We start from the raw sequence: 57,671 nt of genomic DNA, 5'->3' as shown, positions 1-57,671 counted from the left end.
ATTACGAATTCGGGCGTGATCAATTCGGAAAGCGCGCAAGGAACCGTGGCTGGCATTCGTTTTGCCAATCGCATTGGCTTTCAAGGCACGCTGACCAATGAAGCGGACGGAACCATCTCCGGCGCTCAAAATGGTCTGTATTTTGGCAATGACGCCGATCACACGGGCGGCGTCGTCAACAATCTTGGCACGATCGCTTCGGATAGCCGGGCGCTGAACATCGATGGCCTTGGCCTGGTCGTGAACAATTCGGGATCGATCATTGGTACGGGCAACCAACGCAACGGCACAGTCTATGCGGATTCGACCGCACAAAGCTTTGAATTGAACAACCTTGAAGGTGGTTTGATCGACGCAGGTATGGGCAATGAAGGCGCGGGTTTCTCGGTCGAACTGAGCGAGGCTGGCAACGACTTTTCCATCACCAATGCCGGAACAATTCAAGGACGCGGACAGGCTGGGGCTGGCGATCCAACCGCGGGAGACGGTCTTCGATTTGAACGCACGCGCGTTGGCGGCCTTCTCGAAGGGTCCACCACGGGCTTGTTTACTGGGTCTATCGACAATTCTGGCCTGATCGCTTCGGAAGCAGTCGCAGGAACAACCGGCGGCATTCGCTTTGTGAACGGCGTTAGTTTCCAAGGCGTGTTGAACAATTCTGGCACCATTTCTGGCGTCAATAACGGCCTGTATTTTGGCAATCCTGTTCCCGCAGGTGGCGCCGATCACACGGGCGGCGTCGTTAACAATCTTGCCGATGGCGTAATTTCATCGGACAGCCGAGCTTTGAACATTGATGGAACTGGGTTGGTTGTGAACAACGCGGGCACCATCCTTGGTACGGGGAATCAACGCAATGGCACGGTGTATTCCGACATCACGGCGCAAGGTTTCGCATTGAACAACGATGGTGTGATTGACGCAGGCATGGGCAATGAAGGCGCAGGTTTCTCTGCACAATTGGCCTCCGCTGCAACCGGTGGAAGCGCGTTCACTCTTACCAACACCGGCACGATCCAAGGCCGAGGAAACGCATTGGCTGGTGCGGCGACAGCCGGCGATGGTCTCCGGTTTGAGCGCACTCGCAACGCTGGCGTCCTAGATGCCACATCGGACGGCCTGTTTGTTGGCACCATCACCAATAGCGGCGTGATCGCGTCGGAATCAGCGAACGGCACAGCCGGCGGCATTCGCTTTGTGAACGGTGTCAGTTTCCAAGGCGTTCTCGACAATTCGGGCACGATCTCTGGCGTTCAAAATGGCCTGTATTTTGGCAATCCAACACCAGCAGGCGGCGGGGACTTTAGCCAAGCTATCGTCAACAATTCGGGCACGATTTCATCGGGCAGCCGGGCGTTGAACATTGATGGCAACGGATTGACCGTCAACAACACAGGTTCGATCCTCGGTACCGGCGCTCAACGCAATGGCACTGTCTACGCCGATGGAACGGCCAACAACTTTGTGCTGAACAACGCCGGCATCATTGATGCGGGTGTGGCTGGTTCGGGTGTTTCGCTCCAGCTGGGCGTGAATGACGGCGATTTACGTGCGTTCACCTTGGTCAACGACGGTACGATCGCAGGTCGCGGCGAAGCGCAAGCTTCGGGCGCGTCGGCAGGTCTGCGCCTGTTCAATGGCGCGGGCGAAGGAACCACGGTGACTGTGGCGGATGACATTGTGAACAATGGCACGATCTCGTCAGAAACCGCCGCAGCGGTCCTGATTGAAAACGTTGCTTTTACCGGAACGTTTACGAACAACGGCACGCTTAGCGGTGTGAACGCGGTTGATGCGTCAACGGCGCTTGCCGGGTTGAACTTTGTCCAAAATGGTGGAGCGTTGAACGGTGCATTTGTCGGTTCGGCATTTGCCGACACGCTGACTTTTGCGAGCGGGAATTCAACATTGTCGGACGGTGTGTCCGGCGGGGTAGATGTGACGATTGCTGATATGGCGACGCTGACCGTGTCGGGGGCTCAAACCATTGATGGTTCGTTGAATGCCAACGGCACCCTCAACTTTGATCTTGGTGTCGATAGCCTAGCGGTTGTTGGCGACACGGCGCTTGGCATGAGCAGCGTGATCAACGTAGCCACGACCCAGATAGGTCAGGCTGACATTGGTTCCACAATCGACGTGCTGACGGAAACGGGCGCTTTTACCGACAATGGAGTGACTGTTAACGTCATCGAAGATGACTTCCTTGTCGACTACACGGTCAATCTCGGCTCTGTTTCGGTGGCTGTTTCCGCAACCGATTTGAGCAACGTGTCGAGCGATAGCAACATCAACAGCTTTGGTTCTGCGATTGCATCGGCAGCGGCCAACAATCGCCTTTCCGATGATGTCTTTGCCGCGCTGAATGGTGTGACATCGGCAACTGGATTCGAAGCCAACGCGCTGACGCTTTTGCCTGCGATCAACGATGGTGTGACCCGCGAGATCTATGAAAGCCAACGATTGGCCAGTGCGCAAGTGCAGGATCGTCTCAGCGGTGATGGTGTTGGCCTTTGGGGCGCGGCATTTGCCCGCACCGCCGATGCGGACCCGACCAGTGTTAGCGGTTTGGGCTACGATGCTGATGCCACCGGCTTCACTCTTGGCCTCGATGGCAAAGTTGGAGAGGCGGCCACAGTCGGTATCTTGTTCAACTACTCCGACATCGAAGTTGAAGCGAACGTGGCGGCGGCAGCGGAAAGCAACATCGATGCTATCCAAATCGGCGGCTATGCTGGGTTCGATTTGGGTCAAGCCTATGTCAACGCAGAACTGGGTTACTCAAGCAGCTCCGTTGACAACAGCCGTGTCGCATTGAACGCTCCTGTTTCCGGAGAAAGCGATGTGGATGGCGTCTATGCCAGCTTGAATGCTGGATATGACATCGATGCCGGCGGTGTGGTGATCACGCCAAATGGTGGCCTGCGCTATGCAGAGCTTTCCCGTGACACTTTCACTGAAACGGGTGGTCTTGGCCTAACACTGGACAGCGACAGCGCCGAGTTCCTTGAAGCCCGTATCGGTCTAAGGGTTGCTGGAGGCAACGATAGCGGCCTGATCCCGTATGCGAGTGTTGATTACGCCTATGATTTGAGCAGCGATCCCCTTGCGATTGCCGGCTCGTTCAATGGCGGCGCCGACACTTTCACAGTGGTCGCGGATGAAGCGTCTGAATCGCGCTTTGATGTCGGTGCAGGCATCGACTTCGTCAACGAAGGCGGATTGTCGATCGGCGCGGAATATCGCGGTCGTTTCGCTTCGGAATACCAATCCCATTCGGGCGGCCTTCGCGTCCGCTTTGCCTTCTAAGCGGTTCCAACTTGGGCTGCCTAGGCCAAGGGAAGCCAGCTGGTGCTTTATCGCACCGGCTGGCTTTTTCTTTTCGGTAAGAATGCTTCAACGCCCGCGTGTTGTAGGGCCCAGCAAGCGCAGATGGGCATTCCTTTGCTAAACAGGCATCGCAACGTCGCTTGCCGAAGCGGTTGATTGTGCAGCCAACCGTACCTCCTTGCTCAGCAGCAGCGACATTGAGCCAGCGACAACCACCAACACAGCGCTCGCTCCATACATCGCTTGATACCCTCCGAACGTCTCCAGCGCAGGAAGGACGGCGGCCCCAATAACGTAACCCATCGTTCCAACAGACAAAAGGGCGGACAGCGACGTGGCTGCAGTTGCGGTTGGCGTGACGCGCATCGCGAGCACCAAATTGGCAAGATAAAACAAGAAAAGCGGCACGTTTTTTGCGAAGTACCAGACGATATACAGCTCGTCCGATTGCCACAGCGCCTCGTCCACAATGTACCCCGCCATGATGGCCAAGGCCGCCGCGCCTGACCAGAGCGCTATGGGCCCCGGACCAAAGCGATCCACGAACCAGCCCCCGACTGTGAGGCAAAAGATGCCCATCACGATGTTTGATGCGGCAAGCAACGAGCCAAATTGCGACTGGGACCAACCCATTTGCCGGATCGCAAACAGGCTGTTTGTGGTGTCATTAAGATTCTGATGAATGCCGTAGGTCAGCAATATGAGCCCGACTAAGAGCGTTTCGCGCCGAAACAGGCTTTTGAATGCGGACGCCAAAATGGACAACCAATCCTCAGGCAAATTGCCTGCCTTAGTGCCCGTTCCCTGCGTCCAAGGAAGGAGTTTTTCACCCTTGCGCTCCCGAATGAGCACCACCGAAAGCGCAGGCACCGCAAAGAACGCGATCATTCCCAGCATTGCATTGGAGAAACCGTAATGCTCCAACAAATAGCTCGTTATCGCTGTCCCCCCGGCGATGCCGAACGCTTTTCCGCCGAACATAAAGCCATTCATCCGGCCCATTTCCGCTTCTGGTGTGAGATCAACGACCAACGCATCGAGGGAAACATCCTGCACCGCCGTCAGTATCGACAAGGTCAGGACAAAACCGATCACAATGGCCGTGTCGCTTGGCGAAGGAGCAATCAATGCAGCGATGATTAAAGTGGCTACGATTGCTGATTGCGAGCCCATCAGCCAGGGCCGCCGCCGCCCCATGGCGCGCCACGTGTAGCGATCAATGAATAGGCCAGCGAGGAATTTCATGCTCCACGGCAGGGCACTGGCTGCGGCCGCAGAAGCGACGACAGCAGTGGATGCTCCATTTGCCGCAAGCCATGTGGGGATTGCTGCGTAGAAAATCCCCTGCGGGAATCCTTGCGCCAAATAGAGCAGAGTTCCGAGCAGTAACCTTAGTGTCGGGTGATCTGAGAAGGCGGGTAGGCTGCCGGTTTCGCGCCACTCCGCGGCGATGCTCGTCATTGGTCACAATCCTTTGTGCGGGGGAATAAGATTCAGATTTCGAGCAAACGGCGACCGCGCTTTGGTCGCGCGATCAATCTTCATGGTTGGTGACTAATTGTTCATCCCCAACGCGGGCGAACAGGCACAACAGCAACCCGATCACGGAGGTCATGCTCATGAAAAGATAGGTCGCAGAATAGCCGCCCATTTCGATCAGAAAGCCGGAATTGGCGGAATAGATGGAGCGGGCAAAATTGGCGCTCGCCATAAACAATGCGAATTGCGTTGCGGCGACCGCCGGATTGCAAATGCGCATCGCCCATGTGATCAAAGTGATCATGCTGGAAAGCGATAGGGCGTAGATCGCCCCTTCGTAGACCATAAACGCGGTGTCGCCCTGCCAATTCGGCAAAGTCAGGCCGGCTGCAGCGGACAAAAATGCTACGGCGACCAATTGTGCGATCAGCGCTCTGGAAAGGCCAAGCCACAGCACAAGCGGGACGGGCAGCATTAGAGCCACACCAGCGGCGATCAGGTTGAGGAGGCCTCGAAAATTGGAATAGACGTCGCTGTCCCAACCCAGTTGTTGCACAGCCAAAGTTGGGGAGACGGAATCAGCGAACGCAAAGGGCGCTTGGGTGAACGCCAAACCTGCAAGGAACAGCAGGACATAACGATTGGCTAGCGACCGGCCGACCCGGCTAATGATGGGCCAGAACGCATCCTGTTGACGCTCTAGGCATTCCGACGACGCGGTGCCCGCGGACCACGGTAACAAGCGTTCGCTTGGCCGTTCGCGAAAGACGCCAACAAAAACACTCGCCACAGCGACTAGAACGGCCAAGACCAATGCGGTTGTCGTGATATCGCCCGACATAAGCAGGCTGCCGGCGATTACACTGCTTATCGCGATGCCGGCCGATTGGCTCGCAAACATGACGCTGTTGATGGCGGTGCGTTCGTCATTGGGGACGATGTCCACCGCCAACCCGTCTACCGCCACATCATTGAACGCGGCACACAAATTTAAAACAAAGCACAAGCCCGACAGCAACGCGATATCGCTGGCCGAGGGGGCCAGCGCGGCCATGGCCAACAAAGTAGCCATCATCAAACCCTGTGCGGCGAGGATCCAGCTCCGCCTTCGTCCCATCGGCTTGAAGGTGAAGCGATCCATCAGCAACCCGTTGAAGAGCTTTGCGGACCAAGGGAGCAGCGCGAACGCAACAAAGGCCCCAATTTCGACCGGTGTGCTCCCTTGCGCTGCGAGCCAAGCGGTCAGAGCGACTGTCGTTAAACCAACGGGCACGCCCTGAAGGAAATAGAGCACCATGATCGTCGCAAAGCGCGCCGGTTTGCTGGTGGTGAGCGCGGGAATACCATGCGCGCGCGAAGGCATAGCCGGCGTGGCCAATGAACGGGTCATATGATTTCTCGATTGTTGCTAAAAACCCGGCGGATGCTCGGGACTAGTAAGCATCCGCCGGGCCTTAAGACGCTTAGACTTTAGCGTGGTTTGTATTCCTGAAGCAGCATCGAGCTAACGATCGTGCGGTATTCTGCGCGATCGCCGGATTCTGAAATCAATTGTTGGACGCTTCGTCCGGCAAATTCATTCATCTGCGCGTTACGACGTTCCTGTTCGGCTGCGTCGGCAAACGCAGCAAACGTTGTCGTTAGATAGATGTGCGGTTCGCCTTCACGCGGATTCACGTTGATCAGAATTTCATAGTCCGTGATCCAACCTTGCATCTTTGCATGTTCTTGAAGGCGCGCCCAATTGTCCGCCAGATGCTGTGCATACTGGAATTCGGCTCCGTCATTCACAAAGATACCGCTGACTTCCATATATTCACCCGCGACCAGCGGAAATTCCTGCGCTGCTGCGGGCGCGGCAAAAGGAAGTGTAACTGCCAAAGCGGCAGCGGTCATAAGAGTTTTGAAGGTTTTCATTGGATTCCCTATTCGTCGTTTCGCAATCGGCGCAGGTAAAAATGCCAGTCGCCAATCAGGTGTGGTGCGACCCACGTGAGGAGCAGGCAAAGCGCCGCCAATGCCCGGTGAACATGCGTTCACAAGGTCCTCAAAAAACGGCTATTTTTGTAATTCCCCGTTGCGACGAGAATGCATTGGCACAGCCCCGATCGTCAACGGGCCGGAGCGTCAAAAAAACGTCAATTCTTTGGTGTTCGGGTCACTTGTGAGCGCATCCGCCCAATCGAGAGCAGTTCAAGACAACCGCGGATCCGTTGGGATAAGATCAGGCCAGCCAAATCGGTTCCATGCCTCGACCATGCCAGTCTTCTCGGCAAACGCCATAAAGTCCGGATGTCGGATCGTTCGATTGATTGGATCAATATCAATCCAAAGGGTCATCAAACCGAACATATTGGCTGGGTGGATGCACTCTGAATATATCTTCATCGTCAAATCAGTATGCCCCATCCAGATCGCGGGAAAGACGACCGAGGAATCGTATGGGTCTTGCATTGTGGCATGAAGACCGTGGATCAATTGACTGTAGGCGGCGTAATCGGCTTCTTCGCCGCTGTAGATCCCTCGCGATGCCAGTCTAAAATAGCCATCGCGGGCTGATTCATCCATCGCCGCAACGCCCGGCGGGCGCATAAAGATCGTGTCGAGATAAAAGCGGCTGTCATAATGGCTTTTTATCGCGGCTTCGCGGTCGCCCAACGCCAACTGTGCAATCGCAAGGAATATGCCCGGCGCGCCCATGTCGATCGTCCTTTGACCAACTTTGCGTGCCTTTTCCCACTCACCCAAACCAAGGTAGGCGGCCGTGAGCATCACCAGATTGCGCCAATAAATCGGGTCCCGGTCCACAGCCTCTTCGACATAGGGCAATGCCTCTTTGGTCTTGCCGAGGTAAAGCAGGCAGGAACCAAGCCGCGAGGCAACATCCGAATTGTTGGGATCGCGGGCATAGGCCTCCAGCGCCAATTCAAGTCCGCGCGCGGGGTTGAATTGGGTCCACGCATGCACACCCATCACCGAGAAAGCGTGGCCTTGGCCCGGGTCCAGAGCAATGGCTCTTTCGGCGCAAGCTGCGCCTTCGGCTGATTGCTCGATCCGCCGAAGACTGGGCGTAATTGCGGCGGTCATGATGTGCGCATCGGCCAATGAGGTCCAGCATTCGGCGAATTCCGGATCAATCTCGAGCGCCTTTTCCAGCAGCTCGATCCCGCGCGCCAATGCTCCGTCGATCCCGATCTTTTGCCGAAGAGAGCTTCCCTGCAAGTAGAGTGCATAGGCTTCACGGTCGGCGGTCATCCTGCGCGTGGGCGCCGATGTAAATGACTGTCCCAAAGCCTTGCCGATCGAAGCGATTACATTTGAACCGATAACTCTTCGTCCCTCGAAGAATTCTGAGACCGAACCGGTGACCACATCCGACCACAATTCTGTGCCCGATGTCCCTTCAATCAAAGCGACCCGCACTTCCAATTTGTCGGCTCTTCGCCTGACGCTCCCTTCCACAAGATGAGAGGCGCCCAGTGCAGCCGCCATTTGGGGCACCGTCCCGCCCTCTTCTGTGACTTTTGCGATCGAAGTGCGACCAACCAAAGCTATTCCCGCGACGCCGCCAAGACGAGAGGATAATTCATCGATCACGCCGTCAGCTAGGTACAGGCCATCTACGAGGTCCTCACTTTCGCGGAATGGGAGAACAGCGATGACCGTTCTGCCTTGTTCCGGCGCGATCCCCCTGAGCGTCGGAAAGCGCGCCTTTGATGCTTCCCATAGACGTCGTTGTGCTTCATCGTCTGCGGTCTCGATCGCGTCTGCCAAGGCCAATTTGATCCGCGCGTCGATGTGTTCACGGCGGGCCACAAGCCACCCGTCAAACGCCGGGTTGAGCGACACGCCTTCCAGCAATGGTAGATTGCCAATCGCGAGGAGGTGTTCGATCGCGCGATCCCAGTCACTATCGTTCAAAGCGACCTCAAGATCGGTAAGGTCGCTGTGCAACGCCTGGGTCCTCAGTGTGACGCTGTTTCGGGCGACCGTTAGGGCATCAATCTCAAGGCTATCTAGATATTTGCGCAGGTCCGATAAGCATTGCCGCAAACTGGCTTTAGCCTGTGCAGGAAAGCGATCATGCCACAGAAGTTTGACGAGCGCTTCACGTTCAATTGATTGATCAGGCTGCAAGAACAAGATTGCGAGCACCAATGCCGCGCGACGGTTTTTGAGATCGATTGAATCGCCCGAACGGGTCTCAAGGTTGAATTCGCCAAACAACGACGCCGACAGCGCAGCGTCTGCCGAAACCCTCATTCCAGTTTGCCCCAAAACACTAATCCCCCCGAACTAGGGCTTACCCGTCAGGGCTGCCTTTGCAAATGGGTAGATAGAATGAATGGGCCTCGCGCGTAAGTGGGCAGCGGATTATGAAACAGCTCGCAGCGATCGGCATAGTCATTGCAACCCCCAATCAGGGGCCAAACGAGCGCCGCTTTTGTATCTCTGCAGCGGACGCAGCGATCATGGTTGAGATCAACATGGCGCAAACGGAATGGGTCAACGATCTCGCTAAAGGCGTGGGCGAAGGGGCTATCTTCGTCGCTTTCAGATTCTCGGAAACCATGCGAGAACGTTTGGACACTTTAAGTGGCTAGGACGGAAGCACTATGGTAGAGTTTAAAGAACTCAATAACATAGCTCCCTAACCCAGAAATCGCCATCGGATCTCCGTTCCTCTTTAAGATCGGACATTGCGTCGCTTAGGCCGGCGGTAGGACGCTTATGTGATGTCTCCGAAAATCATGCGATCAAGATGCGTCTTGGTGCATTCAATTCGCGCCGCAATGACGGCCCACCCAGTCTCGCATCTTTCTTGGGTCCGGCAACGAAATACGGCCGTAGCCCGTTTCAATTAGGCCTAGATCGGAAAGCTGCTTCAACGCTTTGCTCAACGACATCCGGGACAGGCCCAGTGTAAAGGCAAGATCAGACTGGCGGCATTCAAAAACGTTTTCGCTACCGGCTGTTTGCATCATCGTAACAAGGACTTTCGCAGTGCGTTCCCGCACAGGTAGGCGGCGCATCGCATCCATCATTTCTAGCAGGATGTGCGTTCGTACTAGGGAAGTTGAGAGCAATGCCCGAGAGATCTCAGCTTCCCGTTCATACAAGGCAATGAAACGAGGGGCGGAAAGCTGGAAAATTTCTGTCCGGCTTGCCGCCGTCATATCGTGGGTCCGTGGCAGGCCGGCGAATAGGGTGAATTCGCCGAATGTCTGGCCCGGACCAAGTGTGGATGTCATAACGAATGACCCATTGGCACCGTAAATTCCGGCATGTACGCCTCCGGTCTTTACGATGGAAATCCCAGGCTTCTCGTCACCGCGGCTATGGATCAACTGGCCGGTGTTATAAGCAATTAGGCTCGCCGCTTTGCGGAATTCATCCGCGAGATGAGGCGGAAGCGAATCCATAAAATTGGGTGAGCGGGTCGAGACAAGATCCAACATAATTCATCAAATGTAAAATATTGGACATTCATTCACAAGGGTGAGTGCTAGCTCGATGGGCAAAGGCGGGATTCGACCCTGCGTTTGGAGAGCAACAATGAAACCTGAACTTCTTGCCGTCTTCGCCATTCTTGTGGTGTTCGTCCTGCTTGAGATCGCTTTCACAAACTTCTTCAACAAGAAGGGTCAGAAGGGTTCAGATGGGATCGTAGAAATCGTCAGCACTCTAACCCTGTCGCTCTTCACACAGCCTCTCGTACTGGCGGGGGGATTTGCCGTTGCTGCATTCATCGCACCTGGTTCGGCGGACATGTTGAAGGATTGGTCATTCTTGGCGGTCTTCGGCCTATTCCTAATCTTTGACGACCTGACGCAGTATGGTTGGCACCGTCTGTCGCACACGGTTCCTTGGCTCTACAATTTGCACAGGCCGCATCACAACGCTGAGTACCTTTCGATCCGCGTGGTGTATCGCAACAACCTGTTTTACTACCTCTTGATGCCTGGTCTTTGGCTTTCGGGAGCGCTGATCTATCTTGGTGGCGGATGGGTTTATGCCGTTTATATCGTTATCAAGATGACAGTCATTTACGGCGCCCATTCGGATGTTCGTTGGGATGAGCCGCTGTATAAAATCAAATGGCTTTCGCCGGTAATGTGGGTGCTAGAACGGACGATTTCGACGCCCGCAACGCATAGCGCGCATCATGGCAAGCACGCCGCCGACGGTGTTACAAATTACAAAGGCAATTTCGGCAATCTGCTTTTCTTTTGGGACGTTTTGTTTGGCACTGCAAAAATCACCCGCCGCTATCCCGAAGAGATGGGCGTTGAAAATTTGCCTGAGACGAGCATCGCCGAACAATTGATTTGGCCGTTGGTTGGAGCACCAAAACAGAAGCAAAGCGCACCAGAATGATGACGGCAATTCAGCGCATCTATGCAGATAGCTAAACTCCTGCTCAACCAAATAGCAGGGTGGAGAATTGGGATGGAGAAGCAGCAATGACGTTCAAAAACGTGAAGCACGCAATCGGAATTGCCATTGCCGTTTGCGCCGGGAGTTTGTCCGCCTCTGAACCGATTAGGCTGGAACCGCCGCAGCCAAATGCGAATGAGCGGCTCCTAACCCACCAAGAACGCTTTGCTGAGCCGGAAATCATAACCGTAAGAGAGAACATCCACGTCGCCCATGGTTTTGACATGTGCAACATGATCTTTGTTGAAGGTCCGGACGGTTTGATCGTTATGGATACCGGGCTTCGAGAAGAGAAGGCCGCGCTTGCAATCGCTGCTATTCGTGAAATCACCGACAAACCTATTGTGGCGGTGTTCTACTCGCATGGTCATGGCGACCATGTCGGTGGATCGGGTGCATTTCGCAATGAGGCCCCCAATGCCGATTTCTATGCCTTCGAAAACTGGCAACGCAACATCAACCACATTGCTAGCGCCGTCCGGCCAGCTTTCACATTGCGAGCTGTCTCTCAACTTGGCCTTCTTCTGCCCGAAGGTATGGCCGGCACGGTTGGATCTGGCGGTGGCCCCGTGCTGCGCATTGGCGGGACGTTGTCCTATGTTGTGCCGACAAAAACAGTCAGCGATGGAGAGTGGTTGGAAATTGCCGGGCTTCGTTTCCAAGCGATCCACACTCCCGGCGATCTCGACGATGGGCTCTCGCTTTGGTTCCCCGAATTTGAAGCGATCTTGACCGGAGATGCGATCACCGAGAGTTTTGTCCATGTCATTTTGGCGACGCCCAGACATGAACCGGGCCGTGATGCCCAAGGATACGTCGAAAGCCTGACCCGGATCGGATCATTTGATGCGGATGTCTTGATTGGTGGGCACGGTGATGTCGTTGATGGCCGCGACGCTGTTCGGTCCCTTGTCCGAAGCGATCGGCGGTCGGCGCAATTTATCATTGATGAAGTGATGCGCAGAATTCGCCAGAACCAAACAGCCGATCAAGTTCAGGCCGAATTGGCTTATCCCGATTGGTTTTCACAAGGCGCCGAGCGCGGCGACTATTATCACAAATTGAGCTGGATCGCGCGGGGCGTCTATAATCAGCATATGGGCTCATTTACCGGCGATGCGGCTACGCTTTCTCCGGTGTCTCCGGCTGTGCGTGCGGATCGGATCGTTGCTGGATTCGATGGAGTCGACGGCTCGGTTATTGCGATTGAAGAGGCCTATGGGGCGGGCGATTTTCATTGGGCTGTTGAGCTTTCCAGCTATGTCATCGCGGTTGCACCCGATAATGACAGAGCACGCGAACTCAAATCTTGGTCGCTCAGAAGCATCGCCTATGCCAGCGAGAGCGCCAATGAGCGAAACTATCTGCTGACGCAGGCGCAGATTCTAGACGGTGCCATTCCACTGGCCTTTCTTCAAAGCGCAAGCGCCCGAAGGGGTCTGCCGGAATATTATCGAGCAGCGGATGCGAATGTGTTCCTTCACACCCTTGGTGCTCGATTGAATGTCGAAGCCGCGCGCGAAAGTGACATTGCATTCAAAGTCGAAGTTGTTGACCGCGACGAAGCGTATTCTGTGGAGATTGACCACGGTGTTTTGCTGACTTCACCCTACGATCTGCAGTCCACCGACTTCACAATTCGACTTGAGCATCAAGAGCTGGCCAATTTGAGTGAAGGACTATCGAATTGGGACGAGCAATTGGCCAAAGGCGCGATCTCCGTTGCCGGCGATCAAGCGAAGTTTGCGGAGTTCGCTGCGCTTTTTTGAGGCGCCTTAGAAGACTTGGCTATCCGGTTATCGGACCGCGGCGGACGGGCTGTTGCCCCGGGCCATCGGGGCGTTTGCGCGCCGACATTTGGCGCGGCGTAATGTCATTGCGACATTCGGGGCATGCCAAAACGGGCTGAATATCGTGGCCGCATTCCACATGCTTGCGCAGGATGGGCGGCCCTGCCTCATCGGAATAATAAGTGTCCCCCCAAGTCACGATTGTCGAAAGCACGGGGTATAGCGCTACCCCCTTTGGGGTCAGCCGATATTCGTGCCGATCCGGCCCCTCTTGATAGAGACGGCGTTCAAGCACGCCGTGATCTTCCAGCCGTTGAAGCCGGGTCGAAAGGGTGGTCCGCGGGATATCGAGCCGCTCTTTGAAGTGTTCGAACCGACGCACGCCAAGGAAACATTCGCTAAGAATAACAAGGGTCCATCGGTCGCCCAGAACCGCTGAGACCCTTGCGACTGAACATTGCTCACTGCTGACTTCGTTCCATTTCATGGGAGCTATCTAACACGCGACTAGGCAAAGTCCAATTTTTAGACTAATGTCTTTTCTCGTCTAGGAGAATGCCATGCCAGCTGCACCGCCAATCGATCCGCAAGCCATTGCCTCCGCAAAGTATACCGAACGTCCGGTGCGTGAAGGTGTCACGACAAAACGCGTGATCTGTGCTTCTTGTGACATTGCGTGCAATGTTGTGGCGGAGGTTCAGAAAGAGCGCGTCACGCGGATCCGTTCTTCCGACAATCCGATCTTTCGAGACAATATTTGCATGAAAGGGATTATCGCGCCCAAAGGCTTCGCGAACCCAACTCGATTGATGAAGCCTCTAAAACGCGTGGGCGAACGAGGGTCTGGGGAATGGGAAGAAGTTAGCTGGGATGATGCGATTGCCGATATCGGTGACCGTCTCAAGGCGATCATAGCCAAGCACGGTCCGGAGGCTTGGGCGGTTTCGACCAGTCAATGGAACACCGGCACCGATCATGGTTTGGGCCGTCGAATCATGAACCATATCGGCACCCCAAATTACATCAGCGGTGTGGCACTGTGCGCTGGTAATACGGCCGCCGTTAGCCGCTACACCTATGGCTGGTTTCCAATGGGGGATTTTGCCAACACCAAATGCATCGTGTTGATGGGCCACAATCCGCGCCGCCACAGTTGGACGCCGATGTACAATTTCATCCGATCGGCCCAAGCGAAAGGCGCCAAACTGATCGTGATGGACCCGCGCAAAAGCTCAAGCGCGGAGAGAGCGGATATTTGGCTGCCGCTGAAAGTTGGCAGCGATGTGGCCATGATGTTCGGTTGGCTCAAGGTCATCATCGATGAAGAACTCTATGACAAAGACTTCGTTGCCAATTGGACCATCGGTTTCGAAGAATTGAAGGAGCGCGTCGATGAGTTCCCACTTGATCGCGTCGCCAAGCTGACGGGCTGCGACCCGGATATGATCGCCAAGGCGGCGCGCATGTACGCCACCGAAGGCCCTTCGATCATTCCTTGGACGCCAATCACCGACATGCAACGCAACAGCACGTCGGGCATTCGCTTGCAGGGCATTCTGCGTTCAATCTGTGGCTACGTTGATGCGCCAGGCGGCGAGCGCCTCGAAGGGTTCAACCCCGATATCATCAACGAGAGCGTCATCGAGATGCACGAAGCCATCAGCGAAGAACAGAAAGCGAAACAGCTTGGCTCTGAAAATCATCCCGCCTTCACCTATCGAGGACAAGACATGTTCCGCGAACCGACAAAGCGGGTGTACGGACAGGAATACGCCAACCTTGTGATGGGCTGTCACATGGCGACGCCTTCTGCCACGTTTCGCGCGATGGCGGGTGAGGGCCCCTATCCCGTCAAAGCGTTCTTCTTCCTCGGCAACAATCCGATGATGAGCTACGCCAATATGAACCTGATTATCAAAGCGATGATGAATCAGGATCTGATCGTGGCGCATGAACAGTTTATGACACCATCGGCTCAACTGGCAGATTATATTTTACCCGCCGACAGTTGGCTTGAACGGCCTTGGATGATGGACACTTTTGGTTGGACATCGACAGTGCGCTTTTCCGAAAAAAGCATGGAACCGCCGGGGGAATGCAAGAGCACGTTCGAATTTTGGAAGCTTATTGCGGGCGCGCTTGATCGACCTGAATTGGTGCCTTGGGATACGATTGACGATCTGTACGATTGGCGGCTTGCGTCGACGGGCAAGAGCTTTGCGCAAATGTGCGCTGAGACCGAAATTCACTTCAAGCCAGCCGAATATTACCGTTACAAAAAGGTCGGGTTTGCGACGCCAACAGGCAAGGTTGAACTCAAATCGACCGGGCTCGAAGTGCTTGGCTTCGATCCGCTCCCTTATTTCCGCGAAGATCCGCCCGTTGACCCCCAATATCCGCTGATGTTGTTCACGGGCGTGCGCGAAGATGGCTTTTTCCAAACTGGCCATCGTCACATCCCCGAAATGCGCAAACGCCATCCGGATCCATTGGTTTTTGTCAGCCCCGGTACGGCAAAGGCGCAGGGTTTAGCGGAAGGCGAATGGGTGGAGGTATCGAACCAGCTTGCCAAGATTTCGATCAAGATTGCGATCAAAGAAGCGATGCCGGATGGCCTTGTGAGGGTCCCTCACGGCTGGTGGAAACCAGAAATGGAGCAAGGCGCAGGCCGTCTTTCCGGAGCGCTCAAATACGCTGATGCGCAGTTGTGCCGCGATGATCCGGACTATCTTGATCGCGAACAAGGCATACCGCACCTCAAAGGCGTACCTTGTCGGATCGACAAGGTGGCCGGCTCAACATTGGAACCGGGCGTGGAAGAGGCATCAATCGGAGCGCCGCTCCAAGCGAAGGAACCTGCAGAATGAGCGGCCCTTCTGCCTTCAGGGCATCCTTTTTGTTGAAAATGGTGGCAAAGTCATCTCGTAACCAATCATTGCTCGATAAATTGTGCCGTTGGTTGATCAATCGCGAAGTCGAACGATCTCCTGAAGAAGATTTCATGCGCGATGAGATCGTCGACAATGACTTGGGCTTCGATCCAGATGAGCTTTCTGCGTATCAATCGGGCAGATTGGAATCCTAGCTTGATGCTGCTTCAGAGTTCGGTGTCAGATCGTTTCTGGGCTGTCTCACGCAGGGCGCGCGCGGTGAACTTGGCCCGTCGCTCTTTCTTACCTTAAAGAATTTTGACCGGCGACCCTTGGCGGTTCATAGCTTTGAACAACACGGGGAAATGAGGGGCTAGCACAATGATCGATCTGTATTTCGCGCCAACGCCCAATGGCTGGAAAATCTCGGTCATGCTCGAAGAGAGCGGCCTTCCTTACACCACCAAGATGGTCAATATCGGGGCGGGTGAGCAGTTCACTCCCGAATTCCTCGCGATCAGCCCGAACAACCGGATCCCGGCCATAGTAGATCACGCGCCTGATGGAGGAGGCGAGCCGCTCTCAGTGTTCGAAAGCGGGGCGATCTTGCTTTACCTCGCCGAAAAATCAGGAACCTTGCTACCAAAGGATAGTGCGGGACGAACAGCGGCGCTGGAGTGGCTTTTCTGGCAAATGGGCGGGCTCGGACCAATGATGGGTCAGCACGGGCACTTCAAACTCTACGCCCCTGAACGGATTGCCTACGCGACGGAGCGTTATAGCCGCGAAGTGGAGCGCTTGTTCGGGGTGCTGGACCGGCGGCTCACCGAGCACTCCTATCTTGCTGGCGGCGAATTCAGCATAGCCGATATTGCTGTCTTCCCATGGATCCAAACCTATCGGGCGCAGGAAATCGATCTCGCAAGCTATGCGCATGTCTCGCGCTGGTATGAAGAACTCAAGCAACGCCCCGGGTTGCGCCGCGGCATGTCGGTGGGGCGGAGCGCGCTGAGGCGCAGCCCGCAAGACGACCCGCAAGCAAACAAGATCCTCTTTGGCAACGAGACCAAGTCATGACCGCAAGCCTCGAATTCTTTTACGACCTTTCTTCGCCATGGACTCGAATGGCCTTTCGAAACATTGGGCCAATCATCGAAGAAACAGGGACAAGCATCGAATGGCGCCCCTTTCTCGTTGGCGGCGTATTCAATGCGGTGAACGAAGAGGTTTATCAAAGCCGCGCGAACCCCGATGCACCTAAGTATCGTCACAGTCTTACTTGGCTCAAAGAATGGTCCCAGCTCGCTGGGGTTGCGATGAATTTTCCTTCTGAGCATCATCCAGTTCGCTCAGTCATCGCCATGCGCGCATGTTGCGCTCTCGAAGAGAACGAAGATCAGCTTTTGCGATTCTCAGAGGCTGCGTTTGACGGGTATTTCCGCGATCAACGCAATCTCGACGATCCGGCTGTGATCGCTGCTATCGCCAATGAGTGCGGATTGGATGGTGAGGCGCTGCTGGCCAAAGCCACTGAGCAGGCCACAAAGGACCGGCTGCGACAAAGCACCGAAGAAGCGATTGCCAGAGGTGCCTTTGGCTCACCGACAATCTTTGTGAACCGGACCAAGCTGTACTTTGGAAACGACCAATTGCCACTTGTAAGGCAAGCGATTGAAGCTGGTTAGAACCTGAAGTTTAGACACCATGGAGGCCATTCATCACAATGAGTATTTGCATTGCCGCTTCGATAGAACGGTTGTGCTCATTGTTTCTCGTGCCAGAATGGGCACAAGCACGACACGCGGCCAGATAGCTTAGAGATTTCAGAGAGGCTCCAATGCAACCCTACCAACACCTCAGCCGCTCAATCGCGGGTCACGTCGCAATCGTCACAGGGGCCGCCAGTGGAATGGGCCGGGCGACGGCTCATCTTTTCGCTTCCGAAGGCGCGCATGTGGCAGTGACAGACCTTGAACAAGCCAAATGCGATGCGGTGGCGGCAGAGATTGCAAAGGCTGGTTATTCGGGTTCTGCTCTACCTCTGGCGCTCAACGTGATGGATGAGGCCGCGATTGAGAGCGGTGTTGCTAAGGTCGTGGAGCATTTTGGCGGGCTCGACATTGTCATCAACAATGCGGGCTTTTCGCTCCACGCCAAGATTGAGGATGACCAATACCCCGATTATTGGGACAAGAGCATCAACGGCCTGCTTACCGCGCATCAACGCATGATCCGCGCTGCGATGCCGCATTTGCGCACAAGCGAATGCCCAAGGATCGTCAATATTGCCTCTACCGAAGGAATTGGCGCAACGCCCACAAACTCACCCTATGTCGCAGCCAAGCACGGTGTGATTGGACTAACGCGCGGGATGGCGGTCGATCTTGGCCGCGATGGGATTACCGTCAATTGCATCTGCCCCGGCCCAATTCGCACCGGCATCACCGATGGCATCCCCGAAGAGCACAAAGAAATCTTCGCGAAACGCCGCGTGCCTCTGCGTCGATACGGCAACCCAGAGGAAGTCGCGCACATAACCCTATCGCTGGTCCTACCCGCCGCGAGCTACCTCAACGGAGCCGTGATTCCGGTCGATGGAGGGATGACGATAAAGAATGCGTGAGCAAATCTGTTGTGGGGATTTGAGAGAAGGGAGAGTCAGATCCCGATTCAATAGGAGGAGTTGCCGGTCTTCTTGCATAACGCCAGCATATTCATTCAGTCCGACTTCCCGTAAGTGAACTCGGCGTACGATAGCCTGGCACTCATTCGATCTACGAGCTCAGGCTGCATCGCGAGGTGGTTAAACATCGCTATCAGCAATCCATCGGTGCACCTCTTAGGACAGCCGCATAAAAATCTGTCAGAAAACTCCGCATTTAAGGGAGTATGTGGCGGTGGAGGCAGTCTGGTGCGAACTGGTCTCCAGTCGTGAGACACGTTTTCTTAGCTGAGCACTTCTATGCCGCGTTCGACACACCACATGGCTGAAAGAGCGCCCAATACGTAGATTGGAAGAGGCGCGAACCGGTCGACATTTAAGTCTGTTATTCGCCCGATCACCCTCCATGCCGCCAAGAGCGCTGCGACGAATATTACCTGGCCAACTTCAATGCCAACGTTGAACGAGAGCAACGCAAGCGGAATGTTGTCTTGTGGCAAGCCAATCTCGGTCAAGGCTCCGGCAAAGCCCATTCCATGCAGCAAACCAAACCCGCCCGCCAACCACCAAGGATGACGCCTGATCAGACCCCGCGTGCCGTCCTCTCTTTCATCTGCATTCTGTCCAATCGTTCTTGAGAGTTCCAATGCCACGACGAAAATGCTGAGTGCGATAATGAACTCGATCAGCGAAACGGGATATTCGATTGCCCCCAAAGTAACCGCGATCAATGTGATTGAGTGACCGACGGTAAATGCCGTGATGGTCCAAAGAAGACGCATGCCGCCTCCCACCAGGAGCAGCAGCCCGGTGACGAATAGCAAGTGATCGAGACCACCCCAGATGTGTTCCATACCTAACCACGAATAGTCGACCAAGACTGCGCCAATGCTAGGTGAATGAGGCACAAGATAATCAGGCTCTTCGACGGTCAGCGTGCTTTGGTAATGACGCCCGTCTTGAAGGCTCAGCATAACCATCGCAGTGGTCTGGTTTTCAGCCAATCCGCTCACACCTATTGACTGACCGACCAGACCCGTCGTCCCCAGCGCCTCGCAGTTGAGCGTCAAGGTCGAAACGAGGCCCGTGCCCTCCTGAACAGTGAGCGCTTCGCCATCCAGTTCGCAAGCATCCGGAAAAACCGGCTGCAAGGGCGTGGCACTCGTCGCTTGTGAAGGCGTCTTCCAGACAATCCTATAGGTTTGCGGTGTGATCTCTTCTGCTTCGAGAAGCGAGGGGGCAAAGCGATGGGCACTAGCCGGATCGACCACAAACAGCATCACAAGCAGACCGACAAGAAGGTGCAGAGTAAGCTTCATGGGCAACTCTCCCCCGAACCCCTGTTCAATTCTGTCGCAGCCAATCCGCGCACGTCATAATCTTTACGCAATGCGAGCACCGCACAGTGGAGCGCCTCAGCACGCGCTGCGTATTGAAGGTCGGTTATGAGCCTGCTTTGCACTTCCACCAAACTGGCTTCGCGACCGGGCTCGACTGCATTTATCCAGATGTAGTGTGTGCCATAAATTGACTGGACAGGACCCACCCAATGCTCTGCCTGAGGGTCGGATTGAATCAGAGCTTGGGCAAAATCTCTACCGAAGTTTCGCGCCAGTTGATTGGGGTCTTGGAGCGTAAATGACTGGCCAAGCAGGAACGGAAAGCCCAACCTACGGGCGGCGTCAATTCCGAGATCTTGTGCTCCTATCCTGGCAATTGCGGCTCTGGCCGCGCCCGGCTGACCTTCCGGGAAGAAGACGTGCTCAAAACTATAGCGTGGAGGGTGACGGAGCTCGTCTGATCTCTGCTCAAACGCCGTCTCAATCTCCGCAGTGGTAGGTTCGGGCGGCAGGCTTTGTGCCAAAAGCTGTTCCTCAACCCTTTGGATCAACCTGCGCTTGATGACTTCGTCTCCCAGGTGAAGGCGCAGGTCGATAGCCCGTTCGAACAATTCTGTTTCTGATTGCCCGTCGGCCAGCCCCAGAAAGTTCATATTGCGGATCAGCCTCTGAAAGACGATTCCGTCTTCGAGATGGAGGTCCATTTCAAGCGCATGCTGGAAAAGCATGTCTCTATCGAGTTCCGCCGCGATCAGGCCGGCCCTCTGGTCCGACATCATTTGTTGGCCATTTTCGACGTTCCATTGCGCCATTAACGCAGCGATACGGGCTTCGCTCAACGGCCCAACCACCGATTTAGGCTCGGGAAACAATGCGACACGAAATAGAAAGAGGGCCGCCCCCAGCACAAGGAAGTGGAACCACGGCTTATTGAACTTCGTCATCGGTCAGCCTTAGTAAGCTCACGCTGGATAGCCTGCGCGATAAGCCAAAGCCGATCCTGTCCCCAAAGAGCCATGATCTGCTTACCCTCGGCATCGAGCAAACTAAAGCTCGGCACGCCCCAAAGCCCAGCTGCGTGCTTCGCCAATAGGTTTTCCTGAAGAGCGACTTGCGATCCGGGATTGCCCAATTTCTCTCGCACCCCCACGGCTGCCCACTCCGTCTTTTCGGGCATTCCAGAGACTCGCGGATTGTGTGGGCGCGGAAACCCGACGAGCAGATTACAGCCGAAGGCCGCGAGGCCGACAAAAAACGCAATCACGATCGACACTATAGGTCGTGACTTTACGAAGCCAATCATGTCCACCGAGTCCTCACATCCCCTTAGCAAAATGGAGTAGCGAACAAAGTGACAAGACCAGGGATCATTTGCGGCCAAGGCGGGGTTTGGCCACACCCTGCCGCGCAGGGCGTAGAGACGATTTGACCGAAAATGACCTCTTGGGTGTGGCCGAATATGATATCCTGCATATCGCAGGAGGCTTCATCATGAATTCGTTCAATCCAATTGATCCGGTCGGAGGAGTGCGAGAAAACAGAGTAAATCGGGATGTCTTTCTGCAATTGCTGGAACTAATGGAGCGAGTTCGCGTCACCCCCGAGCAGCTGCTGAGATATGCTCGTACCAAGGGTCTCTCTGCGCAAGGGCCGACGACTCCAAGAGACTCGGTAATTCTACTGGAGAGTGCGGTCGAGCTGTCCGGAGACCCTCACCTTGCGCTGAAACTGGGGCAAAGAGTCGGAATTGAGAGTTATGGAACTCTTGGATTCGCATTGATGACCTGTGCGAACCTACGCGAGTCAATTGACCTAACTCTGAGGTATGGAAAAGTCTTCTTTGAGCCCAGGTGGAAGGTTCAAGACAATGATGGGGACTTGGTGCTTTGGCTAGAACTGATGGTCAATAGTCCCGAACGGCAGCGCATCGCGACCGAGATTTTCTTTTCACAATTCAGTACCATCGGGAGCACTTTGCACCGCGGCAAGCTCGACGGAGCCCAGGTCCAGTTTGCATTTCCAGCACCGGCAAATGTCGGAATATTCGAGAGCACCTTCGACGCCGATCTGGTGTTCGATGCTGAGAGAAGCCAGATCGTTTTGCCTACGAAAGTTCTCGACACACCTGTCAGGACTGCAAACGTATCAGAGCATCTTGTCTTCAATCGACAATGCGAAGAGATGCTTAGTGGTCTTCACGCTGCAGAGAAGACCACCGCTGACGTGAGATGTCTTCTCATGCAATCCGCGGGGCAATTTTCGGACGTTGGCAAAATTGCGTATCAACTCAACATGAGCGAACGGACGCTCCGACGACGGCTCACAACCGAAAACACTAGCTTCCGCCTCATTCTTGACGAGATCCGAAATCTGCTCGCCAAAGAGTACTTGGCCAGAACCGAACTTATAGTCGCCGAAATCGCGTTTCTACTCGATTACGAAGAGACAGCGAGTTTCCGCAGAGCTTTCATTCGCTGGAACGGGATCACGCCGAGCGAGTATCGCCTTCACGCTAGCGGGAATCTCGCTGCCTGATGTCTACAAAAGAACCTGCAAACAGACCTCGCTCACGGTCTAGAGCGCAGATCATTCTCGCACTTATCGCTCTGCTCGTGGTCTTTGGCCTTGCAACCTTGCTCGCGAGACCCACAGATCCATTTTCAAGCGCAGACCTGCAGGATCGAACCCGGAAGAGCGATCTTTCCCGACCTGGAGTTGACCAGAACGGGGAACTGCTCTCGGCATTCTACGGATTGGACGATAGCCGCCGCATCAGATGGGTTGGATTTCGATTGTGCAATAGATTGGCTGGGGCAGACGGAATGCCTCTGGTGTTTTCCAAACAGCTTGATGTCACGACAATCGAGGCTGGAGATATCACCGTTTGGCTCCGGTCGGGAGATTTGGGCCGGGTTGATTGCGTCACATTGCGTCCTGCAAGCGAGCCCGGCGAGCTTCGAACTTTGCTTCTGATTGGCGATTTCGGCTCAGCTTCAGAAGATCCGCCGGCGCGGGTCGAGGTTACTGGCAACCTCCACGCGCTGGATGAGAGTGCCAATTTTCGTGGCGCATCGGTCGCCGTAACACCTCTTGCGGCAGGACCATCGCTGAAGTTTGCTCAAGTAGTCCCCAAAGAAAACTGGCAGGTGGATCAAGCGGCAAATACAGATTGGCAGAGGCAGGAAAACTGTCCGCAGAATGGGCTTCAACAGATCATCCGCGTGACCTGGAACGGTGGCATCGTGCCCACCTCTGATGTTGCTGACACGCCCAATCATGCGCAGCTCTATCAGGTGACATTACAGACGCCGGACGGCACCGTTCGGACAGTGCAGCCATTCGCGATTGGCGACCTTGCGGACAATGACAACAATCATGATCTTTGTCTGGACGTCGAGGGGGAAGTCCAGTCAGTCTTTTTTCCCGGCGGTCATGTGGTGGACCCCAATCAGGACGCAAACGCTGATAGTGTTGTCACGCTGACAGCACCAATCCCTCTGCCCTGAGCATCCCTTTCGGAACATCAAGTCAACGAGAGATACGAGAATGAAGAGAATTGCTATCACCGGAGCTGCAAGCGGATTGGGACAAGCGCTAGCTCGCAAATATGCCTCTGAGGGCTGGTCTGTGTGTGTTGCAGACATTCAGCAAGAAGCTGGCGAACAGGTCGCCGCTGAATTGCGACAGCGGCACGGGACGGATTGTTTCTTCCAGCAACTCGATGTCACAAGCGAAGATCAATGGCGCGAACTTGTTGATGTCCTTCAAAGCCGATGGTTGGGGCTTGATGCGCTCGTCAACAATGCCGGTGTGGGGGTGAGCGGATCAATCGACAGTTTACTGCCTATGGACTTTCAGTGGGCAGTCGACATCAATCTGATGGGAGTCGTCAAAGGCTGCCATTTCTGTGTTCCCCTGCTGAAACAGTCCAAAGGCAACCTGATCAATATCGCTTCATTGGCCGGGCTCATTCATTTGGGCAATTCGTCCGCCTACAACGTCGCCAAGGCCGGTGTCGTTGCCTTGTCGGAAACGCTATCGCACGAACTGTACCCCGATGGTGTGTCAGTTTCTGTCGTTTGCCCTTCATCTTTCCCAAGTAAGCTGGTCAATTCGATGCGTTCCAGCAACGATGAAGCAGGGGAAACCGCGCAAAGGATGATGGACCAAGCACCAATCTCTGCTGAGGACGTTGCACAGATGACCTACGATCAGGTCATCAAGGGTACGCATGTGATCATCTTAGGTTCTCGCGACAAAGCAATCTGGCGGATGAAGCGCTACCTGCCCGGTATCTACTCGAACTTCATGAAGAAGACCGTTCACAAGTTGATCGCTAAATAGGCACCAAGAAGCGAGCTAATATGCGCGATCGACTACGAGCGTCTTTTGAAGCTCGCGCCTTACAATTTTTCCATTCGCGTTACGCGGTAACGGGGTATCCATGACCCAGATATAGCGCGGCACCTTATACGCGGCGATTTTGGTGCTCAGAAAACTCCGCAATTCGTCAACGTCTGCTTCGGCTTTTGACCCTAAGAATATAGCCGCGCCGACTTCTTCACCTAGCCGCTCATCGGGGACCGAAAAAACGCTGCACTCTAACACATCGGGGAATCTGTAGATTGCCGCCTCAACTTCTGAGCAATAGACGTTTTCGCCACCGCGCAAAACCATGTCTTTGGCTCTATCGACCAGATGGACATAATTGTCAGCATCAATGAACCCTATGTCGCCAGTTCGCAACCAGCCGTCGACAATAGTCTCCTCTGTCGCGTCAGGACGGTTTAGATAGCCCTTGAATACTTGTGCCCCGAAAATACAGATTTCCCCAACTTCGCCGGTCGGCAGATCGGCCCCCGTATTGTCAATCGTTTTCATCTCGCAAACAGGAAGCGCAATCCCTGTTGACGTGGGTTTGGCGACCAAGAAAGGCCCAGACCCAGCTGCTACGACCCCGCTGCTCTCGGTAAGGCCATAGCCTGTCGACGGCGCGATCGTCGTTGTAGCGTGCTCGACGTTATCGATTTTCTCGATCAGATCCGGTGGCACAGCCGCGCCACCACCACCAATGCCCGAGAGCGACGATAAGTCGCAACGCGAGAAATCGGGATGCTGGACCAGCTCCCTGGCCATAGTCGGCACGCCGCTGAAGCTGGTCACTCTCTCTTGCTCGATTAAGCGCAGAGCTTCGCCTGCATCCCATTTGAACATGTGAAGCAATTTGCCACCATTCGCGGTAAGCGAGTGTGCCAGACCATTATTGGCAGTTACGTGGAACAAAGGCGTAGCGAGTATTGCGCAAGGCTGTGGCACATTCGCATCGGATGGGTCAGGAGGCTCAACTCCATTCAATATCGCAGCTGCCCGGCTCTGACTCGCGAAGACAAACTGGTAAGTGAGCAGATGGTTTGCGCAGCCTCTGTGAGTCAGCCGCGCTCCTTTTGGAAAGCCGGTCGTCCCCGAGGTGTAGAAGATGCAGACATCATCGTCAGCGTCGATAGTAACGACTGGCATCTCCGGATCGACCTTGAGCAGATCATTCCAGTCGGTGGCCCAGTCAAAATTGTCTTCAGTCCGGACCTTAACGACAAGGAGGTCGGGTAAGCGCTCGCGGATTGCACTCAGGCGATCCAGCCGCTCCGCATCGCCAATGAGCAATTTGGCGTCGCAGTCTTTCAATCCATATTCCAGCTCTTCAGCGACCCACCAGGCGTTGATCCCGACCGCCACTGCACCGATTGACGCAATTGCCCAGTAGCTAAGCATCCATTCTGGATAATTTCGCATAGCAATGGCAACCCGGTCATGTTGGCCGATACCTTTGGAGACAAGCCAATTGGCGATACGTGCGACCTGGTCGTGCGCCTGGGCATAGGTCCAGCGTTCTTCCCCAAAGACGAGATAGTCACGCTCAGCGAAGTGCTGTGTATCCAGCCAGATATCACGCAGCGAGTTTGCTGCATTAGCCCAGGTCTTCATCTTGCGGCCACGGACTTCTGCACGGGCCAGTTCAAACGGCTGTCCCGGTTCGGTGAGTTCGGATACGACCTCGTTGAGCACGTCTTGCAGTTTCATCAGGGTCAGTCCCTCTTACTTGACCACCAGCATGGCCTCGACGCCGGTGCCATCCAGCAGGGTGTCAACGCTGGCCCGAGCTGCGTGGTCGAGAGAGTGATAGTGTTCGATTGTCCAGCGCAGGCACTTCGCTTGATAGGGGAAGGTCCGCTGCGACCAGGTTGCGCCGTCGATCTGTGCTTCCCAATGCTCGTTTCCGGCCTCAACAGCGCGCGCATTGGCCAATTGGGCCGGTGCATACATCCGGCCGATCTCGTTCAATATGCCACGCAGGCTTTCCGGTTGCTGGTCCAGCCCGATCCAGTCCTCTTCGGAAGGTTCAAGTCCGCTTTGATCGCGCAAGAGTTCGACCCAGGCCACCGCGCGTGGAGAGAGAGTATGCGCGATGGCCCGGGGAGTGGGATCAAAACCCACTAACTGGCTGAGCTGTCCGAAAAGTCCGAAGTCCCCTGCACCTGGACGGCCGCCCAACATGAATTTCTGGTTCGCAAGATGAAGATCCATGGCACCGAGGAAGCGCCGGTAGCTGGCGTCTATCAAGGGCGCGGTGGTGTCGTTAGATCCGACAACATGAAGTCGGCTCACCTGCCGGTCTTTGACCCAGGCTGCCCTCGGCTTGAGCACGTCGTCGGCAAGGCTGACGTCCAGCATAAGTGGAAGCAACAGACCCGCATTGTCCGCGTCCGCTTCAAAGTGCCAACGATAGTGGAACATGTATTTGGTGCACCACTCGTCGGCAAAGTCTTCGATCAAATAGTCAATGAAGGCGAGCGCTGGATCGCTGGGCAGAATGAAGCGCTGAGGATAGAGCGCTTCGAGCTTGCGAATGATAGGTGTGGAATCGCACATCGCCTTTTTTTCGCCGTGCTCGTCAAAAAAGAAGGTCGGCTCGAAAATTGGCTTGGGCTTATCGATGCCTAGCGCATCACAATGCTCAGCGGGGATAGCGCGGGTCACGGCGTAGGGAATTCGCCGATAGCGCAGCACTGCCACCATTTTCTGCGTGTAAGGTGACCCGGCTGCACCTACCAGGCGGATGGGTTCAGCGCTTGTCATTTTCCTCTCCTAGATGGGAGTGGTCCTTACGGAGCCAAGGGAAAAATAAAGGCATCATTTCCGGCCAGAGGCCGATCAACAAATGGCGCGGATCGTTTCCGGCTGTTCCAGCGTGATGAAATGATTGGTGCCTGTTGTCTCGACGATCGAAAGGCCCTCATTGTCTGCCTGGCCGTGCTGCGCGCTGGCAAGCATGCTCTCACGGTCCAAGGTATCGTCTCGCTCGCCAACAACCACCGTCAGCTTGCGATAATTGCTGAAAACTTCGATGCCAATGCTCCGCTGCCATGCGACGATAGAGCGGTAGTTGGTGATGCATGTCGCATAGTTCCGGGCGGTGGAAAAAACTGAACGACAAAGCCGGGTCTTGAGCGGCGTGGTCGGTTTCATCATTGGCATCTCGAGCAACTGCCCGGTCTTGATGTTTCGCATCCGGCCAAATGCAATCGGCATGAAATACGAGTAGATTTGATGGTGCGGTGGGTATGAACCTTTTCCAGCCACACGCGCCTGAGGCAGGACAGGCGCTTCGAGCAGCGCGCTAAAACAGCGATGCTTGGAGCGAACCAGTTCAGGATACTGTCGACCTGCCTCCAACACGACAGCCCCGCCGCGCGAGTGTCCGTGCACCACAACGTCACGGCCGGTTGCAATCCGCTCCAGAACCAATCCGAGATAGAACCCGTCATATTCGATCGTACCAACCCGGAATGGGTTCGTCGGCCAGTTTAGCTCTTCCACAAAATCCATCGGAAATGGGCAATGATAGTTGGCGTTATTGACCAGAATCAACTCGGCATCGTCATTCTCGTAGAGCGCCTGGAAATAGCGCATGTCTTCAAGGAAGCCAGGAAAGCAGACTATCGTGCGTTCGCTTCCATTGAATGCGGGCCGCCAGCCAATATAGGTGTGGCCCACCCTCAACAGATCGCCGCAAAACTCGCCGATATGGATTTGGGGCAAGGAACGCAGACGCCAGTATTCGCGATAAGCATGGAGCGCCAATGCAACGCTCAGGAGAAAGAGGACCCACATCCAAAACACCGCGTCTAAGTCGCCTGTAGCAATTCAACCTGTGTGACCTGCTGGCGCGCGATCGCTCGCCCGCAGAGCCAAAGGTGTACCGACCCCCAAAAGCCGATTAGCGAGAAGTATGCAAGCGCTACGCTAAGAGCGTCACTACCGTATTGCGGCTCTAACAAATCGCTAAGAATTCCAACGAGTAGCGGTCCGAGTCCCATCCCGACAAGGTTGAGAAACAACATCTTTATCGCGGCTGAAACGGCCCGCATATTCACAGGCGATAGCGTCTGCACCATCGCCAAGGTTGGTCCGAAGGCATAATTTCCAGCCAATCCGGGTATGATGAAAAGCAACATTGCGGTCGTCAGATCGTCGGCCAACAAGCCCATGACGAAGAATGGGATCGTTATGAAAGGAACGACCGCAAGCATCCACAGTCCATATTGGAATCCGCGAACAGAAAGGCGATCGAACGCCTTGCCCGCTACCAACGCACCAATTGCTCCCAAGATGCCAAACACTCCGGCCATCACCATGCCGGTTTGCGACTGACTGAGACCGTGCGTTCTGATGAAGAAGGTGGGGAGCCACTGCGTTAAACCGTAGGACATCAGACCCGCAATGACCGAGCCGGCTACGATATGCCGCATGGCCGGATTGGCCCACATGACCTTGGCGGTTGTGAATACTGGCGGCGGGGGCTCCGCCTTTTGGGTTTCAAAGGTGCCTCGCCCCGGTTCTTTGAGAAATTTGGCCATGACCAGGGCGAGCAACACTCCAGGCAAGCCAACCGAAATTAGTGCGATGCGCCAACCGTAATTTTCGGCGATGAGGCCACCTCCGACGAAGCCAAGCATCATTCCAAAGCTTCCGCCCAACATCAGTGTGGCCATCGCGAACCCGCGGCGTCTGGGCGGGAAATAGTCTGCGATTATCGACTGACTAGCAGGGCCGACACCTGCTTCACCCACACCCACACCGATCCGGAAGATCAGCAGGCTAACAAAACCCGCAGCCAACCCGCCAAGCGCCGTCATGATCGAAAAGATCACGATGCTGATGATGATAATCCATTTGCGGTTGAACTGATCGGAAAGCCTCGCGATCGGGATTCCCAAGACAGCGTAGAACAAGGCAAAGGAAATCCCGCCAAGCAAGCCCAATTGTGCATCGCTGATCCCAAATTCCGCTTTGATGTCGGGAAACAGGATCGACAGGATCATTCTGTCGCTGATCGACAAGGTGAAAGCGAGTACCAGAAGGAGCAGCGTCACATTGTGGCCAGCCAGCGGCTTGCTCGCTGTCAAGTCACGAGGCTTCCTTGCCATTGCCACGCTTGAACTCTCGGTGGCGCTCATTCTTGGAATTCCAGCTCGTCATCCTGCAGACCTGCGAGGCGCAATCCAATGAAATCACGGATGTAGTTCTGGTAGTTTTTCCAAGGCAGCCGGTCGCCCTGTTTTGGGAATGTATCGCGAGCACGCAGTACGTAACCTGCATCGAAATCCATCAGGGGAATCTCGCTCACCTCGCCTTTGAGTTTGGGTGTAACGGTTCCATAGCCGTGCTGATCCATTTCTTTCAGCAGGCGGCAAACATAGTTCCCGGTCAGATCTGCTTTCAGCGTCCAGGATGAATTGGTGTATCCGACTGTTACGGCCATGTTTGGGACACCGGTGAACATCATTCCGCGGAAGACGAAGCGCTCCGCGAAATTGATCTCTTCTCCATCAAGATGATATTTGATGCCTCCGGCGAACATTAGATTGAGGCCCGTCGCCAACACCACGATATCGGCATCAAGCTGCTTACCCGATTTGAGCAGGATGCCCGACTCATTGAATCGATCTATATGATCGGTCACCACTTCGGCGCGGCCCTTACGAATTGCTTCAAAAAGATCGCCATCAGGGCTAGCGCAAAGCCGCTGGTCCCAAGGATCGTATTTCGGCGTGAAATGGGTGGCAATGTCGAAGTCTTCCCCCAACTCATCGCGCACGCGTCCGAGCAAAAACTTCCGCAGACCCTCAGGATTCCGGCGCGAAATCTGGTAGAGATAAATCTGGAAAAATACCTGTTTCCAGCGGGTAAGGCGAAAGGCCCAACTTTCTGGGATGAACTTGCGCAGCTTTTTGGCGATAGGCTGCGATCCGGGCACGTTGGCGATGTAGGTGGGTGACCGCTGAAGCATAACCATGCTTGCCGTCTCTTCAGACATTGAAGGCACCAAGGTAACGGCCGTTGCACCGCTTCCGACAACAACGACGCGCTTGCCTTTGTATTCGAGGTTCTCGGGCCAGTGCTGCGCGTGAAAGACCTTGCCGCCAAAGCCCTCAAGGCCATCGAATTCAGGCGTATACGCGTTCTCGTAGTCGTAATAGCCGGTGCAATTGAACACGAACTTACAGGCAAAGCTCACGCTTTCGCCAGTATCGCTCCGCTCCGCCACAACATGCCAGCGCTTCTCAGCCGAAGACCAGTCAGCCGAGATTACCTTGTGATTGTAGCGGATATGCTGATCGACCCCATATTGCGCAGAGGTTTCGCGAATATAATTCAGGATCTTGTGGCCATCGGCGATGGAAGAATCGTCCGTCCACGGTTTGAACCCATAGGCGAAAGTGTACATATCGCTATCAGAACGTATTCCCGGATAACGGAATAGGTCCCAAGTGCCGCCACTGGCACTACGCGTCTCTAGGATCGTGAAGCTTTTGCCGGGGCATTTCATCCGCAGCTGGCAGGCGCCGCCGATGCCCGAAAGCCCCGCTCCGATGATAAGAACATCGGTGTATTCCGGCTTAGTGTTCACAAGCGGCTCAGCGTGCAAAAGTATTGGATGCGTTCGAGGAACTGTACCAGATCGGCGAAGACCAGGCGCGTTCCTGAATGGTCGTTGGAAGATCCTGCCGAGGCGCATAACCGGCTCGCAGCGCATCCCAAGTCGACCAGCGGCAAACCGGGTTCTCGAGAACGCGAACGTAGTAGAAGGCTTCCTGTCCTGCGACAAAGTTCGGGTCGCGCCAGACGGTCTTCAGTTCGCTCGCTCCGACACCCGCGGTTATCGAGCAGTCTTCGAGATTGACGCGCGCTCCATTGTCAGGGCAACGATGAGTTTCTGGATCAACGCTAAGCCCGTCGGAGCACGCGACGTCGTACACCTGCTCGCGGTGCTCACCATTCTCGAGCCACCCCTTGATCACCTGAACACGCTGAAGGCGGGCAGTGTTGGGATCGGCCATTGCCCAAGTGAGGAATGCAGGCGCACGATCGCCGCTTGGCCTCAGGCTCCCGCCCATAGTGACCCCGTTTTCATAAAGGCTGCGCACCAATTCAGGCTGGTCAAGCTGGTCTTCACTCAGATCATAGCTGGCAAAGAAGCGCACTTTGATACGTGTCCCGCTGGTCGCAAAAGTTTCCTTGCGCCGGAGTGCATCATAGATCGCTTCGCGCGTATTCTCTTCGGCCCAAACGCCAGCAATTCCTGAAGCACCCCAATAGTGGTAGCCCGCGAAATCCAGGTAGGAATTGCCCTCGACATCAACGACCATATCATCTGCCGCCATGCTAACCATGGTTCCGTAGAGCCAACTGGCGGGAATCGAGCCTCGCTTCTCGGCGCTATCGTCCATCGCGCCGATCTTACCGAAATAGTTGTCCTCTTGAAGAGAAGCCGCACCCGTGTGCGTATCGCTCGAGCCAATCACCCCAAACTTGTAGGGGTTTCCTCCGCCACGCTCCTGGAGCGCTAGCCCGCGCTGCCAGGCATCACGGACATAGCTGCCAGGGGGATCGCTATCTATCGTCGTGGCGGTCCGATACGGAAAGATCTCAAAACCTGCCCATTCATCGTTCTTTGAAAGCATCGGATGCGTCTCAGACGTCCCTTTCGCTTGCGTGATTTCCACTAGCGGCTCATTGCGCAAGCGTAGGTCTGCATACTCCTGATCGATGGGGGTCCCAGACCAATCCGTAAACATGAACATGGCACCGTTGGAGCCATTGCTGTTGTGTGGAATGGCGAGGCTCTCAACACCTCGGTCCCGCATCATGTCCATCCAGCCCCAAAGTCCCTCGGGATTCATGCTGTTGAGTTTGGTAAACGGCAGAGCGGGCAGTCGCTCGGTGCCCCGGAAGATTACGTTGCGATGAAGTGCTTCACGTTCTGCTGTGGACGAGGTGAACTCATATCCAGCAAATGTGGTAAAGGAACCCGGTCGATAGGCTTCATCAGCAGCCGCAATCGTTTCTTGCCAAGCTGAACTGGTAATATCGTTAAGCTCGTCCTCTCCAACAGTGCCATCTAGCAATGCGCGAACAACGTCAGCAATGAAGTTGCTGAAAACATTGTTTCTGCTGCCAAGATCCAGCAGGCCGCCATCCACCTCCTCGTTGATGTCGTGATAAGGTTGTGAAAGCTCGTATTGCGAAAACTTAGTGCTGGTATCCGCTGCCTCACTGATAAGGCCAAGAAACATGCCGTGGTCAGTAACGGCATAGAAATCGAGCGGTTGGGCGAGCTGAACTTCGAACCCGCCGGGATGCTGGATTGCCTCACCCTGGGCATAGCGATATGCATCTCCGGGCGAGGCCGTTGTTCCAAAAGCGACAGCATCAAACGATTGAGCTGTGTGAACATGTAGATCGCCAAAATAGGCATTGCGATTAGGATTGGGTGCCGGACGGTCTTCGGTGCTGGCTGCGGGTCCCGAAAGGTCGAGTATCTCATCATCAGCCTCGATGAGTGTATTTGTTGATCGGTAGTAATCACGCGCTTCGTCACGCTTCTCGTCAAGTTCAGAACTGCCTGAACAAGCTGCTGTAAGAGCAAGAATTGCAATGAGCGTAACGCGAGAAATCATCAAATCCCTTCCTTCGTTCTTTGCCTGATCCCATCGCCTGAGCAACGCAAATTACCGCAGGTAAATCGCGCTTAGGGACAATATGGCAAACTCTTGTAGGACGATTTGGTCATGACGAAGGATCATTAACGGCCAAGTTCAGTTTCAGAGTGCGCCTATCTATGACCGGCAAGACTAAGATGATGTACCGAAACGCTGCCCAACCTGACCCGCTAGAGGCGCACATGGTGGGCTCGCTGGCGATGTTCTACACCAGCATTGGAAGCGGAAAAGAAGGGGGTGGCCTCGTTCCTCGAAAAACGTCCAGCGGATCACACCGACACCGTCAAGAATGACATGCCTGACGTTTACCATTGGTGGGAGCAATCAAACAGTCGGATCTAGCCAGATGGGGCTTGTCCATGCGCGTTCACGGATCGTAGCCGGCACGCGAGGATCGGGATCGCGGCCAAGCCGGATCGCATCATAACTCGACCAGCGACAAGTGGGATTCATGATGACACGCACATAGTAGAATGCGTTTTGTTCCGGATCATAGTCAGGGTCACGCCAGATCGTTTTTAGCTCATTGGCACCAGAATGCGTGCTGTATTTGCAGGTCTCAAGATCAACGGTAGCTCCATTATCGGGGCAGCGGGACGTTGCAGGGTCGACCTGCAATCCGTCGGCACAGGCAATATCAACCACCTTTTCATGCGTCTCACCATCCTCGTCGATCCAGCCCTTCACCATTTGAACGCGCTGCAATGGCGCATCCATCGGATCGCGCGTCGCCCAAACAAAGAAACCGGGTGACGTTGTGCGCGATGCGTCCGGGTTGAGCACCCCGCCCATTGGCACCCCGCGAGCGCGCAAAGTCCGCTCGGGATTGAGGCCATCCATAATGCCATCACCAACACCCCAGCTTGCAAAGAAGCGCACGGCCATTCGCGGACCAGATGTCGCATAAGTCTCGCGCCGCGCAAGCGCGTCAAAGATAGCTTCGCGGGTGTTTTCAGGTGCCCAAACTGCAGCCAATCCGCCCGGTGTATTGAAACGGACTGAGGACTTGAATGCCGGGACCTCCCCGCGATCTTCTCTCAATCTCCGATATGCAGAGGAGTTAATCGCCCCCGCTGATCCGGGGAAATCCCACTCCTCTACATCGCCCGGGTTCGAATTGTGGCTGTCCGTCGCGGCGACAAAGCCGGATTGGAGCGGGTTGAAGCCAAATTCACGGTCGAGTTCCAGCCCGACCTTTAAGCCCTGACGCACAAATCCCGTCTGAAATGCGCACCCCGTTAGTTCGCCCGGATCGCACGGGTCAAACACCTGTTCAAACGCGCATTCTTCATCGGTCGCGCCCACACCCAGCGCGCATTCCTGCGCACCTTTGATCTGAAAAATCTCGGCCAAGGGCTCGCGCCGCTGGCGTATCCGCCAATCGTCCTTTGTGTATTCTTTCCCGTCCCAGGTGAAACGCGAATACATGAGACCCCAAGACTTGTTGGGATTGTGAGGGATCGTCAGAAAATCACAACCTTCTCCGCACCCTGCTTCGAGCCCTCTCCAAAGCTCAATGGCATTCGGGACATCAAGGCTCGAAAGCGCTCTCTCGGGAACGACGTTGGAACGAAATATGACATTGCGGTGGTGCTTACCCTGATCGGGGAGAGGCGGTGAATATTCGTATGCTATTAGCGTGGTTAGGCGACCCGGTTCGTAATATCTGTCGGCCAATTCGGCAAAGCGCGCCCAGTCGCTGAGGGCATTTTCCGCGCAGCGTTCCGACGCGTCGTCGGCAAAGCGGCAAGTCGGAAAAGCGCCGGGCTCGAGCGGTTCTCTGGTCTCGTTTTGGTAGACGCCAGCTGGCTTTGAAGTGTCTCCCAGTTCCGGCTCAGGGCGAGGCACCAAGAGCTGGAAAATCCCCGGATTAGGCTCATTAGCAATCGCGCAGGCCAAACTCTCGCGCCAAGATAAATCGTCATCTGAACAATGGGTTCGCGTGCCAAAACCTTCAGCGTGATCTGTGATCGCTACAAAATCGAGCGGTCGACTGAGCTGCATGACCTCGCCACTTGGGCTTTGTAAAGGCTCACCCTTGGCAAAGCGATAGGCGTCTTCAACGCCCAGCGTGGTGCCAAAAAGGGTCGCATCGAAGCTCTCAGCGGTGTGAACGTGCAGCTCACCCCAGTATAGGTTACCATCGGGATTTGCCGGCTGCGGGTCACCCGCAGGCTGCGGATTTGGCAAATCGAGCCTGCTATTGTCCTGCAATGCATAATCGCGTGGAGCAGTATCAGGCCCGACTCGATCGGCTATCGCTTGGAGAGGGAGGACGAACCTGAATACCACAAAACCGATTGCGACGAGCAACAGCAGCGAAATGCCCAATCCAATCTTTTTCAGCATTCGTCCTTCTCCCCTTCTTTTTAAGGCCTACTAGGTTCTGCAGTTCCTAGAAATCGAAGCGCACAGTCGCGCCGTACGTCCGGGGAGGTGCGAGGAAGAACGCGCGTGAACCTCCAAACGGCTGGATCGGCGATATGAAGGTAGCGTATTCGTCATCGGTCAGATTCTTGGCCCAAACAGAAACGTTGAAAGTACCATTGCGCCAACCCAACCGGGCGTTGACGACATTGCGATCCTGGACCGTAATAGCGGGATCAGAACCATTGCTCGAGGCGGCATCGTGATCGCTCATATACTGATAGTCAGCGCGCAAATAGACATCGCCATCACCCAATGGGGCCGTCAGTGTCCCGCCGAGGTTTACTGTCCATTCGGCAGTTGAGGTCAGTTGGGTGCCTGCCCGTGGCCCCTCAACCACATCAAACTCGTTCATAAACAGAACACCGGCATCGAGCACCAGATTGTCGATTGGCGCAAACTGAGCCTGCACATCCACGCCCGAAACTTCGACTTTACCGTCATTGCTTACGAACGTGCCGCCTTGCGGGAGCCCAAGCTGGAACTGATAATCGGTAATCTCCGAATAGAAGATCGCAGCATTGAGCCGCGCCCGATTGTCGAGAAATGTTGACTTTGCCCCCACTTCGTAACTGGTGGTGTGCTCATCATCGAACTCGCGCTGGTCGGGCGTGCCATTCACCCCGTTGAAGTTGCCTGACTTGGTTCCAGTGGTGACGCTACCATAAACGATCGTGTCTGGCGCAACGTCAAAAACCACTTTCGCAAGCCAGTCGACATTGGTCGTCGAGCGCGAGAGCTGCGCGTCAATAGCTTGAGCGAAGCGATCTATAAACGGGGTCGCGCCAAATTGCACTACAGCTGGAGCAGTGGAGATACTCTGAGCGAACAGATCGGCGTCGCGGTCTTCAACAGTAAGGCGCAGCCCGCCCGTTAGATGCACATTGTCACCGATGTGCCACGTCAGCTGACCAAAACCGGCAAAAGTATCACTATCCCAGATTCCTCGACCAATCAGAGCGTCACCCGGGCGAGCGATCGCGCCGACCTGTGGTCCGAGCAACTGTGTGGCGATTGGCAGGAAGTCCGCCCCAAGCTGGAAACCTGGAAGCGAAGCATCCCCGCTTTGAACTCTCTGATTGTAGTAGAACAAGCCAGCCAGAAGATCGAAGTTGTCGCCCAGGTTCACATCGAAGCGGAGTTCCTGCGAGAAACTGTCACCCGAATTGAACTCGGGCGCCTGACGGAAAATGTCGAGCTGGCTACGGTCTTGGTCAATGGTCTGCCTATACTCATACTCGTTATAGGCAGTAATGGAGGTGATCGAGCCCCAATCCGTCTCAAGCTCTATATGTATTGTCGCCGAGTCAGAGCTAAGCTGGAAAACACCCTCTCTGTCGGTCGCAACAGTGAAGTCATACGGATCATTCGGGATAGTCGCCCCAACCGCGCCGCGTTGCGCAAGGAGTGCCAGTGCTGCCGGACCCTGCGTCGCGTCGGGAACACAGCAATTGGTGTCGCGCTCGACATGGGTGTAGCCGAAAAGGAAACTGAGCCGGTCCGTCGGCTGCCAAAGCAGCTTTGCCTGAACATTCCAGTCATCAGCGGTATTGCCATCAGCACCACTGAAATTTTCGATATATCCGTCGCGCTTGTTAATGTTCCCCGAAACACGGACAGCCAAGGTGTCGCCGATGGGGGTCGATGCAGAAAGCGTCACATTACGCAGATCGTAATTGCCAATCGTGCCCTCAACATAGCCCTCGGCTTCGGTAAGGCTGGGACGCTTGGTAATGACACTGACCGCACCTGCGTTGGTGTTCTTACCGTAAAGCGTTCCCTGCGGTCCTTGAAGCACTTCGATGCGTTGGATGTCGGTAAGATCAGAGGTCGCCAATCCGGTGCGCCCGATGAACACGCCGTCGACGAATACGCCTACAGAGGCCTCCAGCGCCGGGTCACTCTGCGCGGTGCCTATGCCGCGGATAGAAAGCCTGGTTTCGAATGGGCTACTGATTTGCAGTTGGCCAAGGCTGGGCGTCAGAACCGCGATATCGGCGGTATCCTTAATGCCTGTTTCCTGAATCAGTTCTTCGGAAAATGCAGTGACAGCAACCGGCACCGATTGAAGGTTTTCCTCGCGTTTGGTCGCAGTGACCACGATCACGTCCAGACCGCCAGTCTGACTTTCATCGCCTTCGGTATCCTGCGCGTAAGCCGCTGAACTCATCCCGCCAATTGCCAAGGCCAACACCGAAGCGGTAGACGCAACTCTCCCTACAAACATCCGAAATCTCCCTATCCCAGTTATTGGTTTTGCAAGAACTGTAAGCCCACGAAAACCAAATCAGGGGATCATTTGCGGACAATTTGATTGGCCAGAAACCTAGATTGTCGAGCCAGCAACTGCTCATCAAGCCAGTGTCATACTGATACAGTATTCAAGACGTGTCCGGCTATAAGGCCACAATGGGAAAGGGCACCGGCCATGTAAACCAATGCCCCAACAGCAACCAGAAACTCGAACCCGTGTGTCACGGCAATCACAAATTCTTCTCGGTGTGAATAAAATATCACGTCATATTCATTGTCCGCCGCCTTCTGCTTCAAATGCCCATCTCGCGGGCTAATTGTCTGCAAGCCTCCTCGAAAGCCCGCCCAATTGCGTCGGACAATCCCTGCCCCTTCTCGATGCACTTGCCTTTTTCATGATTGAGCGATCCGGCAGAGTGTTGCCGCACTTCATTCTTCATGGGAGCCTTCTCCACGATACCAGATGCAGGTTAGTTGTTGCCTTCGGACTGTGCCCAATCGAATCATGATTAGAGCCCGTCGCTCGATTGAGTGATTTCGTCGGAATTCGCGGGAGCGAGAATGCAACACCATCGCGGCCGATGGTGAGATCTGGGAAAATCTCGTCCGCTCGGCGAACGACGACAGAATGCTGTCGCGCTGACTCCAGGTGACAGTCGACCCAACGGCCAAAAGCCCAAGTAAGACAAGTAAAGTTCTTTTCATGATCCTTCCGCGGGCAAGAGGATAGGGCATCAACGACGGGTTGTTCGGATCATTTACGGTCAATTTTTCTTTTTATTTTTCTGATGTTTATAGGGCATTTTGGGTTACAATCGTTCAACTGAAATTCAGGATTCCTCGTTCATCTCGGCCCAAGCAACTTAGGATTTTAACTATGCGAATCTCGACGTTCATTCCCATTTCCATGACAGCAATAATCTTGGCAGCCACTGCGAATGCGCAGGACAATCGCAGCCTCGTTCGTGAGAACTTCCAACAGGCCGACGCCAACGATGATGACAAACTCTCCAGGTCGGAGTTTCGTGTGTTCATCAATGAGAATGCGAAGGATGAAATCGGACGCGCCTCAACCGTCAAGCGGTTCGGAGCCTATGACAGGGCATTCGCCAGACTGGATGCAAACGAAGACGGTTTTGTTACCACAGCGGAAATGCGCAGTGCACGTAGTAATAGGTGACTAGCCCGCTTGTCTCTTCCCTCAAGCTGATATCGTACAGACCGACATACCGGATGTGCGCGGTTGACACAGATCATCCCGTACTATTGCGTCAGTCGAACATCTCGCAGGCGGAATTCAGAGTTGTAACCGAGCCAGGCAAGTCTTCCGCAGCCAATCCCGCGCTACTTTGCGCCAGCAAATCGCCCAGCACCTGAGCATTGGCAGGTGTCATGTCGCCATCGCTAACTGCTGTCTCGATGGCGTCTGCGGCTTGCGAGATCAGGAAGTTGATCTGGCGTATATCAGTGCTGATGGCCGCGCTGTGGGTTGCCTGGTCCAAGTTGCGGGCATTGGCAGCACGCGCTTCGGCTGCACAGATCGCGTCGCGTGCCAAAAGGTCAAGGCGGATTGGCTTGAAGCGCGCAATGCCACCGGTAACGTCTTCAGTCAGCTCGGGATAGAAGGCTTTGCCGACAGCTCGCCTAAGCGGAGAATGGCCAACATAGATACTGCCGTCAGCGGCCACCACACTCATAGCCAGCGAATCCTCCCGCCCCGGAGCAAAATAGCGCAGCTTGCCGGTCTGACGATCCAACAGCCCCATTCCGACATGCAACATTATCGGAGAACCAAAGATCGATTTCCCGCCGCCTATCATGACCACCACGCCATTTGCGGTCGCGGTGGCGGTCAAGCCATTGATCTGCACGTCGACATTGGCCCAGCCATCAAAGCCATTGAGCTCAGCAGTCCAGTTTAGGGTTCCGTGATCGCCGTGATCGATCAGCTGGAATACGTCACCAGCTGTGATGGCGTAGATCTCATTGTTGTCCGGAGCGACGGTAATTGAGCCTACAAGGGGCTCACCCACATTAACCCGCCAGATTTCGTTTAGCTGATGATCTAGCGCGATAACATTTCCGTCATTGTCAGCCTCATAGACTCGTGCGCCATCAGCACTGAGTGCCGGAGTTGCACCAGTGCCTCCTTGAAAGGTCTTACGGTTCAATACGTTGAATTCAAAACCGCCATTGCCCTCATCAACCAGATTCAACGCATAGAGGGCGCCTATCTCTGATCGACCATCTTCGGTTCCATCTTCTGCGTCGGGTGCTGTGGCCGCAATATAGATGCGACTGGAATCCGGATCGATGCTGAAATAGTTGGTGACGACCCCGCCCCCTCCATAGAGGTGATTCACCGCAGCAGAGAACAAGCCACGCCCATCTGCCGTCTTACCAAAGGCCTCATCCATCAGCGGATCGACTCTGTCTACCACTAAGCTCGGCACGCGGGTGCCCCTGCTGCTTATCGCCGGTGCCCCCGGAATTTGGCCAGTAGCTATCAAGTCACCGGTCTTGCGGCTAAAAGCATAAAGCCCTCCCGCTTTAGTAACGGTAATGAGCGAATCCGTTGCAGGGTGATAATTGAAGTTCTGAAATTTGGTTGTGTCTGGATCCTCAGCCTCCGCAATTTGAAGACCTGTGGCTTTGTTCCAGATGACTGTACCGTCCTGTCGCACTGCCATGACGCGTTCGGGACCCGCAAGATAGATGATTTGTGCCCCGGGATTGTCTGGATCATTGAGAATAATCGGGCCGCCGACCGACATTTCGCCGGTCTCCGGTATTGCCCACCGCCGTTCGCCGGTCTTGGCATCAATCGCGACCAGATCCACGCGTTCGCCGTGATAGAAATTTGGACTGAAATAGAGATTGCCCTGATTATCCAGCAAAGGACCGCTTCCTACGAAGTATGCGGGCTCCGCCACCCAATCGAGCTCGTACATTGGAGCAGCAACGCCCCAAATGCTGTCTCCATTGCCAACATCGACGTGGATTGCGTGCCAGGTCGTGGGTTCGGGAATGATATCATAACCGTATTGCCCCGCTGAACGTGCCCCCACAGGCTCCCATTGGGTCTTTGCAGGCGGACCAAACACTTTCGGATCGTGTGGACGGGCCGGGCCAAAAAACATCCAAAGCGCGGCGAGACCTGCCAAACCCAAAACTATCAGGACGATCGCCCTTTTGCTCTTCAACTTGCTCAAAATCATTTGATTCCAGTCCTGACTTGATCGAACACACGCCGGCCTTTCGCGGAGCGAGGGAACTTACACAGCAACGTCACGACGAAAGCCTGATCGTCTTAAGCTGCAACGCGCCATAGAGCATTGTCAGCGCGTAATCCTTAGGCCCGCGCATCCTCTCTCGGAGCACGGTGATCTCGACAACGTGGGAAATCACAAGAAATGCGCCAAGCCACTCAAAAGCCTGAGCGAACGGAATTTGGGACGGCTCCACCACTGCGATCGCAATGAGCACCCAAACGATAGACACGATGACCTTTCCGACTTTCAGGTGCATCATCGGTTCCATCGCAGGCCCCTTCCCCAATTCGATTTTCGCTATCGCTCGACTATCACCATCCCTCGACACTGCATGGAAACATTTTCGGTCAATCTCGGTCTGTCAGTGGGAGAACCGGGCGATTGGCCGAATATGTCCCCATAGATTGGGCCAACATATGGGTAATTTGATCACGCGCCAATGAATGCGGCTGTGCAAAGTTGAGCGGAGTTCACTCGGGAAGAAGGGCGGGTTTGAGAAGCGTTTTATGGATACAGATCATGATCTTAGATTAGTTGGCGTAGGGGCTTCACCCTATACCCGAAAACTGCGCGCTGCGCTCCGGTATCGCCGACTGCCCTTTCGGTTCGTCGTCGCGGGGAGCAAGGAAGCGGCCGCCTTACCTGATCGCCCTTTGCCTCTCGTGCCTTATCTCGTCGCGCCGGACGAAAAAGGACAGCTTTCCCGCGCAATGTCTGACACCACTCCCATTCTAAGTGAACTGGACACGTTGTATCCAGACCGTCCATTGCGACCTCGAGACCCGGCACTGCGCTTTCTGGATCTGCTTATCGAAGATTATGGTGATGAATGGCTCAGCAAGTGTATGTTTCACTATCGCTGGTCCAGATCGCTCGATACCGAACGCGCAAGCGCCTATATCCCTTATACTCGACTGACGCAGATGCAGCGGAGTCAAGCGGAAGTGGCGGCCCAAGCGTTTGCTGAGCGGCAAATTTCGCGCATCGGCGTGGTCGGCTCGAACGAAACAACCGCGCCAGTGATCGAAGCCAGCTGGCGACGGTTTCTAGAAGTCTTCGAGGAGCACATCCAAACGTCACCGTACTTTCTTGGAAATAGGCCCGGCGCTGGCGATCTCGCCTGTTACGGACAAATGACCATGTTGGTGATCACTGATCAAACGCCAGCTGAAGTCGCTTTTGAGGTGTCTCCTAGGGCGTACGCCTGGACTGAGAAGTGCGAGGATTTGAGCGGTCTGGATGTCGCCGAATCCGACTGGGTCGATTTGGACGCATTGTCCGAAACCCTATCGGCTCTGTTTTCGGAGATTGGTCGGGTTCATGTGCCGTTCTTGATTGCGAATGCGGCAGCTATTGAACAGGGCTCGTCAACAGTGTCTTGCGAAGTCGATGGTCAGCTCTGGACGCAGGACTCGTTCGTTTACCAGGCAAAGTGTCTGCGATGGTTGAGGCAAGAATTTGATATCCTCTCCACCAACGACAAAGCACGCGTCGCCAAATGCCTTCGGGGGACCGGCTGCGAAGCTATTTTTGAATAACCTCCCTGGGATTGGACCGAATTCGAACCCGTGGTCAGATTTCCCATATCGGGGACCTGTCGAATGTCTGAGCACTCGGTCCGTAACCTGCATTTGCTCGCCGCTGACAGTTTCCGAGTGCGCGCCATACGCAATTTGAACAGGCGGATTTTCAAACAAGGATATCTGGGGTCAGTTTCGATATCTTCAGGTAGACATAGTGATGAGTGCACAGAGCAATTGCGGCTGCCAATGCCCAATTAATCACGACCGCGAGCTGGATGATATCGGGCGAAGTTTTGAAATAGTGAAGCGGATTCTGGAGCATAAACCGAGCTCAGAGCAGGACGGTTAAGACTCACTTTCCGCTGACTATCCCCCCTGGCCGGAGAAGACCCCCGGAATTCTGGCGGTGCGGCTTAAGCAATAATCCCGGGTGACATAAAACATGCCCATGCAGGCAATCGTTAGCGAACGACTCATAGGAGCGAACTAAGATGATGAAAATCCTGAAATATGGCGCAATCGGCTTGGTTCTTTTGCTAGTGATTGGCGGCTTTGGTCTGCCACACTTGCTCACCGGTTTGGGATTGCACCCGCATTATGACGTGCCAGAAATGGATCTGTCAGGAAAGCGTGCGTTGATCGTCACGACCAGCCAGGCCACCATGGGCGACGGTGGCGAGGCGACCGGCGTGGCCGCTTCAGAAATGACGGCACCTTACTATGCGTTTCTAGACTCCGGCATGGACGTCGATCTCGCGAGCATCCAGGGCGGGCAAATTCCGATAGATCCGTCGACCCTGAGATGGCCGGTCACCTCCGCATCCGACAAAAGATACTTGGAGGACGCACTGTTTCAATCGAAGGTGTCGCGGTCCTATCAGATCGATCAAGTCGATACGACGCAATATGACATTGTCTTCCTCGCCGGTGGCTGGGGCGCTGCTTATGATTTTGGACAGTCGGCCGAACTTGGGGAAAAGGTTGCGATGGCCTACGCGAACGATGCGATCGTTGGCGGCGTTTGTCACGGCCCTTTGGGGTTTTTGCAAGCCTATGGCGAAGATGGAAAGCCGATCGTCGAAGGACGTCGCATTTCCGCGGTGACGGACAAACAGCTTGCCGAACTTGGTATCACCTTCACACCGATGCACCCAGAACGCGATTTGCGGGCGGCAGGTGTGATCTTTGAGGCGGAGTCAAGATTCCGAGACGTATTCGCCAACGCTGTTGTTGTTGATGGACGCATCGTCACTGGACAGAATCAGAATAGCGGCACCGAAACGGCCGTGAAGATGATGCAAGTCCTGGCCGGCGATCTGGTTGCGCGGGATTGAAGAAATTCAAGCTGAACTCCGACCCTACCACGCAAGATCAAAAAAGAGATCCGATCATGCTGAAACTTCACTTTGCCCCAAATTCCCGCGCCGGACGCATTGTCTGGCTCCTCGAAGAGCTCGGGTTGCCCTATGAGATCAATAAGATGTCCTTCCATCCGAAGGATCTGAAATCCGATGAACATCGCGAACGCCACCCGCTCGGGCGGGTACCTGTCTTGGAAGACGGAGATATTTCGATTTTCGAATCTGGCGCAATTGTCGAGTACGTCCTGGAACGCCACAAGAATGGCGGCCTGAAGCCCGCCATCGATGATCCTAGGTTTCCAGAATACCTTCAATGGTTTCACTATTGCGAAGGCATGGTCATGCCGCCCGTGAACACGGTGGTTGTCCATACACTGCTTCTGCCTGAGGATCGCCGCGATGCAAGTGTGCTCGGGCAAGCGCAAAGATTACTCAGCAAAGCGCTAGCGCCGGTCAACGAAGCCCTTGAGGGACGCGATTATTTGATCGGCGACTTCTCCGGAGCTGACATCATGCTTGGTCACGCCTGTTTCATGTCTAATCGGATTGGCTCTGTGAGCGACGAGATGACAAACCTAAAGGCATACGTTGAGCGCATAGCCATGCGTCCCGCTTTTCAAAAAGCCATCACCATGAGCTAGTCCAGCTTTCACGCTTTTTCGGCCGCAACAGGAGAGCAGCATTGATCAACAATACACTCAAAGTCTTGGTACTCCTGCCCGCGCTTCTCTTTACTTTTAACGGTGTGCGCTGGCTGGTAGCACCGAGCGATGTGGCCGCCACTCTTGGTCTTGGCTTGAGTGATGGCCTTGGCCGCTCTTCGCTGATCGGAGATATGTCGGGTTTCTTCCTGACCCTTGGGAGCTGTATGCTTATCGCGCTGATAACGCAAAAGCGCGTCTGGTATTATCCGGCCATAATGCTGCTCGGCATTACCGCCCTGGGCCGCATTGTTGCTTGGCTCGTCCATGATGCTGCCTTGGCCGGTCCACAGATCATGGTTGAACTGGTCGTTGGGTGTATCTTACTGGCCGCCTCGCGCCGCCTGCCTCAGGAGCAGTGAGCCAAGGATGCGCTCTGTCTTTCATCGAGTATTTGGCGTCGGAGTGCTGTGTCTAGGCATTGCAGCCGCTGCGGCATTTGGAGGATCATTCCGAGCGGATGCTGAAGAAGCACCGCCACAGCAGCTTTTGGCAAAGGCGTCTCGTCCCAATATCGTCTTCATTCTCGCTGACGATCTGGGCTATTCAGATCTCGCTCCTTACGGCAGCGAGATCAGCACACCCAATTTGAGTGCGCTTGCGGATGAGGGTGTGATTTTCACCAATTACCACACCGGTCCCAATTGCGCGCCTTCCAGAGCGATGCTCCTTACAGGCGTCGATAGTCATCTGGCAGGTGTCCCGAACATTCCCGAAATGATTGCCCCTGAACAGCGTGCTCAGCCCAACTATGAAGGTGTCCTCGGCGATGATGTGGTCACCGTGGCGACCCTGCTCGAGGATGCTGGCTACAACACCTTCATGGCAGGGAAGTGGCACTTGGGCATGGAGCCGGACAAACTCCCCAGCCGCCGCGGTTTTCAGCGAACCGTCGCCATGATGGATTCAGGGGCCGACAATTGGGAACAGCGCCCATACCTTACCATCTACGATCAAGCCAACTGGTTCGCAGATGGGGAGCGATACACGCTGCCCGAAGATTTCTATTCCTCGCGTTTCCTTGTCGATAGCATGATCGACTTCATCGATAGCGGATCGCAGGATGGTGAGCCTTTCTTTGCTTATCTGCCCTTTATGGCCGTGCACACGCCAGTGCAGGCTCCGCAGGAATTCATCGACCGATACATGGGTGTCTACGACACTGGCTGGGACGCTCTGCGCGAACAGCGTCTGGAGCGAGCGGCTGCCTTGGGTATCTTGCCAGCGGACACGCCAATGGTGCGTATGGAAACAACCGACGACTGGGACGCCCTGAGCGAAGAGGACAGGCGCTACCAAGCAAAACGCATGGCGGTTTATGCCGGTATGATCGAGGCGATGGATTTCCACATCGGCCGCCTGATAGATCACCTCAAGCTGACCGGGCAGTACGACAACACGATTTTCATTGTAACTTCGGACAATGGCAGTGAGGCAAGCGGGCCTGCTGACCCTCGGGGATTCCCGCAAAGACTGGGCCCGGCAAATCTCGACTATAATCTGGATTATGAAACTCTGGGCCTGAAAGGCAGCTTCAGCACAATCGGCCCCAGCTTCGCCAGCGCGTCTGCAAGCCCCTTGGCCTATTACAAGTTTTACGCCGGTGAAGGTGGAATGCGCGTCCCTCTGATCATTGGAGGGGCACCTATCGAACTTGAGCAGCGACTGACCAAGGCATTCGCATGGGCGACTGATATCACCCCGACCATCCTATCGCTTACCGGAGTATCACAGCCCTCTGAGCGCTATGCTGGGCGCCCGGTTCAATCGATCACCGGACGTGACCTGACGCCGGTGATCTCGGGACAGACTGAACGCGCCTATGGGCCTGACGATTGGGTAGGTTATGAACTGACCGACCACGGTGTGCTTTTCCAGGGCGACTACAAACTGGTCGTAAACCAGCCCCCCGTGGGAGATGGCCAATGGCGCCTGTTCAACATCGTGACGGACCCCGGCGAGACCGTGGACCTGGCTGCATCAGAGCCGCAGCGCTTCCAGCGAATGCTGGCCAACTATGAACAATACCGCCGCGACAACAAGGTGGTGCCCGTGCCCGAAGGCTACAGTCAGATGCGGCAAATAGTGCTCAACGCGCTGTTACAGAGCCGGGAGAATATCATAGCCGTCTTGCTGACACTCTTAGCCCTGGTGCCATTCTTTGTCGCCTACAAGATGACTAGGGCGAATAGTGCATTGCCAGTCTCTCGACGCTGATAGCCGCCATTATGTAAAGTTGGCCTACAGGCCATTATCCGCTCGACTTCCCAACCATTCCAAGCATTGCTGTCTCCGACGCTGATGCGCTGGCGCCCCTGCGCAACTCGGCTAAGCCTGACCTTGGTGTGTCCTTTTGTCGGGCTCTGGATGGTGGGAGCGGCAAAGTGCTGCTCCGAATGAAGGAGCACCACTATGGCAAACCAACAAACCAAGGCAGCAAAACCACAAACCACTCCAAAGACCACCAACATCGCGAAGGTCATCGCCCTCCTGCAGCGGAAGGGAGGCGCAGCACTTGACGAGATTGTCGCGGCAACAGGCTGGCAACCGCACTCTGCGCGCGCTGCCCTGACCGGCCTCAAGAAAAAGGGGCATGTGATCGAGAAGACGAAGCGCGGTGATGTGACCTGTTACCGCATCACCAAGGCCGTGTGATGCGAGCCGCAGACCTCGAGCCAGAACTGGCTGCGCTAGCGACAATGTCGCTGGCGCAGCTGCGTGAGAAGTGGCCGACAGTCACTGACAAGCCAGTGCCTAAAGTGAGTGCAACTCTCCAGCGGCTTGCGCTTGCCTGGGAACTGCAGGCTGCCGCGCATGGTAAGCATTCGCGAGGGACCCTGCAAAAGCTCGATCAGATTGCGCGAGGCAAAACCCGCACACGGCCCCTCCGGCCCGGAATGCGGCTGACCCGCGAGTGGAATGGATCTCTTCACACTGTGGTGATTGATGAGGACGGAACCATCTGCTGGAACAACGCTGAGTGGTGGTCGCTGAGCGCGGTTGCCCGCGCGATCACCGGCACGCGCTGGTCGGGCCCGGCCTTCTTCGGCCTTAAGACGAAAGCGGCAGCATGAAGACCGTCCGCTGTGCGATCTACACCCGCAAGTCGAGCGAGGAAGGTCTGGAGCAAGACTTCAACTCGCTCGATGCGCAGCGCGAGGCTTGCGCTGCCTATGTGCTCAGCCAGGCGAGCGAAGGCTGGAAACTTCTGCCCGATCAATATGACGATGGAGGGCTCTCGGGTGGATCGCTTGAGCGCCCCGCGCTTCAACGGTTGCTCGGCGATGTAAGGGACGGCCGCGTGGACATCATCGTAGTCTACAAAGTCGACCGTTTGACCCGTTCGCTGCTCGACTTTGCCAAGCTGGTCGAAGCCTTCGACGCAGCGCAGGTGAGCTTTGTCTCGGTTACCCAGTCATTCAACACAACGACGAGCATGGGACGCCTTACGCTCAACATGCTCTTATCCTTTGCCCAGTTCGAGCGCGAGGTGACCGCAGAACGGATACGCGACAAGATAGCAGCATCGAAGGCCAAGGGGATGTGGATGGGCGGCGTCCCGCCGCTCGGGTATGAGCCGGACGGGCGCAGCCTCAAGGTTGTGCCCAAGCATGCCGATGTGGTCCGAAAAATCTACCGGCTCTATCGCGCTGAGAAGAACGTACGCCGGGTTTCAGAACGCCTGATTGAGCGTGGCGTCTCCTCTCCGGTTCGGAGGGCGGCGACTGGCAAGACCTATGGGGGTGGCAGAATCTCGCAAGGTCAGCTCTACACCATCCTCAAGAACCCGGTCTATGCCGGCAATATCGGCCACAAGGACAAGGTTTATCCGGGCAACCACAGTGCCATCATCGACCAGGACGAGTGGGACGCTGTCCAGAAGCAACTCGCCGCCAACACCCAGGGTATAAGGCGTCAACGAGAGAGCAGCCGTGCACTTCTCGCTGGGCTCCTGTTTGATCAGGATGGTCGACCACTTAAGCCTGTCCACGCGACCAAGGGGGTAAAGCGCTATCGATACTACATTGGCGAGAGCCAGAAATGCAGCGATGGCGAAAGCCGCTCATCGACGCTCCGGATCCCCGCCCTCGAAATCGAGAGGCTCGTGCACACGGAAGTTGAGACACTGATTGCCGATCCACTTTCGCTGGCAACTATAGCCCGGATCACGGTTCGTCCATCGAGCTTGGCCATGTTGCAAGCCAATAATCTTGAGACCAGAACAAAGCGAGCAACCGTCGAACGCTTCGTAGACAGGGTTACTGTCCATACCGATCGTATCGTTCTAGCGCTGTCCACTTCGGCCATCACGGAACTGCTTGAAGCGGCCAATGGCGCAACCGCGAAGACGGCTGCCGAACACACCATTCCCGTTAGCCTTAAACGCAGCGGCTTGGCTGTCAGGCTCATCAGTTCCGATGGGTCGCATGCGAACGATGTCGGGCCTGATGCCTCACTGGTGCGCCTCATAGCCCAAGCAAACATTTGGTGGTCAGCTCTCGCCGGTGGTCAGACAGATGTGGCGTCGCTAGCGAGAGAAAAGGGCATCACACCCTCATGGATGACCAGAGTGATCAGGCTGGCGTTTCTCGCGCCTGAAGTTGTCGAAGCGATCCTAGAAGGAAAGATCAAGGCAACGACATCTAGGAGAAGGCTTCTGGCTGCGGATGGCGTCTCCGCAAGTTGGAGAGAGTAAGCTGAGAGAATGGTCGTGAACTGATGGCCGGGTTTGGGCCGAAAGGCGACTGTCCGGTTTCAGCCGCCCAGAATTTAAATGCAGACATTCGGCTCCCGACCCAGTTTCAGACGCGTGCAATGCGAGAAAGCTGATTGGTCTGAACGGTCGTTCAACGGGTGGGATCAGGACCTCTGAGGTCTTCGATGGTCGGAAGATCGCTCAGGCCGTTTGCGTTGGATCGCGTGATCTGCGTACAGTCGCGACAAGGGCCCTTGCGATCACCGATGCTGATTTCGGCAAGACGACGGTGGCCAGGCTCGTCATTCGCTGCGCCAGCTTGTTGCAGACCGCTTGCAAGCCCGAACACGGCAAACAGCATCGTCAGGATTCGGCGCAGCGAAGATCCAGCATCCGAGTGGTCGCTAGCACTCGGTGGGGGTACATAGCCGCCTGCCAGCTCTTCAGGGGCTGGCAACGGGATGATTGTCCAGTTCATGCTTCGATCTCCAAAGTTTCGCTGCCAGCTGCCGGGACGGCAGAGCACAGCAGGATCTCGTCCTTCTCAGTCTCGAAGGAAACGCCATCGGGGTAAGTGATTGCTCCCTTGAGCAGCTTGACCGCGCAGCTTCCGCATGAGCCGCCGCGGCAGCTGAATTCGGGTGTAAGACCGCGTTTCTCGGCAAGGTCGAGCAGCGTGCCGCTTTCTGGCTCCCAGCGCGCTTCCTTGGACGATGCAGCGAAGAGGACGGGGACGCTGTCAGCGGATGCGGGGATCACCGGCTTGACATTGCCGACATCGGCTTCGCGCTTGAGAGAGGAAGGCCCAAAGGCCTCAGAATGCACACGCGCATCGACGACCCCCATGGCGCGCAGGCCATCGTAGGTCGACTGCATGAAGCCGCCTGGGCCGCACAAGTAGAAGTCGTAATCGCCAAACGGCAGGAAACGCGCAAAGTCGGCGGCGCTGAAACGCCCAGTGTAGCTGTAGTCGATCCCCTCCTGCTCACGCGATCCGGGCTGCGAATGCACGACGATGTAGCGCACTGCGCCTTCGGCCTCGCGAACCAATTCGCCAATCTCTTCATGGAAGGCGCGCGACTGGCGTGACCGGTCGACATGGATGATCCAGGTCGGGCGAGTACCGCGGCGGCGTTTGCCCTCGAACACGATCTGGCGAAGCATGGAGAGCATTGGGGTGACGCCCACTCCTGCCGCAATCAGGACGGCGGCGCGATCTTCGGTTCCGGTGATGTGGAAAGCGCCTTGGGGCCCACGCGCTTCCAGCGTGTCGCCAACGGCGCGGGCGTAGAGCCAAGCCGAAAACGCGCCCTGCTTCTTGACACTGATGCGATAGAAGCCGTCCGAAGGCGCTGCAGAGAGCGTGTAGATGCGGCTCTCAGGTCGATCACCCTCGTTGAGCGCCGCGCGCACCGGCAGGTGCTGTCCCGCTTCGAAGTTCGGGATCCCCTTGCCGTCGGTGGGCTCCAGATAGAAGGAGCGGATCTCTGCGGTTTCCTCGACAATCCGGGCGATCCGGAACGCACGCCAGGTCTTGGCAATCGTTTCGGCCTCGATCTTGGCCGCAGTGTCTTCCCACGAACCCGTCATCAGCGAGTTTGGCGAGAATGCATCGCCTTTCTGCAGCTTCCAGCGGATCGGGAGCGCCGCCTTGCGGCGAACGACACGGGTCGGAGTGAAGTGCCACAGCCGCTCAGCGCCTCGGAAATGCGCGATCTCGGGGCTGTCATAGTCGATCTCGGTTGTGCCGGTGATCTGCAGCACATCGCCGGTCTCAAAGTCGGTGAAGATCAGGCCAGCCCGCGGGTTCACTGTCAAATTGCCGAGCGTGTTGTAATGCAGATTGCCTGCAAAATCGGGGATGGTCATGCGACCCTTGGCATCGACGCGGACGAAGCCCGGCTTGCCGCCGCGATGCGAGACATCGACCTGGCGCTCGACCGTGCTGTCGGGACCAGCGGCATCGACATAGGATGCAACGAAGAAGGTGTCGGCGCCTGCGATCATGGCGCGCGCAGCGTCGTCGAGCTCGGCGAGCTCTTCAACATGGTGATCGAAAGGGGCATTCGCATCACGCACGAATTCAAAGTCGCGCAGCTGGATATATTGCGGGCAATTTCCAAAGCTGTGACCGACGCTGACCGAGAATGCTTCCTCGCCTGCATCATGCACAAAGCCGTTCATCCGGTTGCGGCGGCGGGTTGAAAGTTCAATCCCCAGCATGCCGATCGCATCACCATTGCGGAGCCCGACAGCCGCAGGATCGGTGGCGTCGGGAATGAAGTCGATATCCAGCTCTGTGGGACTGGGAGAATTCATGAAGCCCGGCTTGCCGGTCACCATAGAGGCCCAGACGTCGCCCGCCGGATCGACCGAACCGATCATCATGAAGGGGATAGAGCCGTAAAAATCGCGGTGCTGATTGGGCATGTAATCACGCACAACCCGGCTGCCATTCTTGGCCATGCGCTCTGCAACACCAAGGCGCTGCTGCACTTCGACCTCGCCCGAATGCCAGGGGAAAGAGGCGTCGATCTGCGCGTGGGCTGTCTGGGCTCGCATGATGGGATCCTTGGATGGGTTTGTGGGAAAGGGGGAGCCGGGGGGACCCGAGGAGATGGGAGGGAGTGTGAGGCCCACCCCGGCTCACGGTGTCAGGCAGCCTTGGCCAGCCCAACTTCGGTTTGCTGGAAGGAGACAAAGCCGCTCAGCGCTTCGATCTGTTCAAGCCAGGCGTTGACGCGCGGGTAGGCGGACAGATCGACGTTCCCTTCGGGAGCGCGCGCGATGTAGCTGTACAGCGCAACGTCAGCGATGGTCGGCTGACCGCCGCCGATGATCCAGTTCTTGCCGTCCAGCTCCTCTTCGATGACCGCTAGGACAGCGTGAGCGCGGGCGATCACTTCCTCGGCGTTATAGCCGGCACCGAACACCGTGATGAGGCGTGCTGCGGCTGGGCCGAAGGCGATCTGGCCTGCTGCGACCGAGAGCCAGCGCTGCACCGCGGCGGCAGCGGCGGGGGCTTCGGGAAGCCAGTCATTGCGGCCGAATTTCTTGGCGACATAGGTCAGGATGGCGTTGCTGTCGGCGATCACGGTGTCGCCATCGACGAGCACAGGAAGCTGGCCGAAGCGGTTCAAGGCGAGGAATTCCTCGCTCTTATGCTCACCAGCGGCGAGGTCGACGTTAACAATGTCAGCATCGACGCCGACCAGTGCCAGGAACAGCGCGGCGCGGTGCGAGTGACCGGAGAGGGGGTGGGTATAAAGTTTCATCGGATTGGCCTTTCGTGAGGGAAAGTGGAGAGAGTGTTATGAGTGCCGGTCGCTGCCGACGGATTGGGAAATAGGCGATTGCGCTGGGCGGGAGAATGCGCCAAATACTCAAATCAGTATTTCGAAAAATGGAATAATCCCAAGATGGACAAGCTTCAGGCCATGCGCACCTTTCTTGAAGTTGCCCGTGGGCAGAGCTTTGCCGCCGCCGGACGCGCGCTGAATGCCAGTCCTGCCACCATCACCCGCACCATCGCCGCGCTTGAGGAGAGCATTGGCGCGGACCTTTTCATCCGCACCACCCGCACCGTGCGCCTGACCGAAGCCGGAGAGCGCTATGCCCCCGAATGCGAGCGGTTGTTGGGCGAGATTGACGCTGCCGAGGCGCTTGCGGCAGGCCACCAGGCTGAGCCCGTGGGCACGCTGTCGATCACCGCGCCCGTGCTGTTCGGACGGCTCTATATCGCGCCGATCGTGACCGAGTTTTGCTCGCAATACCCCGATGTCGATGTTCAACTGGTGCTGCTCGACCGAGTCACCAACATGGTCGATGAAGGCTTCGATATTGCCCTGCGCATTGGCCGCATGCCCGATTCTTCGCTCAAGGCAGTGACGGTCGGATCGGTGCGCCGCGTGGTCGCTGGCTCGCCCGATTATCTGCGCGAACATGGAGTGCCAAGGACGCCGGAGGATCTGAAAAGCCACCGCATCGTGGCGGTGACCTCGGCTTTCTCAAGCGTCGATTGGCGCTTTGGCAAGAAAGACAAGACCACGATCCGCGTGCATCCACGAGTTCGCTGCAACAACAACGCAACGGCCATCGCCATCGCGGCCTCTGGCTGGGCACTGACGCGGGTGCTGTCTTATCAGGTCGGGATCGAGGTCAACGAAGGCCGCTTGCGCATGGTGCTGGAGGATTATGAGGAAGAACCGCTGCAGGTTCATCTCGTCCACGGCGGGACGAGGATCACGGCTAGCAAAGTGCGCGCTTTCATTGACTTTGCCAGCAAGCGCCTGCGCGCCAATCCGGTCTTTGGGTAGCATGTTGTCGAGTTTGTTGCGGGATGGTCCGCTTTCACCCCCAAAATCGGACGTTAAAGAGCAAGGTTGGGGTGACTGCTTTCGGACATCGCGATTGGTCACTCCAATGTCCGAAATTGGGGCGCAATTCTGACAGAACGATCTTCGCAGCAACTTCTGCAATTGAGTCGAGGAAGTCTCTAGCCGCCCATCACATCGTCCAAGCGGTTTTCTCTCATGTATTCGATTTTGAGCGCCCGTGAGGGGCGACGTGCGCAATTGCGCGTAATCATGCACAACATACGCCCGAGCGCGTCACGAGCGCCTGACGGGCGGCACAACAAGGAATTTTCGATGGACGTCAAATCATCACAGGCGACAGGCAATGCGGCCATGCATTTTGCGGCATGGCAGCTCTCACGGCGGGGCTGGAATGTCATGCCCACAGCACGCAACGCGAAAGGCTCGGACCTGTTCTGCGCGAACGATGATGAGTCGATAATGTTCGGGGTGCAGAGCAAGGGGCTGTCAAAACGTTATGACGTTAGTCTAGGCAAGCGATCCAGCAAGAAGCCGGACGTTCTCGATTCGCTGCGTTCGAAGTGGTGGATCATCACCGTGTTCGCCAATGACGATGAGCCGCGCTGCTTCATCCTCAACCTTGACGAGGTGCAAGCCCTCGCGGTCGAAAACTCAGACGGCTCGCATTGGTTGCCCTCGCGCGACTTCATGGTCGACAAATTTGAGGACGCTTGGCACCGTCTCGAAAGCGAGTGAGTCATGGCCAAGAAGTATACCGCTGACAAACTGCTTGCGGCTTTGCGTCCATTCGCCAAGGCGAGGAACGACGCGCTGGCCGCAGGCTTCACCGATAATGGGGGCGCTATCCACTCGGTCGAACGTATCGTTGAGATCCTCTGCCGTGCCGTGTGCTTCCCTGAGGTGAGTCATCCGTCAAACCTTCGAAAGTCACCCCGCGTCGAGATATCGAAGGCTGCTCACATTGAACGCGAGAAGGGCAATTGGGATGATCTGTGGCTCGAACATGTGATGCCGCAGAGGGCCTACGCTCGCGACCTTTGCGAATGCATCGAGACGATGACCGACGAAGATGTGATTGCCCATATTAAGGCGACATACCGCGTCTGCATCATCACCCGCGCGGAGCAGAAACATATCGACAAGATCAATCGTTCACGAATGACACCTGACCGGATTGCAGAGGCAGGCATCGAGCTGCATTCGCTCTAATTTCCAACAACCCCCTTTTTGCGTCAATCGTAGAACTGGGGAACGCCGTAAGTTTGACCGCGCGGTGCGGGGGCAAAACGTTGTTTTTGTTGAAGTTGATGGCGGAGACGGAGGGATTCGAACCCTCGATACCCGTAGTAGGTATGGTTCCTTAGCAGGGAACTGGTTTCAGCCACTCACCCACGTCTCCGCGTGCGCTGCGCTTATCGGCTGCGAGGCGGGCGCTATAGGCGGGCTTGCTTTCACCGGCAAGGGGGGAATAGCGAACAATTGAAGTCAGAGTGCATTTTTGGTGAGCCTTGCCCGTAATACGCAGCGGTTGTGCCGAATACATGCCGTAGCGGGATCCCCCTTTGTCCAGCGCAGCTTAATCCTGGCCGCCTTATGCGGATCATCGCTGCGAACGCCTCATCGTGTTTTCGATTCGGTTCGCCGCGTGGTGATTGTCGAACAGACTGCGAAGGAGTCTGCTCCTTGCTGCAGGGGTGCGGCTAAGACGTGTGAAACGCGGATGCGAAAGGTGTGAAAATGCGCAAGACCAGACCTCAAACCGACGGCAATCCTAACGAAGGGAATGTGCCCGCTATCGTGCGCCGTGTGTCCAGCTGGTCGCGCAACGGGGCGGCGATTGTTGCCGCCGCGATGTTGGCGTTTGCCCCGGCGGGTGCGCAGGACGTGGGCAGTTTCGATCCGAACGAGGCGTTCGACACAGCCTCTGAAACGGCGAATTCCGCCCAGAGCGCGGCGCAGGAACAAGCAAGCGGGGCGATCGATGCCGATCTTGTTAATCCCGCACTTCGGACGGCACCGCCTTTGCCCGACCCCAATGTCGATACTCCATCCGTTGATAGCGGATCGATCGCCGATCCGACTGCCATCGCCGGTCAAGCTGGATTTGATGATGAATTCTCGCAGTATGCTGATCCTGGGTCACAGGTTGGGCAAACGGCGGCGGACGACGCCGCATCGGCGGAGGAGGTAGCCTCCGTCAATCCGGATACATACGGCGAAGATGATTTGATCGGAGCAGCCGAAGGTGTCTTTGGTAAAGGCGCTCAAGGCCTCGCCGGGATGATCGAAAACCTATTGCGGGAACAGGGCGAGCCCAACGGATACATCGTCGGCCGCGAAGCCGGCGGCGCGTTCATTTTTGGCGCGCGCTACGGTTCGGGAACCTTGCACCACAAAATCGAAGGGCAACGCAAAGTCTATTGGACTGGCCCATCTTTGGGAATTGATGCCGGCGCCAATGCGGGCAACACCTTTGTTCTTGTCTACAATCTTTACGACAGCGAAGATATTTTCCGCCGCTATCCAGCGGGCGAGGGACAGGCATATTTCGTCGGCGGTTTGCACGCCAGTTATATGCGGCGCGGTGACGTGGTCCTGATCCCAATTCGGGTTGGCGCTGGACTTCGGCTTGGTGTGAACGCTGGCTATATGAGATTTTCTAAGAAGCACCGCTGGTTGCCCTTCTAAGGTTGCGCATAATCGCCCCCTAACCTGCAGAAGCATGGAACGGGGCAACGCAGGGAAATGTTGCGGTCCGACGGCTGCTAAATTTTTGCTGCCCGGTCGGATCGCCTAAATCATGTGTGTCGTAGGGGCATTTGCTCGAAAGATGGTTGCAGGTCGCGCGCTCTCACGGCAGAGGATGCGGCATGCTTAACCGACTCGACCCCCAATCGCCCGATGCGCTTCTTGCGCTGATCAAGCTCCATGCAGCCGACGATCGTCCCGATACGATCGATCTTGGCGTCGGTGTGTATCGCACTGGCCAAGGCGCGACCCCGGTTTTCGGCGCAATCAAAGCGGCCGAACAACGTTTGGTCGATACGCAAGAAAGCAAAAGCTATCTTGGCCCCGAAGGCGACATGGGGTTCGTCAACGCTTTGATGCCTTATATCTTCGGCAGCGACGCCACGATGGGCGGCCGGATTGCTGGCATGCAAACGCCCGGCGGAACAGGGGCGGTTCGCCTCGCAGTTGCATTGGCGCAAAAAGCAGGCGTCACCCGGTTGCACATGGGCACGCCAAGTTGGCCGAACCATGCACAGATATTGGGCGACACCGGTTTGGAATGGGCGCCATTCGACCACGCAAACCCCGATGGAACTGCCAATCTTGATGCGGTTTTGGCTGCGATCAACGGTGCAGGGCCCAATGAAGCGGTTTTGCTGCATGGGTGCTGTCACAACCCTACTGGCATTGATTATTCCATCGATGATTGGGCGGCCATCGGTGACGCTGTGGCGCAAACCGGCATCTTTCCAATCATCGACACCGCTTATCAAGGGTTGGGCGACGGACTGGAAGAGGACGCCGCTGGATTTCGCAGTCTACTGGCCAAGGTTCCAGAGGCTTTCGTTGCGTATTCCTGCGACAAGAATTTTGGCATGTATCGCGACCGTGTGGGCGCGTTTTATATTCTTGCCGATGACGGCCCATCTGGCGGTGAAACGCTGGAGAAAGCCTTTTCAAACGCAAACGCACTGGCCCGTGCCAGTTGGTCGATGCCGCCCGATCATGGCGCTGCGGCGATCCGATTGATCCTTCGCGATGGGGATCTTACCGCGATGTGGCTTGATGAATTGGATCAAATGCGCACCCGTATGCGCCAAGTCCGCGCCCGGCTGGGCGAAGCTGGCATGGTCGGTGGTGTCGATTTCGCTCCGCTGGGTAAGCAAAATGGCCTATTCTCTGTTCTGCCAGTTTCGAAAGAGCAGGTCGTGCAATTGCGCAAAGATCACGGAATTTATATGGCTGGCTCTGGTCGGATCAACGTCGCGGGCCTCACGATGGACAACATCGATAAATTCATCGCTGCGGTTGCTGACGTTACCGGTTGATTTGGGTTTGGTGTGACCGTGGGAACCGGCCCAACCTGACCTGAGGCTTGAACGGTGCGCATCGGTTGCCGGC

Annotated in this window: 48 protein-coding genes and 1 tRNA gene (1 of these 49 running past the window's edge); 26 read left to right on the top strand and 23 right to left on the bottom strand. The window is 55.8% G+C overall.

Features of this window, described 5'->3' with window-relative positions; genetic code table 11:
• On the top strand, positions 1 to 3,309 hold the 3' portion of the coding sequence (locus BQ8290_RS02420; protein WP_108787311.1) for an autotransporter domain-containing protein. The gene continues 684 nt to the left of window position 1, outside the view; only the last 3,309 of its 3,993 coding nucleotides appear in the window; its start codon lies beyond the left edge, outside the window; its stop codon occupies positions 3,307 to 3,309.
• Between the two features lie 138 nt (positions 3,310 to 3,447).
• Here BQ8290_RS02420 and BQ8290_RS02415 read toward each other — a convergent pair whose 3' ends face one another.
• From BQ8290_RS02415 to BQ8290_RS02400, 4 genes are all read right to left on the bottom strand, one after another.
• Entirely contained in the window at positions 3,448 to 4,791 is a 1,344-nt protein-coding gene (locus tag BQ8290_RS02415) for an MFS transporter (RefSeq protein WP_108787309.1), read from the bottom strand.
• A 73-nt stretch (positions 4,792 to 4,864) separates the two neighbouring features.
• Positions 4,865 to 6,199: an MFS transporter gene (locus tag BQ8290_RS02410; protein WP_108787307.1), complete on the bottom strand. Its 1,335-nt coding sequence runs from the start codon at positions 6,197 to 6,199 to the stop codon at positions 4,865 to 4,867.
• 80 nt (positions 6,200 to 6,279) lie between these two features.
• On the bottom strand, positions 6,280 to 6,726 hold the full coding sequence (locus BQ8290_RS02405) for a hypothetical protein (RefSeq protein WP_108787305.1): 447 nt from the start codon (positions 6,724 to 6,726) through the stop codon (positions 6,280 to 6,282).
• Positions 6,727 to 7,002: 276 nt separating this feature from the next.
• A complete protein-coding gene (locus BQ8290_RS02400) occupies positions 7,003 to 9,072 on the bottom strand; it encodes a hypothetical protein (RefSeq protein WP_108787303.1) in 2,070 nt (689 codons plus the stop codon).
• Positions 9,073 to 9,185: 113 nt separating this feature from the next.
• On the opposite strand from BQ8290_RS02400, the gene BQ8290_RS02395 reads away from it, so the two are divergent.
• A complete protein-coding gene (locus tag BQ8290_RS02395) occupies positions 9,186 to 9,413 on the top strand; it encodes a hypothetical protein (RefSeq protein WP_108787301.1) in 228 nt (75 codons plus the stop codon).
• A gap of 174 nt (positions 9,414 to 9,587) precedes the next feature.
• On the opposite strand, the gene BQ8290_RS02390 is transcribed toward BQ8290_RS02395, so the two are convergent.
• On the bottom strand, positions 9,588 to 10,232 hold the full coding sequence (locus tag BQ8290_RS02390; protein WP_337661483.1) for a Crp/Fnr family transcriptional regulator: 645 nt from the start codon (positions 10,230 to 10,232) through the stop codon (positions 9,588 to 9,590).
• Between the two features lie 133 nt (positions 10,233 to 10,365).
• Between BQ8290_RS02390 and BQ8290_RS02385 the strand changes: the two genes are divergently transcribed.
• Together BQ8290_RS02385 and BQ8290_RS02380 are read left to right on the top strand one after the other, a co-directional pair.
• Positions 10,366 to 11,187 carry a sterol desaturase family protein gene (locus tag BQ8290_RS02385; RefSeq protein ID WP_108787297.1) on the top strand — a complete coding sequence of 274 codons (822 nt, stop codon included), beginning with the start codon at positions 10,366 to 10,368 and terminating at the stop codon, positions 11,185 to 11,187.
• An 86-nt stretch (positions 11,188 to 11,273) separates the two neighbouring features.
• Positions 11,274 to 13,016, top strand: a complete 1,743-nt coding sequence (locus tag BQ8290_RS02380) for an alkyl sulfatase dimerization domain-containing protein (RefSeq protein WP_108787295.1) — start codon at positions 11,274 to 11,276, stop codon at positions 13,014 to 13,016.
• A gap of 19 nt (positions 13,017 to 13,035) precedes the next feature.
• On the opposite strand, the gene BQ8290_RS02375 is transcribed toward BQ8290_RS02380, so the two are convergent.
• Positions 13,036 to 13,524, bottom strand: a complete 489-nt coding sequence (locus BQ8290_RS02375) for a winged helix-turn-helix transcriptional regulator (protein ID WP_108787293.1) — start codon at positions 13,522 to 13,524, stop codon at positions 13,036 to 13,038.
• Between the two features lie 73 nt (positions 13,525 to 13,597).
• Between BQ8290_RS02375 and BQ8290_RS02370 the strand changes: the two genes are divergently transcribed.
• From BQ8290_RS02370 to BQ8290_RS02350, 5 genes are all read left to right on the top strand, one after another.
• Complete coding sequence (locus tag BQ8290_RS02370) at positions 13,598 to 15,904, top strand: molybdopterin-dependent oxidoreductase (RefSeq protein ID WP_108787291.1); 2,307 nt, start codon at positions 13,598 to 13,600, stop codon at positions 15,902 to 15,904.
• A complete protein-coding gene (locus BQ8290_RS02365) occupies positions 15,901 to 16,122 on the top strand; it encodes a hypothetical protein (protein ID WP_108787289.1) in 222 nt (73 codons plus the stop codon). Before BQ8290_RS02370 ends, BQ8290_RS02365 begins: the two co-directional genes overlap by 4 nt.
• A 166-nt stretch (positions 16,123 to 16,288) precedes the next feature.
• Entirely contained in the window at positions 16,289 to 16,984 is a 696-nt protein-coding gene (locus tag BQ8290_RS02360) for a glutathione binding-like protein (RefSeq protein ID WP_108787287.1), read from the top strand.
• Positions 16,981 to 17,592 carry a DsbA family protein gene (locus BQ8290_RS02355; protein WP_108787285.1) on the top strand — a complete coding sequence of 204 codons (612 nt, stop codon included), beginning with the start codon at positions 16,981 to 16,983 and terminating at the stop codon, positions 17,590 to 17,592. Before BQ8290_RS02360 ends, BQ8290_RS02355 begins: the two co-directional genes overlap by 4 nt.
• 152 nt (positions 17,593 to 17,744) lie before the next feature.
• Positions 17,745 to 18,530, top strand: coding sequence for an SDR family oxidoreductase (locus BQ8290_RS02350; protein WP_108787282.1), 786 nt, complete (start codon positions 17,745 to 17,747; stop codon positions 18,528 to 18,530).
• Positions 18,531 to 18,853: 323 nt separating this feature from the next.
• On the opposite strand, the gene BQ8290_RS02345 is transcribed toward BQ8290_RS02350, so the two are convergent.
• Genes BQ8290_RS02345 through BQ8290_RS02335 form a run of 3 tightly spaced genes read right to left on the bottom strand, consistent with a single transcriptional unit; the run spans position 18,854 to position 21,086 of the window.
• Positions 18,854 to 19,888 carry a HupE/UreJ family protein gene (locus tag BQ8290_RS02345; RefSeq protein ID WP_108787280.1) on the bottom strand — a complete coding sequence of 345 codons (1,035 nt, stop codon included), beginning with the start codon at positions 19,886 to 19,888 and terminating at the stop codon, positions 18,854 to 18,856.
• Positions 19,885 to 20,853, bottom strand: coding sequence for a peptidyl-prolyl cis-trans isomerase (locus BQ8290_RS02340; RefSeq protein ID WP_108787278.1), 969 nt, complete (start codon positions 20,851 to 20,853; stop codon positions 19,885 to 19,887). The genes BQ8290_RS02345 and BQ8290_RS02340 overlap by 4 nt, the downstream gene beginning before the upstream one ends.
• Positions 20,850 to 21,086: a hypothetical protein gene (locus tag BQ8290_RS02335; RefSeq protein WP_337660929.1), complete on the bottom strand. Its 237-nt coding sequence runs from the start codon at positions 21,084 to 21,086 to the stop codon at positions 20,850 to 20,852. Before BQ8290_RS02335 ends, BQ8290_RS02340 begins: the two co-directional genes overlap by 4 nt.
• A 248-nt stretch (positions 21,087 to 21,334) precedes the next feature.
• On the opposite strand from BQ8290_RS02335, the gene BQ8290_RS02330 reads away from it, so the two are divergent.
• The 3 genes from BQ8290_RS02330 to BQ8290_RS02320 all read left to right on the top strand — a co-directional run bounded on the left by BQ8290_RS02330 (position 21,335) and on the right by BQ8290_RS02320 (position 24,253).
• Complete coding sequence (locus BQ8290_RS02330) at positions 21,335 to 22,444, top strand: AraC family transcriptional regulator (protein WP_337660928.1); 1,110 nt, start codon at positions 21,335 to 21,337, stop codon at positions 22,442 to 22,444.
• 296 nt (positions 22,445 to 22,740) lie between these two features.
• A complete protein-coding gene (locus tag BQ8290_RS02325; protein WP_337660927.1) occupies positions 22,741 to 23,415 on the top strand; it encodes a hypothetical protein in 675 nt (224 codons plus the stop codon).
• A gap of 40 nt (positions 23,416 to 23,455) precedes the next feature.
• On the top strand, positions 23,456 to 24,253 hold the full coding sequence (locus BQ8290_RS02320; protein ID WP_108787272.1) for an SDR family oxidoreductase: 798 nt from the start codon (positions 23,456 to 23,458) through the stop codon (positions 24,251 to 24,253).
• Between the two features lie 15 nt (positions 24,254 to 24,268).
• Here BQ8290_RS02320 and BQ8290_RS02315 read toward each other — a convergent pair whose 3' ends face one another.
• The 8 genes from BQ8290_RS02315 to BQ8290_RS02275 all read right to left on the bottom strand — a co-directional run bounded on the left by BQ8290_RS02315 (position 24,269) and on the right by BQ8290_RS02275 (position 37,624).
• Complete coding sequence (locus BQ8290_RS02315; protein ID WP_108787270.1) at positions 24,269 to 25,987, bottom strand: AMP-binding protein; 1,719 nt, start codon at positions 25,985 to 25,987, stop codon at positions 24,269 to 24,271.
• Between the two features lie 15 nt (positions 25,988 to 26,002).
• Entirely contained in the window at positions 26,003 to 27,043 is a 1,041-nt protein-coding gene (locus BQ8290_RS02310; protein WP_108787268.1) for a glutathione S-transferase N-terminal domain-containing protein, read from the bottom strand.
• Between the two features lie 75 nt (positions 27,044 to 27,118).
• Complete coding sequence (locus BQ8290_RS02305; RefSeq protein WP_108787266.1) at positions 27,119 to 28,078, bottom strand: alpha/beta fold hydrolase; 960 nt, start codon at positions 28,076 to 28,078, stop codon at positions 27,119 to 27,121.
• Between the two features lie 14 nt (positions 28,079 to 28,092).
• Positions 28,093 to 29,373, bottom strand: coding sequence for a spinster family MFS transporter (locus BQ8290_RS02300; RefSeq protein ID WP_337660926.1), 1,281 nt, complete (start codon positions 29,371 to 29,373; stop codon positions 28,093 to 28,095).
• Positions 29,374 to 29,420: 47 nt separating this feature from the next.
• Complete coding sequence (locus BQ8290_RS02295) at positions 29,421 to 30,878, bottom strand: flavin-containing monooxygenase (RefSeq protein WP_337660925.1); 1,458 nt, start codon at positions 30,876 to 30,878, stop codon at positions 29,421 to 29,423.
• A gap of 7 nt (positions 30,879 to 30,885) precedes the next feature.
• Positions 30,886 to 32,928, bottom strand: coding sequence for a DUF3604 domain-containing protein (locus BQ8290_RS02290; RefSeq protein ID WP_108787262.1), 2,043 nt, complete (start codon positions 32,926 to 32,928; stop codon positions 30,886 to 30,888).
• Between the two features lie 366 nt (positions 32,929 to 33,294).
• A complete protein-coding gene (locus BQ8290_RS02280; protein ID WP_108787260.1) occupies positions 33,295 to 35,319 on the bottom strand; it encodes a DUF3604 domain-containing protein in 2,025 nt (674 codons plus the stop codon).
• 46 nt (positions 35,320 to 35,365) lie between these two features.
• On the bottom strand, positions 35,366 to 37,624 hold the full coding sequence (locus tag BQ8290_RS02275; protein WP_108787258.1) for a TonB-dependent receptor domain-containing protein: 2,259 nt from the start codon (positions 37,622 to 37,624) through the stop codon (positions 35,366 to 35,368).
• Positions 37,625 to 38,527: 903 nt separating this feature from the next.
• Here BQ8290_RS02275 and BQ8290_RS02270 point away from each other — a divergent pair.
• The gene (locus BQ8290_RS02270; RefSeq protein ID WP_108791779.1) at positions 38,528 to 38,830 is read left to right on the top strand and encodes a hypothetical protein; all 303 of its coding nucleotides are present in this window, start codon (positions 38,528 to 38,530) and stop codon (positions 38,828 to 38,830) included.
• 91 nt (positions 38,831 to 38,921) lie between these two features.
• Here the strand turns inward: BQ8290_RS02270 and BQ8290_RS02265 are convergent, their stop codons facing one another.
• Complete coding sequence (locus BQ8290_RS02265) at positions 38,922 to 40,790, bottom strand: outer membrane protein assembly factor BamB family protein (RefSeq protein ID WP_337661482.1); 1,869 nt, start codon at positions 40,788 to 40,790, stop codon at positions 38,922 to 38,924.
• A gap of 148 nt (positions 40,791 to 40,938) precedes the next feature.
• Entirely contained in the window at positions 40,939 to 41,190 is a 252-nt protein-coding gene (locus BQ8290_RS02260; RefSeq protein WP_108787254.1) for a DUF1145 domain-containing protein, read from the bottom strand.
• 238 nt (positions 41,191 to 41,428) lie between these two features.
• Between BQ8290_RS02260 and BQ8290_RS02255 the strand changes: the two genes are divergently transcribed.
• From BQ8290_RS02255 to BQ8290_RS02220, 8 genes are all read left to right on the top strand, one after another.
• On the top strand, positions 41,429 to 42,460 hold the full coding sequence (locus BQ8290_RS02255; protein ID WP_108791777.1) for a glutathione S-transferase N-terminal domain-containing protein: 1,032 nt from the start codon (positions 41,429 to 41,431) through the stop codon (positions 42,458 to 42,460).
• Positions 42,461 to 42,936: 476 nt separating this feature from the next.
• The gene (locus BQ8290_RS02250) at positions 42,937 to 43,779 is read left to right on the top strand and encodes a type 1 glutamine amidotransferase domain-containing protein (protein WP_337660924.1); all 843 of its coding nucleotides are present in this window, start codon (positions 42,937 to 42,939) and stop codon (positions 43,777 to 43,779) included.
• Positions 43,780 to 43,835: 56 nt separating this feature from the next.
• On the top strand, positions 43,836 to 44,447 hold the full coding sequence (locus BQ8290_RS02245; RefSeq protein WP_108791773.1) for a glutathione S-transferase N-terminal domain-containing protein: 612 nt from the start codon (positions 43,836 to 43,838) through the stop codon (positions 44,445 to 44,447).
• Positions 44,448 to 44,488: 41 nt separating this feature from the next.
• The gene (locus BQ8290_RS02240) at positions 44,489 to 44,869 is read left to right on the top strand and encodes a hypothetical protein (protein ID WP_337660923.1); all 381 of its coding nucleotides are present in this window, start codon (positions 44,489 to 44,491) and stop codon (positions 44,867 to 44,869) included.
• A 7-nt stretch (positions 44,870 to 44,876) separates the two neighbouring features.
• On the top strand, positions 44,877 to 46,724 hold the full coding sequence (locus BQ8290_RS02235) for a sulfatase-like hydrolase/transferase (protein ID WP_108787252.1): 1,848 nt from the start codon (positions 44,877 to 44,879) through the stop codon (positions 46,722 to 46,724).
• A 195-nt stretch (positions 46,725 to 46,919) separates the two neighbouring features.
• Positions 46,920 to 47,162 carry a DUF3489 domain-containing protein gene (locus BQ8290_RS02230; RefSeq protein ID WP_108787250.1) on the top strand — a complete coding sequence of 81 codons (243 nt, stop codon included), beginning with the start codon at positions 46,920 to 46,922 and terminating at the stop codon, positions 47,160 to 47,162.
• Positions 47,162 to 47,581 carry a DUF2924 domain-containing protein gene (locus BQ8290_RS02225; protein ID WP_108787248.1) on the top strand — a complete coding sequence of 140 codons (420 nt, stop codon included), beginning with the start codon at positions 47,162 to 47,164 and terminating at the stop codon, positions 47,579 to 47,581. The genes BQ8290_RS02230 and BQ8290_RS02225 overlap by 1 nt, the downstream gene beginning before the upstream one ends.
• On the top strand, positions 47,578 to 49,203 hold the full coding sequence (locus tag BQ8290_RS02220) for a recombinase family protein (RefSeq protein WP_108787246.1): 1,626 nt from the start codon (positions 47,578 to 47,580) through the stop codon (positions 49,201 to 49,203). Before BQ8290_RS02225 ends, BQ8290_RS02220 begins: the two co-directional genes overlap by 4 nt.
• A gap of 151 nt (positions 49,204 to 49,354) precedes the next feature.
• On the opposite strand, the gene BQ8290_RS02215 is transcribed toward BQ8290_RS02220, so the two are convergent.
• The 3 genes from BQ8290_RS02215 to BQ8290_RS02205 form a co-directional block, all read right to left on the bottom strand.
• Positions 49,355 to 49,681: a hypothetical protein gene (locus BQ8290_RS02215; RefSeq protein ID WP_108787244.1), complete on the bottom strand. Its 327-nt coding sequence runs from the start codon at positions 49,679 to 49,681 to the stop codon at positions 49,355 to 49,357.
• A complete protein-coding gene (locus tag BQ8290_RS02210; protein ID WP_108787242.1) occupies positions 49,678 to 51,765 on the bottom strand; it encodes a 2Fe-2S iron-sulfur cluster-binding protein in 2,088 nt (695 codons plus the stop codon). The genes BQ8290_RS02215 and BQ8290_RS02210 overlap by 4 nt, the downstream gene beginning before the upstream one ends.
• Positions 51,766 to 51,857: 92 nt before the next feature.
• On the bottom strand, positions 51,858 to 52,478 hold the full coding sequence (locus tag BQ8290_RS02205; RefSeq protein ID WP_108787240.1) for a glutathione S-transferase N-terminal domain-containing protein: 621 nt from the start codon (positions 52,476 to 52,478) through the stop codon (positions 51,858 to 51,860).
• A gap of 42 nt (positions 52,479 to 52,520) precedes the next feature.
• On the opposite strand from BQ8290_RS02205, the gene BQ8290_RS02200 reads away from it, so the two are divergent.
• The 3 genes from BQ8290_RS02200 (at position 52,521) to BQ8290_RS02190 (ending at position 54,749) form a co-directional block, all read left to right on the top strand.
• The gene (locus tag BQ8290_RS02200; RefSeq protein ID WP_337660922.1) at positions 52,521 to 53,519 is read left to right on the top strand and encodes a LysR substrate-binding domain-containing protein; all 999 of its coding nucleotides are present in this window, start codon (positions 52,521 to 52,523) and stop codon (positions 53,517 to 53,519) included.
• 333 nt (positions 53,520 to 53,852) lie between these two features.
• The gene (locus BQ8290_RS02195; protein ID WP_108791767.1) at positions 53,853 to 54,275 is read left to right on the top strand and encodes a hypothetical protein; all 423 of its coding nucleotides are present in this window, start codon (positions 53,853 to 53,855) and stop codon (positions 54,273 to 54,275) included.
• 3 nt (positions 54,276 to 54,278) lie between these two features.
• The gene (locus BQ8290_RS02190) at positions 54,279 to 54,749 is read left to right on the top strand and encodes a hypothetical protein (RefSeq protein WP_108787238.1); all 471 of its coding nucleotides are present in this window, start codon (positions 54,279 to 54,281) and stop codon (positions 54,747 to 54,749) included.
• Positions 54,750 to 54,848: 99 nt separating this feature from the next.
• Here BQ8290_RS02190 and BQ8290_RS02185 read toward each other — a convergent pair.
• Positions 54,849 to 54,939: transfer RNA gene (locus BQ8290_RS02185), tRNA-Ser, on the bottom strand.
• A 338-nt stretch (positions 54,940 to 55,277) separates the two neighbouring features.
• Here BQ8290_RS02185 and BQ8290_RS02180 point away from each other — a divergent pair.
• Positions 55,278 to 56,228 carry a DUF1134 domain-containing protein gene (locus BQ8290_RS02180; RefSeq protein ID WP_108787236.1) on the top strand — a complete coding sequence of 317 codons (951 nt, stop codon included), beginning with the start codon at positions 55,278 to 55,280 and terminating at the stop codon, positions 56,226 to 56,228.
• A gap of 182 nt (positions 56,229 to 56,410) precedes the next feature.
• On the top strand, positions 56,411 to 57,598 hold the full coding sequence (locus BQ8290_RS02175; RefSeq protein WP_108787234.1) for an aromatic amino acid transaminase: 1,188 nt from the start codon (positions 56,411 to 56,413) through the stop codon (positions 57,596 to 57,598).
• Positions 57,599 to 57,671: the final 73 nt, after the last annotated feature.

The sequence above is a fragment of the Erythrobacter sp. Alg231-14 genome (assembly GCF_900149685.1).
In the GTDB taxonomy this organism is placed as follows: Bacteria; Pseudomonadota; Alphaproteobacteria; order Sphingomonadales; family Sphingomonadaceae; genus Erythrobacter.
This window is presented reverse-complemented; position numbering and strand designations above follow the sequence as displayed.

Coding starts and splice junctions, on each gene's coding strand:
- BQ8290_RS02415 (WP_108787309.1), bottom strand. CDS start 4,791: ATGACGAGCATCGCCGCGGAGTGGCGCGAAACCGGCAGCCTACCCGCC.
- BQ8290_RS02410 (WP_108787307.1), bottom strand. CDS start 6,199: ATGACCCGTTCATTGGCCACGCCGGCTATGCCTTCGCGCGCGCATGGT.
- BQ8290_RS02405 (WP_108787305.1), bottom strand. CDS start 6,726: ATGAAAACCTTCAAAACTCTTATGACCGCTGCCGCTTTGGCAGTTACA.
- BQ8290_RS02400 (WP_108787303.1), bottom strand. CDS start 9,072: ATGAGGGTTTCGGCAGACGCTGCGCTGTCGGCGTCGTTGTTTGGCGAA.
- BQ8290_RS02395 (WP_108787301.1), top strand. CDS start 9,186: ATGAAACAGCTCGCAGCGATCGGCATAGTCATTGCAACCCCCAATCAG.
- BQ8290_RS02390 (WP_337661483.1), bottom strand. CDS start 10,232: ATGGATTCGCTTCCGCCTCATCTCGCGGATGAATTCCGCAAAGCGGCG.
- BQ8290_RS02385 (WP_108787297.1), top strand. CDS start 10,366: ATGAAACCTGAACTTCTTGCCGTCTTCGCCATTCTTGTGGTGTTCGTC.
- BQ8290_RS02380 (WP_108787295.1), top strand. CDS start 11,274: ATGACGTTCAAAAACGTGAAGCACGCAATCGGAATTGCCATTGCCGTT.
- BQ8290_RS02375 (WP_108787293.1), bottom strand. CDS start 13,524: ATGAAATGGAACGAAGTCAGCAGTGAGCAATGTTCAGTCGCAAGGGTC.
- BQ8290_RS02370 (WP_108787291.1), top strand. CDS start 13,598: ATGCCAGCTGCACCGCCAATCGATCCGCAAGCCATTGCCTCCGCAAAG.
- BQ8290_RS02365 (WP_108787289.1), top strand. CDS start 15,901: ATGAGCGGCCCTTCTGCCTTCAGGGCATCCTTTTTGTTGAAAATGGTG.
- BQ8290_RS02360 (WP_108787287.1), top strand. CDS start 16,289: ATGATCGATCTGTATTTCGCGCCAACGCCCAATGGCTGGAAAATCTCG.
- BQ8290_RS02355 (WP_108787285.1), top strand. CDS start 16,981: ATGACCGCAAGCCTCGAATTCTTTTACGACCTTTCTTCGCCATGGACT.
- BQ8290_RS02350 (WP_108787282.1), top strand. CDS start 17,745: ATGCAACCCTACCAACACCTCAGCCGCTCAATCGCGGGTCACGTCGCA.
- BQ8290_RS02345 (WP_108787280.1), bottom strand. CDS start 19,888: ATGAAGCTTACTCTGCACCTTCTTGTCGGTCTGCTTGTGATGCTGTTT.
- BQ8290_RS02340 (WP_108787278.1), bottom strand. CDS start 20,853: ATGACGAAGTTCAATAAGCCGTGGTTCCACTTCCTTGTGCTGGGGGCG.
- BQ8290_RS02335 (WP_337660929.1), bottom strand. CDS start 21,086: ATGCCCGAAAAGACGGAGTGGGCAGCCGTGGGGGTGCGAGAGAAATTG.
- BQ8290_RS02320 (WP_108787272.1), top strand. CDS start 23,456: ATGAAGAGAATTGCTATCACCGGAGCTGCAAGCGGATTGGGACAAGCG.
- BQ8290_RS02315 (WP_108787270.1), bottom strand. CDS start 25,987: ATGAAACTGCAAGACGTGCTCAACGAGGTCGTATCCGAACTCACCGAA.
- BQ8290_RS02310 (WP_108787268.1), bottom strand. CDS start 27,043: ATGACAAGCGCTGAACCCATCCGCCTGGTAGGTGCAGCCGGGTCACCT.
- BQ8290_RS02305 (WP_108787266.1), bottom strand. CDS start 28,078: ATGTGGGTCCTCTTTCTCCTGAGCGTTGCATTGGCGCTCCATGCTTAT.
- BQ8290_RS02290 (WP_108787262.1), bottom strand. CDS start 32,928: ATGATTTCTCGCGTTACGCTCATTGCAATTCTTGCTCTTACAGCAGCT.
- BQ8290_RS02280 (WP_108787260.1), bottom strand. CDS start 35,319: ATGCTGAAAAAGATTGGATTGGGCATTTCGCTGCTGTTGCTCGTCGCA.
- BQ8290_RS02275 (WP_108787258.1), bottom strand. CDS start 37,624: ATGTTTGTAGGGAGAGTTGCGTCTACCGCTTCGGTGTTGGCCTTGGCA.
- BQ8290_RS02270 (WP_108791779.1), top strand. CDS start 38,528: ATGCGAATCTCGACGTTCATTCCCATTTCCATGACAGCAATAATCTTG.
- BQ8290_RS02265 (WP_337661482.1), bottom strand. CDS start 40,790: ATGTTTTTTGGCCCGGCCCGTCCACACGATCCGAAAGTGTTTGGTCCG.
- BQ8290_RS02260 (WP_108787254.1), bottom strand. CDS start 41,190: ATGGAACCGATGATGCACCTGAAAGTCGGAAAGGTCATCGTGTCTATC.
- BQ8290_RS02255 (WP_108791777.1), top strand. CDS start 41,429: ATGGATACAGATCATGATCTTAGATTAGTTGGCGTAGGGGCTTCACCC.
- BQ8290_RS02250 (WP_337660924.1), top strand. CDS start 42,937: ATGATGAAAATCCTGAAATATGGCGCAATCGGCTTGGTTCTTTTGCTA.
- BQ8290_RS02245 (WP_108791773.1), top strand. CDS start 43,836: ATGCTGAAACTTCACTTTGCCCCAAATTCCCGCGCCGGACGCATTGTC.
- BQ8290_RS02235 (WP_108787252.1), top strand. CDS start 44,877: ATGCGCTCTGTCTTTCATCGAGTATTTGGCGTCGGAGTGCTGTGTCTA.
- BQ8290_RS02230 (WP_108787250.1), top strand. CDS start 46,920: ATGGCAAACCAACAAACCAAGGCAGCAAAACCACAAACCACTCCAAAG.
- BQ8290_RS02225 (WP_108787248.1), top strand. CDS start 47,162: ATGCGAGCCGCAGACCTCGAGCCAGAACTGGCTGCGCTAGCGACAATG.
- BQ8290_RS02220 (WP_108787246.1), top strand. CDS start 47,578: ATGAAGACCGTCCGCTGTGCGATCTACACCCGCAAGTCGAGCGAGGAA.
- BQ8290_RS02215 (WP_108787244.1), bottom strand. CDS start 49,681: ATGAACTGGACAATCATCCCGTTGCCAGCCCCTGAAGAGCTGGCAGGC.
- BQ8290_RS02210 (WP_108787242.1), bottom strand. CDS start 51,765: ATGCGAGCCCAGACAGCCCACGCGCAGATCGACGCCTCTTTCCCCTGG.
- BQ8290_RS02205 (WP_108787240.1), bottom strand. CDS start 52,478: ATGAAACTTTATACCCACCCCCTCTCCGGTCACTCGCACCGCGCCGCG.
- BQ8290_RS02195 (WP_108791767.1), top strand. CDS start 53,853: ATGGACGTCAAATCATCACAGGCGACAGGCAATGCGGCCATGCATTTT.
- BQ8290_RS02190 (WP_108787238.1), top strand. CDS start 54,279: ATGGCCAAGAAGTATACCGCTGACAAACTGCTTGCGGCTTTGCGTCCA.
- BQ8290_RS02180 (WP_108787236.1), top strand. CDS start 55,278: ATGCGCAAGACCAGACCTCAAACCGACGGCAATCCTAACGAAGGGAAT.
- BQ8290_RS02175 (WP_108787234.1), top strand. CDS start 56,411: ATGCTTAACCGACTCGACCCCCAATCGCCCGATGCGCTTCTTGCGCTG.